Origin of the sequence: Rhodococcus baikonurensis (assembly GCF_040489275.1) — a bacterium.
Lineage (GTDB): Bacteria > Actinomycetota > Actinomycetes > Mycobacteriales > Mycobacteriaceae > Rhodococcus_F > Rhodococcus_F baikonurensis.
In genome coordinates, this window is sequence record NZ_JBEUOQ010000005.1 from 169,914 (window position 1) to 227,584 (window position 57,671).

At 62.9% G+C, this 57,671-nt stretch carries 50 protein-coding genes and 2 pseudogenes (2 of these 52 cut by a window edge); 34 read left to right on the top strand and 18 right to left on the bottom strand.

Annotated features, from left to right (window positions below; all coding sequences use genetic code 11):
• The 3 genes in view from ABWI03_RS14155 to ABWI03_RS14165 are tightly spaced (at most 16 nt apart) and all read left to right on the top strand, a layout consistent with a single transcriptional unit that may run on beyond the window.
• Positions 1-370, top strand: the 3' end of a protein-coding gene (locus ABWI03_RS14155) for an acyl-CoA carboxylase subunit beta (protein ID WP_003940853.1). The gene continues 1,271 nt to the left of window position 1, outside the view; only the last 370 of its 1,641 coding nucleotides appear in the window; its start codon lies beyond the left edge, outside the window; it ends in the stop codon at positions 368-370.
• Entirely contained in the window at positions 367-708 is a 342-nt protein-coding gene (locus tag ABWI03_RS14160) for an acyl-CoA carboxylase subunit epsilon (RefSeq protein ID WP_007731147.1), read from the top strand. The genes ABWI03_RS14155 and ABWI03_RS14160 overlap by 4 nt, the downstream gene beginning before the upstream one ends.
• A gap of 16 nt (positions 709-724) precedes the next feature.
• Entirely contained in the window at positions 725-1,366 is a 642-nt protein-coding gene (locus tag ABWI03_RS14165) for a Maf family protein (protein WP_124566423.1), read from the top strand.
• Between the two features lie 104 nt (positions 1,367-1,470).
• Here the strand turns inward: ABWI03_RS14165 and ABWI03_RS14170 are convergent, their stop codons facing one another.
• Entirely contained in the window at positions 1,471-2,769 is a 1,299-nt protein-coding gene (locus tag ABWI03_RS14170) for an HNH endonuclease signature motif containing protein (RefSeq protein ID WP_298778236.1), read from the bottom strand.
• A 62-nt stretch (positions 2,770-2,831) separates the two neighbouring features.
• The gene (locus ABWI03_RS14175) at positions 2,832-4,529 is read right to left on the bottom strand and encodes an MFS transporter (RefSeq protein ID WP_298778239.1); all 1,698 of its coding nucleotides are present in this window, start codon (positions 4,527-4,529) and stop codon (positions 2,832-2,834) included.
• A gap of 151 nt (positions 4,530-4,680) precedes the next feature.
• On the opposite strand from ABWI03_RS14175, the gene ABWI03_RS14180 reads away from it, so the two are divergent.
• The 9 genes from ABWI03_RS14180 to ABWI03_RS14220 all read left to right on the top strand — a co-directional run bounded on the left by ABWI03_RS14180 (position 4,681) and on the right by ABWI03_RS14220 (position 13,626).
• Complete coding sequence (locus ABWI03_RS14180) at positions 4,681-6,174, top strand: condensation domain-containing protein (protein ID WP_298778241.1); 1,494 nt, start codon at positions 4,681-4,683, stop codon at positions 6,172-6,174.
• Positions 6,174-7,637: a condensation domain-containing protein gene (locus ABWI03_RS14185; RefSeq protein WP_095969060.1), complete on the top strand. Its 1,464-nt coding sequence runs from the start codon at positions 6,174-6,176 to the stop codon at positions 7,635-7,637. Before ABWI03_RS14180 ends, ABWI03_RS14185 begins: the two co-directional genes overlap by 1 nt.
• Positions 7,638-7,755: 118 nt before the next feature.
• Complete coding sequence (locus ABWI03_RS14190; RefSeq protein WP_124566428.1) at positions 7,756-8,661, top strand: sulfurtransferase; 906 nt, start codon at positions 7,756-7,758, stop codon at positions 8,659-8,661.
• Positions 8,658-9,074, top strand: a complete 417-nt coding sequence (locus tag ABWI03_RS14195) for a SufE family protein (RefSeq protein WP_095969058.1) — start codon at positions 8,658-8,660, stop codon at positions 9,072-9,074. Before ABWI03_RS14190 ends, ABWI03_RS14195 begins: the two co-directional genes overlap by 4 nt.
• Before the next feature lie 5 nt (positions 9,075-9,079).
• Entirely contained in the window at positions 9,080-10,480 is a 1,401-nt protein-coding gene (locus ABWI03_RS14200) for a condensation domain-containing protein (RefSeq protein ID WP_124566429.1), read from the top strand.
• Positions 10,481-10,618: 138 nt separating this feature from the next.
• Positions 10,619-12,415 carry an acetyl/propionyl/methylcrotonyl-CoA carboxylase subunit alpha gene (locus ABWI03_RS14205; RefSeq protein ID WP_095969056.1) on the top strand — a complete coding sequence of 599 codons (1,797 nt, stop codon included), beginning with the start codon at positions 10,619-10,621 and terminating at the stop codon, positions 12,413-12,415.
• A gap of 76 nt (positions 12,416-12,491) precedes the next feature.
• Entirely contained in the window at positions 12,492-12,917 is a 426-nt protein-coding gene (locus ABWI03_RS14210) for a DUF1707 SHOCT-like domain-containing protein (RefSeq protein ID WP_003940708.1), read from the top strand.
• Positions 12,917-13,267, top strand: a complete 351-nt coding sequence (locus ABWI03_RS14215; RefSeq protein ID WP_166809782.1) for a hypothetical protein — start codon at positions 12,917-12,919, stop codon at positions 13,265-13,267. Before ABWI03_RS14210 ends, ABWI03_RS14215 begins: the two co-directional genes overlap by 1 nt.
• The gene (locus ABWI03_RS14220; RefSeq protein WP_298778252.1) at positions 13,264-13,626 is read left to right on the top strand and encodes a VanZ family protein; all 363 of its coding nucleotides are present in this window, start codon (positions 13,264-13,266) and stop codon (positions 13,624-13,626) included. The genes ABWI03_RS14215 and ABWI03_RS14220 overlap by 4 nt, the downstream gene beginning before the upstream one ends.
• On the opposite strand, the gene ABWI03_RS14225 is transcribed toward ABWI03_RS14220, so the two are convergent.
• Positions 13,627-14,427: a tyrosine-protein phosphatase gene (locus ABWI03_RS14225; protein ID WP_298778255.1), complete on the bottom strand. Its 801-nt coding sequence runs from the start codon at positions 14,425-14,427 to the stop codon at positions 13,627-13,629.
• A gap of 144 nt (positions 14,428-14,571) precedes the next feature.
• Between ABWI03_RS14225 and uraD the strand changes: the two genes are divergently transcribed.
• From uraD to ABWI03_RS14255, 6 genes are all read left to right on the top strand, one after another.
• Entirely contained in the window at positions 14,572-15,090 is a 519-nt protein-coding gene (uraD, locus tag ABWI03_RS14230) for a 2-oxo-4-hydroxy-4-carboxy-5-ureidoimidazoline decarboxylase (protein ID WP_124566431.1), read from the top strand.
• Positions 15,087-15,416, top strand: coding sequence for a hydroxyisourate hydrolase (gene uraH / locus ABWI03_RS14235; protein ID WP_095969052.1), 330 nt, complete (start codon positions 15,087-15,089; stop codon positions 15,414-15,416). Before uraD ends, uraH begins: the two co-directional genes overlap by 4 nt.
• A gap of 64 nt (positions 15,417-15,480) precedes the next feature.
• Positions 15,481-16,398 (top strand): factor-independent urate hydroxylase, encoded by a 918-nt coding sequence (gene pucL / locus ABWI03_RS14240; protein WP_172436498.1) that lies wholly within the window; start codon positions 15,481-15,483, stop codon positions 16,396-16,398.
• Positions 16,399-16,451: 53 nt separating this feature from the next.
• Positions 16,452-17,765 carry an 8-oxoguanine deaminase gene (locus tag ABWI03_RS14245; protein WP_298778763.1) on the top strand — a complete coding sequence of 438 codons (1,314 nt, stop codon included), beginning with the start codon at positions 16,452-16,454 and terminating at the stop codon, positions 17,763-17,765.
• Positions 17,766-17,772: 7 nt separating this feature from the next.
• A complete protein-coding gene (locus ABWI03_RS14250) occupies positions 17,773-18,582 on the top strand; it encodes an FAD binding domain-containing protein (RefSeq protein WP_298778260.1) in 810 nt (269 codons plus the stop codon).
• The gene (locus ABWI03_RS14255; RefSeq protein ID WP_298778263.1) at positions 18,579-21,290 is read left to right on the top strand and encodes a molybdopterin-dependent oxidoreductase; all 2,712 of its coding nucleotides are present in this window, start codon (positions 18,579-18,581) and stop codon (positions 21,288-21,290) included. The genes ABWI03_RS14250 and ABWI03_RS14255 overlap by 4 nt, the downstream gene beginning before the upstream one ends.
• On the opposite strand, the gene lat is transcribed toward ABWI03_RS14255, so the two are convergent.
• Together lat and ABWI03_RS14265 are read right to left on the bottom strand one after the other, a co-directional pair.
• Positions 21,287-22,615, bottom strand: a complete 1,329-nt coding sequence (gene lat / locus ABWI03_RS14260) for an L-lysine 6-transaminase (RefSeq protein ID WP_298778266.1) — start codon at positions 22,613-22,615, stop codon at positions 21,287-21,289. The two genes, ABWI03_RS14255 and lat, sit on opposite strands and share 4 nt — an antisense overlap.
• A 65-nt stretch (positions 22,616-22,680) precedes the next feature.
• Positions 22,681-23,145: an Lrp/AsnC family transcriptional regulator gene (locus ABWI03_RS14265; protein ID WP_003940830.1), complete on the bottom strand. Its 465-nt coding sequence runs from the start codon at positions 23,143-23,145 to the stop codon at positions 22,681-22,683.
• Positions 23,146-23,175: 30 nt separating this feature from the next.
• Here ABWI03_RS14265 and hglS point away from each other — a divergent pair.
• A pseudogene (gene hglS, locus ABWI03_RS14270) lies at positions 23,176-24,393 on the top strand (2-oxoadipate dioxygenase/decarboxylase); the annotation flags it as partial.
• A gap of 111 nt (positions 24,394-24,504) precedes the next feature.
• On the top strand, positions 24,505-26,010 hold the full coding sequence (gene amaB / locus ABWI03_RS14275) for an L-piperidine-6-carboxylate dehydrogenase (protein WP_435054137.1): 1,506 nt from the start codon (positions 24,505-24,507) through the stop codon (positions 26,008-26,010).
• Here the strand turns inward: amaB and ABWI03_RS14280 are convergent.
• From ABWI03_RS14280 to ABWI03_RS14290, 3 genes are read right to left on the bottom strand one after another with little or no spacing between them, the layout of a single operon-like run.
• The gene (locus tag ABWI03_RS14280) at positions 25,961-26,746 is read right to left on the bottom strand and encodes an alpha/beta fold hydrolase (protein WP_296552948.1); all 786 of its coding nucleotides are present in this window, start codon (positions 26,744-26,746) and stop codon (positions 25,961-25,963) included. The genes amaB and ABWI03_RS14280 overlap by 50 nt on opposite strands.
• A complete protein-coding gene (locus tag ABWI03_RS14285) occupies positions 26,743-27,825 on the bottom strand; it encodes an isopenicillin N synthase family dioxygenase (protein WP_095969044.1) in 1,083 nt (360 codons plus the stop codon). The genes ABWI03_RS14280 and ABWI03_RS14285 overlap by 4 nt, the downstream gene beginning before the upstream one ends.
• Complete coding sequence (locus ABWI03_RS14290; RefSeq protein ID WP_235171877.1) at positions 27,806-29,197, bottom strand: uracil-xanthine permease family protein; 1,392 nt, start codon at positions 29,195-29,197, stop codon at positions 27,806-27,808. Before ABWI03_RS14290 ends, ABWI03_RS14285 begins: the two co-directional genes overlap by 20 nt.
• A gap of 134 nt (positions 29,198-29,331) precedes the next feature.
• On the opposite strand from ABWI03_RS14290, the gene ABWI03_RS14295 reads away from it, so the two are divergent.
• From ABWI03_RS14295 to ABWI03_RS14305, 3 genes are read left to right on the top strand one after another with little or no spacing between them, the layout of a single operon-like run.
• On the top strand, positions 29,332-29,895 hold the full coding sequence (locus ABWI03_RS14295; protein WP_296552943.1) for a helix-turn-helix domain-containing protein: 564 nt from the start codon (positions 29,332-29,334) through the stop codon (positions 29,893-29,895).
• 54 nt (positions 29,896-29,949) lie between these two features.
• Positions 29,950-30,954: an acyl-CoA dehydrogenase family protein gene (locus ABWI03_RS14300; RefSeq protein ID WP_283376982.1), complete on the top strand. Its 1,005-nt coding sequence runs from the start codon at positions 29,950-29,952 to the stop codon at positions 30,952-30,954.
• Between the two features lie 52 nt (positions 30,955-31,006).
• Entirely contained in the window at positions 31,007-32,098 is a 1,092-nt protein-coding gene (locus ABWI03_RS14305) for an N-formylglutamate amidohydrolase (RefSeq protein ID WP_298778278.1), read from the top strand.
• 21 nt (positions 32,099-32,119) lie between these two features.
• Here the strand turns inward: ABWI03_RS14305 and ABWI03_RS14310 are convergent, their stop codons facing one another.
• Complete coding sequence (locus ABWI03_RS14310) at positions 32,120-33,451, bottom strand: anaerobic C4-dicarboxylate transporter family protein (protein WP_095969040.1); 1,332 nt, start codon at positions 33,449-33,451, stop codon at positions 32,120-32,122.
• Positions 33,452-33,557: 106 nt separating this feature from the next.
• On the opposite strand from ABWI03_RS14310, the gene ABWI03_RS14315 reads away from it, so the two are divergent.
• Entirely contained in the window at positions 33,558-38,105 is a 4,548-nt protein-coding gene (locus ABWI03_RS14315; protein ID WP_298778768.1) for an ATP-dependent helicase, read from the top strand.
• 48 nt (positions 38,106-38,153) lie between these two features.
• Positions 38,154-38,945 carry an Fpg/Nei family DNA glycosylase gene (locus ABWI03_RS14320; RefSeq protein ID WP_166811064.1) on the top strand — a complete coding sequence of 264 codons (792 nt, stop codon included), beginning with the start codon at positions 38,154-38,156 and terminating at the stop codon, positions 38,943-38,945.
• Here the strand turns inward: ABWI03_RS14320 and ABWI03_RS14325 are convergent.
• Positions 38,932-39,501 (bottom strand): TetR/AcrR family transcriptional regulator, encoded by a 570-nt coding sequence (locus tag ABWI03_RS14325; protein ID WP_054781863.1) that lies wholly within the window; start codon positions 39,499-39,501, stop codon positions 38,932-38,934. The genes ABWI03_RS14320 and ABWI03_RS14325 overlap by 14 nt on opposite strands.
• 197 nt (positions 39,502-39,698) lie before the next feature.
• Between ABWI03_RS14325 and ABWI03_RS14330 the strand changes: the two are divergent.
• The 3 genes and pseudogenes from ABWI03_RS14330 (at position 39,699) to ABWI03_RS14340 (ending at position 42,065) form a co-directional block, all read left to right on the top strand.
• A pseudogene (locus tag ABWI03_RS14330) lies at positions 39,699-40,525 on the top strand (oxygenase MpaB family protein).
• A 17-nt stretch (positions 40,526-40,542) separates the two neighbouring features.
• On the top strand, positions 40,543-41,079 hold the full coding sequence (locus ABWI03_RS14335) for a hypothetical protein (protein ID WP_298778288.1): 537 nt from the start codon (positions 40,543-40,545) through the stop codon (positions 41,077-41,079).
• A 101-nt stretch (positions 41,080-41,180) separates the two neighbouring features.
• Positions 41,181-42,065: an aldo/keto reductase gene (locus ABWI03_RS14340; protein ID WP_235171871.1), complete on the top strand. Its 885-nt coding sequence runs from the start codon at positions 41,181-41,183 to the stop codon at positions 42,063-42,065.
• Positions 42,066-42,108: 43 nt separating this feature from the next.
• Here the strand turns inward: ABWI03_RS14340 and ABWI03_RS14345 are convergent, their stop codons facing one another.
• Together ABWI03_RS14345 and ABWI03_RS14350 are read right to left on the bottom strand one after the other, a co-directional pair.
• Positions 42,109-42,852: a 3-hydroxybutyrate dehydrogenase gene (locus tag ABWI03_RS14345; protein ID WP_095969037.1), complete on the bottom strand. Its 744-nt coding sequence runs from the start codon at positions 42,850-42,852 to the stop codon at positions 42,109-42,111.
• Positions 42,849-44,225: an MFS transporter gene (locus ABWI03_RS14350; RefSeq protein WP_298778298.1), complete on the bottom strand. Its 1,377-nt coding sequence runs from the start codon at positions 44,223-44,225 to the stop codon at positions 42,849-42,851. Before ABWI03_RS14350 ends, ABWI03_RS14345 begins: the two co-directional genes overlap by 4 nt.
• A gap of 153 nt (positions 44,226-44,378) precedes the next feature.
• On the opposite strand from ABWI03_RS14350, the gene ABWI03_RS14355 reads away from it, so the two are divergent.
• Positions 44,379-45,326, top strand: coding sequence for a LysR family transcriptional regulator (locus ABWI03_RS14355; protein ID WP_095969035.1), 948 nt, complete (start codon positions 44,379-44,381; stop codon positions 45,324-45,326).
• Here the strand turns inward: ABWI03_RS14355 and ABWI03_RS14360 are convergent.
• From ABWI03_RS14360 to ABWI03_RS14370, 3 genes are all read right to left on the bottom strand, one after another.
• Positions 45,295-46,011, bottom strand: a complete 717-nt coding sequence (locus tag ABWI03_RS14360; RefSeq protein WP_298778303.1) for a GAF and ANTAR domain-containing protein — start codon at positions 46,009-46,011, stop codon at positions 45,295-45,297. The genes ABWI03_RS14355 and ABWI03_RS14360 overlap by 32 nt on opposite strands.
• 50 nt (positions 46,012-46,061) lie before the next feature.
• Entirely contained in the window at positions 46,062-46,604 is a 543-nt protein-coding gene (locus ABWI03_RS14365) for a hypothetical protein (protein WP_200315592.1), read from the bottom strand.
• Positions 46,605-46,704: 100 nt separating this feature from the next.
• On the bottom strand, positions 46,705-48,447 hold the full coding sequence (locus tag ABWI03_RS14370) for a glycerol-3-phosphate dehydrogenase/oxidase (RefSeq protein WP_003940825.1): 1,743 nt from the start codon (positions 48,445-48,447) through the stop codon (positions 46,705-46,707).
• Positions 48,448-48,555: 108 nt separating this feature from the next.
• Between ABWI03_RS14370 and glpK the strand changes: the two genes are divergently transcribed.
• Entirely contained in the window at positions 48,556-50,046 is a 1,491-nt protein-coding gene (glpK, locus tag ABWI03_RS14375) for a glycerol kinase GlpK (protein WP_298778309.1), read from the top strand.
• A 191-nt stretch (positions 50,047-50,237) separates the two neighbouring features.
• On the top strand, positions 50,238-51,653 hold the full coding sequence (locus ABWI03_RS14380; RefSeq protein ID WP_095969031.1) for an MFS transporter: 1,416 nt from the start codon (positions 50,238-50,240) through the stop codon (positions 51,651-51,653).
• Here the strand turns inward: ABWI03_RS14380 and ABWI03_RS14385 are convergent.
• Positions 51,650-52,546 carry a LysR substrate-binding domain-containing protein gene (locus tag ABWI03_RS14385; protein ID WP_298778316.1) on the bottom strand — a complete coding sequence of 299 codons (897 nt, stop codon included), beginning with the start codon at positions 52,544-52,546 and terminating at the stop codon, positions 51,650-51,652. The two genes, ABWI03_RS14380 and ABWI03_RS14385, sit on opposite strands and share 4 nt — an antisense overlap.
• An 84-nt stretch (positions 52,547-52,630) precedes the next feature.
• On the opposite strand from ABWI03_RS14385, the gene ABWI03_RS14390 reads away from it, so the two are divergent.
• Both ABWI03_RS14390 and ABWI03_RS14395 read left to right on the top strand, forming a co-directional pair.
• Positions 52,631-53,545, top strand: a complete 915-nt coding sequence (locus tag ABWI03_RS14390; protein WP_124566453.1) for a CoA transferase subunit A — start codon at positions 52,631-52,633, stop codon at positions 53,543-53,545.
• The gene (locus tag ABWI03_RS14395; protein WP_298778319.1) at positions 53,542-54,327 is read left to right on the top strand and encodes a CoA-transferase subunit beta; all 786 of its coding nucleotides are present in this window, start codon (positions 53,542-53,544) and stop codon (positions 54,325-54,327) included. Before ABWI03_RS14390 ends, ABWI03_RS14395 begins: the two co-directional genes overlap by 4 nt.
• Here the strand turns inward: ABWI03_RS14395 and ABWI03_RS14400 are convergent.
• A complete protein-coding gene (locus ABWI03_RS14400; RefSeq protein WP_298778322.1) occupies positions 54,308-55,489 on the bottom strand; it encodes an aminotransferase-like domain-containing protein in 1,182 nt (393 codons plus the stop codon). The genes ABWI03_RS14395 and ABWI03_RS14400 overlap by 20 nt on opposite strands.
• Before the next feature lie 182 nt (positions 55,490-55,671).
• Positions 55,672-57,075, bottom strand: a complete 1,404-nt coding sequence (locus ABWI03_RS14405) for an NAD(P)H-quinone dehydrogenase (RefSeq protein ID WP_003940987.1) — start codon at positions 57,073-57,075, stop codon at positions 55,672-55,674.
• A 154-nt stretch (positions 57,076-57,229) separates the two neighbouring features.
• Here ABWI03_RS14405 and ABWI03_RS14410 point away from each other — a divergent pair, with 154 nt between their 5' ends.
• Positions 57,230-57,671 carry the 5' portion of a gamma-glutamylcyclotransferase family protein gene (locus ABWI03_RS14410; RefSeq protein ID WP_003940753.1) on the top strand. Its footprint extends 29 nt past the window's final position, so 442 of the gene's 471 nt are visible here — the first part of the coding sequence; it begins with the start codon at positions 57,230-57,232; its stop codon lies beyond the right edge, outside the window.

Below are 57,671 nucleotides of genomic sequence, written 5' to 3' on the forward strand. Positions count from 1 at the left end.
CATCACCCGCAAGGCTTACGGCGGAGCGTACGACGTCATGGGCTCCAAGCACATGGGCGCCGACGTGAACCTGGCATGGCCGACCGCTCAGATCGCCGTCATGGGTGCATCCGGAGCAGTCGGATTCGTCTACCGCAAGCAGCTTCTCGAAGCCGCCAAGAACGGCGAAGACGTCGATGCGCTGCGCCTCAAGCTGCAGAACGAGTACGAGGACACCCTCGTCAACCCGTACGTCGCCGCCGAGCGCGGATACGTCGACGCTGTGATTCCTCCGTCGCACACCCGCGGACAGATCGTCTCCGCATTGCGACTGCTCGAGCGCAAGGCCGTTTCCCTTCCGCCCAAGAAGCATGGGAACATTCCCCTATGACCGCAACCACCGAGGACATTCTCAGCGAAGATGTCGCACTGGCGGAGACTGCACCGACCAACGGTGCGGTAGTCGAGGGAACCGCGACGGACGCGTCGCTCACGGAGCTGACCGAGACGTCGACATCCGACGCGTCGGTCATCAAGATCGTCAAGGGTTCACCCACCGACGTCGAGATCGCAGCACTCGTCAGCGTGCTCGCTGCCGCTGCCGGCAGTGGTCAAGCTCCCGAGTCGAACGTTCCCGCGGAGACCTGGGGCGATCCGACTCAGTTCCACCGCACGCGTGCGCCGTTCTCGCCGTACGCGTACCTGAACCCCGCGATCCGTCGCAGCTGACGATCACTCTGCTGACGTGACTCAACTGGTTCTGGCTTCAGCGTCCCCGGCTCGCCTCGCAGTTCTGCGGGCGGCCGGGGTTTCGCCGCTTGTACGTGTCTCCGGTGTCGACGAGGACAAGATTGCCGACAACCTCGGCCCCGACGCCGCTCCCGAAAAAGTCGTGACGGTGCTGGCGGAGGCCAAGGCCGCCGAGATCGTTCCCGGTCTTGCCGCCGACAATCTCACCGACGTAGTCGTAGTCGGGTGCGATTCGATGCTCCTGATCGACGGGCAACTTCAAGGTAAGCCGGGCAGCGTCGATATCGCCCGAAAGCGATGGGCCGCAATGGCCGGACGCAGCGCCACCCTCTTGACCGGGCACTGTGTCCTGCGCGTCGCCGACGGCCGCATCGTTCGCATGGCCTCGGATCACAGCGCAACAGTCGTTCATTTCGCGCAACCGTCCACCGACGATCTCGAGGCATACCTGGCAACGGGCGAACCTCTCCAAGTCGCCGGAGCATTCACGCTCGACAGTCTCGGCGGCTGGTTCGTGGAGAGGATCGAGGGTGATCCCTCGAGTGTCATCGGTATCGGATTACCTTTGGTGCGAACGCTTCTCGAGCGTGTGGGAGTTTCCGTCTCGGATCTCTGGCGTACTCAGAGTATCTTCTGACACGATTTCCCAAGCACGAGTTCGCCAAGCACGACGACCAGCCTCGCATCGGGTCCAATTCGATGCGAAGCTGGTCGTTTCATGTTGTCCCCGAGAAGCTCTTCTCAGGTTTTGAAGGTGGTGTTCGCCGGCCGCGGGTGCCGCTGCGGGTCGATCGAGGGCGGCGGGATGAACCACGGTTTGTTGTCGACCCCGATCCGGATCTCCCATTTGCCGACGAACCCGGATTTGCGGTGCATCAGCCGGTGATGTGAACGGCACAGCAAGACAAGGTTGTTCATCACGGTCGGCCCGCCGTTGGCCCAGTGCCGGATGTGGTGCGCATCGGTCCAGGCGGGCACGCATGTGCAGCCGGGGAACGCGCAGCCTTTGTCTCTCGCGATCAGCGCGACGCGTTGTTCGGCGGTGACCAACCTTTTTCCGGGTTTCGCATCGAGCGGCGCTCCGTGATCGTCGAGCAAGACGGTCGAGAGGAAGCAGTCGCACCCGAGAAGTCTGGTCTGCGATACCGACAGTGGTCCGAGCCAGGGCATGTGGCCTACATCGAGATCCGACACAGACCCACCACCATCAGTGGGTGTCGTGGCGCAGTCCCGGTGCTCGGCGAGATCCCGGGCGTTGATGTGTACGTTCACGTGCGGACGCTGCCCACCATCCACACCGGTCTTCGCGCAATCCAGATACCGGCGGATCAGTTCGGTGAACCCGTCCGCGGTCCGCGTCGCCGCCGACCGGGCATCCGGGGTTCCGTCCGGTGCCGGGGTGGGCATCGTCAGATTCGACAACGCCGACAGCAACATTTCGCCGGTGAGGGCATCGAAATCCCCACGCACCACCACCCGACCATTCAACGTCGACGCGATCCGGAGTTCGTTGCGGTCGACGTCTTCGGCGGGCGGAATCTCATCGGATTCGAAAACGCGCTCCAACGTCGCGATCACATATCGGACCTTCGTGGTCGTGGCCTCCACACCGGAAGCGGCAGCCAACAACAAATCGATGCACTTCGGTAGCGCTTCGTCCGGCATCCCCTTCGGCGGCGACTCACAAAACACCACGATCAAAACAGCGTGCTCGAACGAGCAATCCCCGCAATCGAACCGAGCCGCCACCGCGGGAAACGGCCGCAGCGCCGCACCCAACGCGGCGATCTTCTTCCCGTCCCGAACCTGCAGCATCGTGTTCGCCGCCAACCAGGAACCCACGCCGCGACTGTCGATCACCTGATCATCCGGACGCAACGACAACTCGTCGACCACTGCCACCCGAATGGCCTCGAGGCGGAGAATCTCCGCGCTCGCGGACACGGCAGCCTCACGTAGCTCCGCAGCCGTCAACTGCCACAGGCGTCCGCGCAACCCCACCGCAGAACCCGACACCACATCCGACAACAGAACACTCATTGAATCCCCCGATCCCCTGAAACACAGGGTACTCGAACACCCGTTCGAGTCAAGAGCAATTCTCAGACTGGCGAATTGACCCGAGGTAGGGCAGTCGACGCCAATCCGATACCGAGCGCAATTGCTGCGATGATCGCGAGTACACGGCGCTGAGCTTCGAGAAATGCTTCGCCGGCCGCCGCCCGAGTAGATGCGTACGCGGCATCAACTGCCACCTGAACGGATTGCCCCCCGGGGCCGGCAGTTCCTTCGCGGCGACACTCCGGCGCCACTTCCATCGGCGTTCCGGACGCCAATTGGCTTGTCGCGCAATCGACAAATGCCTTTTCGGCGATATCGACGAGACCAGGACTCACCCCGGCGGCTTCAAGATTCGCAACATACTCGGGCCGCTCCCCGTGCACTGCTTGCGGAGCTTGCCCAGCGACGAGCGAGAAGAACACCACTCCGATCAAGGCCAGTCCGATGGAGCTGCCAACCTGCTGAACGGTCGGAAGCAGACCCGACACCGAACCCGCGTGCGCGGGTTCGACCGTCGCGAGGATCGCGGTTTGCAGCGGTGCCACGAACAGTCCGAGCCCTGCGCCTCCGAGAAGCAGCGGGCCGGCGAGCGCGAGCCAGCGCGGATCGGTTCCTTCGTGCTCGAGGATGACCGACAACGCGATCAGCGAGCCGGCAAAGACGACCATCCCCAGGATCAGGACGCGGTTTCCGAGCATGCGGTACACCGCCGACGAGAGAACCGCCGCCACGCCCATTCCGACGGCCCACGGCAGCGTCATGACGCCCGCTCGCAATGCGGAGAACCCGAAGCCGAACTGAAGCGTGAGACTGATGGTGAAGATCAGGGACGTCAGGGTTCCGAAGAACACGAACGCAAGAACCGCGCCGATCGCAAACGCTCGGTCGCGGAAGAGTTCGAGCCGAAGGACGGGATCACCGCCGCGTTTCCCCAGCCGCGATTCGTAGAGCACGAACGCCAATGCCACCGGCACCGACATCGTGAGCATTACGACAAGACCTGTAGGCCATCCACGCGCCCTTCCCTCAGCCAGGGGAAGGATCAGCAGAAACAGTGCCAACGACGACAGCGCGGCGCCGATGAGGTCCAGTGAGCGCACATGCTCAGCGCGAGCATCGACGAGATGGAAATACCCGAGAATCAAGGCGGCGACGCCGATCGGGATGTTGACGAAGAAGATCAGGCGCCAGCCCCAGTCGAAGAGATTCCACTCGATCAGCAGTCCGCCCACCAGAGGCCCGCTGACCGTTGCCAGCCCTATCGTCGCGCCGTAAATCCCGAATACCCGCGGATGCCTCGCCTTCGGAAACAGACCGGAGATTATGGCAAAGGTCTGCGCGGACATCGAACCGGCCGCCAGACCTTGCAGACCGCGGAAGACGATCAGCATCGTCGCGCTCTGAGCGAGCCCGCACAGCAACGAGGCGGCGACGAACACGGACAGTGCCGTCAGAAACACGACTCTGCGACCGAACAGGTCCCCCAGCCGGGCCGCAGTGATCAACGAACAGGCAAAAGCCAGGATGTACACGCTGACCATGAGCAACTGCGCCGAGACGCCGGCTCGAAGATCGACGGCGATACTCGGGAGCGCGACGTTGACGATGGTCGCATCGAGAAGCTGCATGAATGCCGCTGCCAGACTCGTCGCCAACCCGAGCCAAGGCGTCAGAGAACCAGCTCGCCGTCCGCCCTTGTGGTCGGCGCCGACAGCGTCACCTAAAGGGTCCGGAAGCACCGAATGATCCTAATCGAACAGGACGCTTCTAGAACCTGTTCTTGTTTAGATTGGAGTATTTCGGACAATTCAGTCCCCCAGATGGGATAGTTCGTCGTCTGCCCATTTTCAGAGCAGGCTTCTCGACGACACACGCAGGAGTTCTTACTCGATGGATCTGAACCTGATCACCCATTGGCACCCGCTTCCTGGACGGGTAATCGAATGGGGCGTCACGCATGCTTCCGCTCAGAGAGCCGCCGAAGCCGAGATCGACCGAGAACTACCCCCGACCACGATGCAGGATCGCCACTTGCGACGCGCCCGCGTCACCGCAGAGAAGGGCGATCCGCAGTCTCCATGGATCGGCATCGCCTTCGATTTCGCCGGAACTCTCGACCGCGACGCCATGACCAGGGCCCTGCAGCGCTACGTCCGTCGCCACGACACACTCCACAGTTGGTTCTCGTTCGACGAGGCGACCACTGACGCTGCGGACACCTCGTTCGAGGTCCGTCGACACGTCGTTCCGGTCGAGAGCATCGAACTCGAGTACCGCGTCGGCGACGACGTCTCCGAATCCGAGGCGATCCGTGCGCTCGTCGCAACCAAGTTCGCCACGGAAACCAGCGCGCTGCAGTGGCCGGCATTCGTCTTCGGTGCCGTCGAGCACGACACCGACACGGAAACCGCGCCCTGTTTCACCCTGTTCCATGCCGTCGACCACGCTCATTCGGACATGAACTCGATGGTGCTGATGTACGCGGAATTGCGTCAGCTCTACGCAGCGGAAACGACCGGGTCACATCCCGAACTAGGCCCGGCGGGAAGTTACGCGCAGTTCGGCCGTATCGAGCGCGAGCGGACAACCGAGCTGACGATGCAGTCACCCGAAGTTCACAAGTGGCTCGGTTACCTCATGCGCAGCGGCGGCTCGTTCCCCGGATTTCCCCTCCCGCTGGGCGCCGAGGACGCCCCCAAACCGGCAATCGGTTCACGCTTCGATTTGGCCGACGACGTCGAATGCGAAAAGTTCGGTGCGATCTGTAAAGCCAACGGGGCCAACTTCATCGGCGGGATCTTCACGGCACTCGCGATCGCGGAATTCGAACTGGCCGGGCGCGACAAGTACATCGCTCTCTCGCCGGTCAGCACGCGAACCGAGGCCGACTCGTTTGCGCAGGGTTGGTACATCAACCTGATCCCCGTGGGAATAGACGTCGACGACAAGCGACGTTTCACCGAGTTGGCGAAAGTCGGGCAGCAGGGTTACCACGACGGCAAAGCGCTGTTGGACGTTTCCGTTCAGCAAGTCATCGACCTCGTTCTCTCCAGCATGTCGGACGAGAATTCTTCCGCTCCCGGCGGCCTGTCGAAGACGCTCACCCCGCCGCCGATCGTCTCGTACATCGACGGCCGACGCATGCCCGATCCATACAGTTACGTCGAGACGAAGGCAACGGGAATCGTCGGCGGCAAAGAGACTCAGATCGCATCGATGTGGATCAACCGGATGCACACCGGTACCTGGATCGCCGTGTCACACCCTGACACCCCCACGGCGCACGAATCTGCCACCCGCTTCGCCGAGCATGTATCCACCATCATCAAAACTGTTGCAGCTCAGGGCGACTACTCGTTCTCGGCACCAGAGGGAGCGTCCTGATGCATGTCACCTCGATCGATCGATACGGACTCGAGCCGGGAATCGTCACCGAATGGTCGCTCCAGCCTGCAGACGGTGCCGTCACCGAGTCCGAGGTACCACCGTCGTACAACCAGCATTTTCATCTCGAAACTGCGCGAACACACGGCATGGGCCGGAGCGTATGGATGGCAGCGGCATTCGATCTTCCGGGCGAACTGAATCGGCCGGCACTCGATCTCGCGTTGCGCCTGTTCATCAGTCGCCATGACACGCTGCACACAGGGTTCGAGGTCGGCGAGTTCACCACCACCCGAATGGGTCTCGACCCCGACGGCACACATATCGAGACTTCGGAACCGCTGAAGTTCGATTCCACCGAGAATCTGCGAGCGCACCTCAAGAAGCGATTCACGACGGTCTGCGATCCACTGACCTTCCCTGCCTACACATTTGCCACGGTCGAACGCGAAGAGCACTACACAGTCCTGAGCGCCTTCGATCACACACTGGTCGACGGGTACTCGTTGGTCATCGCACTCGGGGAACTGCGACAGATCTACGAGGGACTGATCGCCCTACCCGACCTGACCGACCACTCGGCGGTCGACGCAGTGATGAGCCGACTGGGTGACCCGGGAAGTTTCGTGCGGTACTGCGAACTGGAGGCCGACGCTCTACTTCCCGTCGACAACGACCCTCGAATCCGGGAGTGGGCAAGGTTCTACGAGATTTGCGGTGGTACTTCACCGAGTTTCCCCTTGGATCTCGGCGTCGAGGGCGGAAAGCCAGCGCCGCAGGGCGCCGATGTGCGCGTGCTGCTCGACGAGGAGCTGACGGCGACGTTCGACGAGATCTGCCTGTCCGCCGGCGGTAGCGTGTTCACCGGAATCCTCACTGCGATGGGTCTTTCCGTCCACTCGTACACCGGACAGGCGACGCTTCCCCTGCAATTCCCGCTGCACATCCGCAAAGATCCCCGTTGGGCCGACGCGATCGGCTGGCTCACCACCAGCGCGCCGATCACGGTCCGGATCACTCCCGACGCGGATTTCGGTGCATCCCTTGCACATACGCACGCGTCGTTCCGAGTTGCGTTGACGCTCGAGGGCGTCACCATGGCTCAGGTTCGAGATGCTTTGGGCGACAAGATTCGACGCACGCGCACCGACGTCTTCATGGTGTCGTACATCGATTACCGCAAACTGCCCGGCACCGACGATCACGATCTCCTCAACGCTCATCACATCAGCAACGTGACGGTCGCCGACGATGCCCAGTTCTGGATTTCGCGAACGAACCGTGGTCTCTCGCTGCGGTCGCGCTTCCCGGACACCGAGACGGCGAACGAAACCATGGTGAATTTCCTCACCGAACTCGACCGGATTCTGAGAGAGGTCTGCGCCCGGGGTGTAACCCCGATCGGAAGTGTCACCGAACAATTGAGAGATTCGAGCGTCGGAGCAGGAACACCGAGGATTTAGTGTCGGCAACGGGTACGAGCAGGCAGAACCTGCTTCCGGGCGTCTCCCCTTGCGCGCAGCGCATAGAATCGATCAAGTCCGTGTTCGAACCGAACGATTCGTCTTCAGGAGTACGCCCGTGCCCGTTGCCCCCGATCCCTCAACCGCGTTTGCCGAGTTCGCGCATCCCGACCGGTTGGTCTCGACGGAATGGCTCTCGGCGAATCTCGGTACGCCGGGCCTCAAGGTCGTCGAATCCGATGAAGACGTGTTGTTGTACGACGTCGGCCACATTCCCGGCGCAGTGAAGATCGACTGGCATCTCGACCTCAACGATCCGGTCACCCGCGATTACATCGACGGTGCGAAGTTCGCAGAGTTGATGAACCGCAAGGGCATCAGCCGCGACGACACCGTCGTCATCTACGGCGACAAGAGCAACTGGTGGGCCGCCTACGCACTGTGGGTCTTCACTCTCTTCGGCCACGAGGACGTCCGTCTTCTCGACGGTGGCCGCGACGCATGGATCGCCGAGAACCGCGACACCGCTTTCGACGTTCCCGACATCACGTCAACCGATTACCCGGTCGTCGAGCGCAACGACGCTCCCATCCGCGCATTCAAGGACGACGTTCTCGCACACTTGGGCGACGGACCGCTCATCGACGTTCGATCTCCGCAGGAGTACACCGGCGAGCGAACCCACATGCCCGACTACCCCGAAGAGGGCGCGTTGCGCGGTGGACACATTCCCAGCGCTCTCAGCATCCCGTGGGCGAAGGCAGCGGCACCGGACAGCCGCTTCCGCACCCGCACCGAACTCGGCGAGATCTACGGCGATCTGTCGGCCGAGGACAACATCGTCGCGTACTGCCGCATAGGCGAGCGTTCCAGCCACACCTGGTTCGTGTTGACCCATCTTCTCGGCTACCCGAACGTTCGTAACTACGACGGTTCCTGGACCGAGTGGGGCAATGCAGTGCGCGTCCCGATCGTCCAGGGCGAAGAGCCCGGCGCAGTTCCTTCCTCCGTATCGGCGTCATGAACGCTCTTCCTTCGGCTCTGGCCGAGATCGTCGACGACTTCGCAGCCGTGGGCGCCTCGGACAAGCTCACCCTTCTTCTCGAGTTCAGCCGAGAACTACCGCCGTTGCCGGCGGAGCTCGAGCAGAGCGCGATGGAGCCGGTCCCCGAATGTCAGTCGCCACTGTTCCTCTCGGTCGACGATTCGGACCGCGACAACGTCCGCCTGTACTTCAGCGCTCCCCCCGAGGCTCCCACCACGCGCGGCTTCGCATCGATCCTCGCGCAGGGGCTCGACGGTCACAGCGCCGACGAGATCCTCGGTGTACCCGACGACTTCTATTCGGCGCTCGGTCTCGCAGAAGCTGTGAGCCCGCTCCGTCTGCGCGGAATGTCGGCCATGCTCGCGCGCATCAAGCGGCACTTGCGGGGCTGAAAAACATGGAGTTCACCGAACTGGCCGACTATGCGATTCCGGCCGGCGCACTCGTCGAATGGTTGCCGTGCGCAACCGGGCCCTGGGTTCCGGATCCGCGGCCCGTCTCCTACATTCACGAGGCACATCTCAGCCGTTCCGCTGCAGGCGCAGGCGACAAGTCTTGGCTGGGAACAGCTTTCGAGATTTCCGGCCCACTCGACGTCGATGCGTTCCGAGTCGCTCTCGGCCGGTGGATCGATCGCCACGAAGTTCTGCGCTCGCATACCGTCCTCGAGCCGTCGAGCGGCGAGATCACCCGGCATACCGTCCCGATCGGCGGGATCGACATCGGCGTCGTCAGCCACGGCTACGACGCGTCCAGCCAGGACAACTTCGACCACCTTCACCGCTTGTTCGACGACTACGCCTCCCCGCACAGTTGGCCGTCGTACGTCTTCGCGACGTTGACGCCACGCGGTGGCGACGGTCCGTTCACCGTGTTCTTCGCGGCGGATCACTCGATCATCGACGGTTTCTCGATCGTCCTGGTCGCCCACGAGATCGGTGCGCTGTACCGCGAGGCTTCGACCGGTAGTGCTGCAAATCTGTTTCCGGTGGGCAGCTACGTCGATTTCGGTGCCGTCGAACGCGAGCAGATGGCCGACATGGAAGCCGAGAAGGCTGCGGTCGAGATCTGGCGTAAGGCTCTCGGTACGGACGGGTTACCCCAGTTCCCGCTACCGATCGGTGAACGTGGAACCGATTCTCAGAACGGCCTGTCGACCTGGCTGCTCGACGCCGACCAGTCAAAGGCCTTCAGTTCGACGTGCGCAGCCGCCGGAGTCGGGTATTTCGCCGGACTTCTCGGTGGTCTTGCGGCTGTGGGTCGCGAGGTCGCGGCGGCCGATCGATTCGAGGTCGTGACGCCGGTCCACACCCGCAGCGCTCAGGAGTGGGCGGGGGCGCTCGGTTGGTTCGTCGGCCTGTGCCCGGTCGAGTTCGCGGTGGGATCGGACTGTTCGTTCGGCGACCTCGCGTCCCGCGCCGCCGAGTCGATCGCTGCGGTCAAGCCTGCCGCCGCGGTTCCGTTCGACCGGATCGGCGAGCACCTCGGAACTCCGATCCGACCGCGATTCGTGGTGTCCTACATGGACGTTCGCTTTGTACCCGAGGCCGCTCAGTGGCCTGAGTGGAACGCGCGAGCACTCCGAAGCAAGGCGTACACGCACGACGTCTACATCTGGATCAACCGCACACCCCACGGCCTCAATCTCGCAGTCAGGTATCCAGGCAACGAAACGGCGAACGCCGCAGTCCACGCCTACGTGGCCGCACTGCGCCGGACCATCGACGACATCGTCACCGAACCGGACAAGCACACCTCCGACAGCTACTCATCGGTAGTTTTCGAAACCGTTTCCTAAGCCGGAGTGAGCTTTAGCGATCCGGTTACAACCAGCGTCGAAGCGATGCATACACTCCGAAGTGATGCCAATCCCCCGATGGTGAAATCCCAGAGGAATACACCGCGGAGACAGACTATGCGAACCACAGGAGGCTCAGTGCCCAGTCATGCCAGCGCGCACATTACGAAGGTGCTTGTCGCGAACCGCGGTGAAATCGCGGTACGGGTCATCCGGGCGGCCAAGGATGCCGGCTACGGCAGCGTTGCCGTTTACGCCGAGCCCGATGCAGAAGCGCAGTTCGTGAAGCTCGCAGACGAGGCATTTGCCCTCGGCGGACAGACGTCCGCCGAGTCCTACCTCGTGTTCGACAAGATCCTCGACGCAGCCAAGAAGTCCGGCGCCGACGCCATCCACCCCGGATACGGCTTCCTCTCCGAGAACGCCGACTTCGCCCAGGCCGTCATCGACGCAGGTCTGATCTGGATCGGTCCGTCACCGCAGTCCATCCGCGACCTCGGAGACAAGGTCACCGCACGCCACATCGCGGAACGCGCGAAGGCACCGATGGCGGCCGGCACCAAGGACCCCGTCAAGGGCGCCGACGAGGTCGTCGCATTCGCCAAGGAATACGGCGTACCGGTCGCGATCAAGGCTGCCTTCGGTGGCGGTGGTCGCGGCATGAAGGTCGCCCAGACCATCGAGGAAATCCCCGAACTGTTCGAGTCGGCCACCCGTGAGGCCATCGCAGCCTTCGGTCGCGGCGAATGCTTCGTCGAGCAGTACCTGGACAAGGCCCGCCACGTCGAGGCTCAGGTCATCGCCGACCAGCACGGCAATGTCGTCGTCGCCGGTACCCGCGACTGCTCACTGCAGCGTCGCTTCCAGAAGCTCGTCGAAGAGGCTCCCGCTCCCTTCCTGACCGACGACCAGCGCGCACGCATCCACGCGTCCGCGAAGGCCATCTGCAAGGAAGCCGGCTACTACGGCGCCGGAACGGTCGAGTACCTGGTTCAGGGCGACACCATCTCCTTCCTCGAGGTCAACACGCGCCTGCAGGTCGAGCACCCCGTCACGGAAGAGACCGCGGGCATCGACCTCGTGCGTCAGCAGTTCCTCATCGCCAACGGCGAAGAACTCTCCATCAAGGAAGATCCCACCCCGCGTGGACACTCCTTCGAGTTCCGCATCAACGGTGAAGACGCCGGCCGCGGCTTCATGCCTGCCCCCGGCCCGGTCTCCGTCTACCGTGAGCCCACGGGCCCCGGCGTTCGCGTCGATTCCGGTGTCGTCGCCGGCGACGTCATCGGCGGACAGTTCGACTCCATGCTCGCCAAGCTCATCGTCACCGGTGCCACCCGCGAAGAAGCCCTCCAGCGGGCATCGCGCGCCCTGGCCGAGTTCGAGATCGACGGCCTCGCGACCGTCCTCCCGTTCCACCGCCACATCGTCGAGAACCCGGCATTCGTCGGTGACGGCGAGAAGTTCGACATCTACACCAAGTGGATCGAAACCGACTGGGTCAACCCCATCGAGCCGTACGCAGGCGCCGGTGCTCCCGTAGACGACGAGGACGAGGCTCTGCCGCGTCAGAACGTCGTCGTCGAGGTCGGTGGACGTCGCGTCGAGGTTTCCCTCCCGGGCCAGTTCTCGCTCGGCAACGGCGGCGGCGCTGCCTCCGGTGCGATCCGCAAGAAGCCGAAGGCCCGCAAGCGCGGCGGCGCCGGCGGCGGAGCAGCATCGGGTGACGCTGTCACCGCTCCGATGCAGGGCACCGTCGTCAAGGTCGCAGTGACCGAAGGCCAGGAAGTCGCGGAGGGCGATCTGATCGCCGTTCTCGAAGCCATGAAGATGGAAAACCCCGTCAACGCGCACAAGGCCGGTGTCGTCACCGGACTGTCCGTCGAGCCGGGTGCAGCAATCACGCAGGGAACGGTTCTCGCAGAACTCAAGTAGGGCCTCCGGCCCCGTGCGCCTTTCCGGTAGTCCCCACTACCGGAAAGGCGCACAGTCGTTTGAGTAGGCTGTAACGATGGCTGACGTCCCCGACATTCGCATCGGCACTGCAGAACGCGAGCAGGCACTCGATCTTCTGAGCGAGCATTTCGCCGCAGGCCGCCTCACCGTCACGGAGTTCGACGAGAGAAGCGGAATCGTCAGTGCCGCAACAACTCGCAGTGAACTCGTTCCGGTGTTCGCCGATCTGCCGGGCAACTATCAAGCCCCCGGCACCGCTCCCCTGTCGATGGTGACGCCTCCCGACGCACCGGCGGAGCGCGGCTTCAACCCCGACTGGTCCGGTCGTGTCATGGCTGTCGTCCCGATTCTCGCGGTGATCCTGTTCTTCGTCACCGGTACGTGGTTGTGGTTCCTCGCGATTCCCCTGGCCGGTGCGCTGCTGTTCGGTACCGACCGGGAACGCAAGGCCAAGCGCCGCCGCGAACGGGACTCCGACTGATGGAGCCGATCGAGATCAACGCAGGCGGCTGGTATCTGCGGGCACTGCGCGCAGACGAGCGTGTGGACGACCGCCCCGCTCTGGCCGACGGCGGTATCACCGACCCCGATTACGTGAGTCAGCGGAGCGCTCAGTGGCACGAGAACAGCGTCTACTCCTGGGCAGTGTGCCAACCCAACACCGGTGAGCTTCTCGCCGAGGTCGTTCTGACGCCTCTCGACTCCACCGCCCTGCTCACCGGCTGGGCCCGCGACGGGCACAACGAGGCACTCACGACAGCTGCCGACGCCGTGACGAGGTTCGCCGAAGGTGCACTCGGGCTCGTAGTGGTCGAGGGGCAGACGAATTGAAGAACAACCGGTACTGGCCGCTGGCGATAGCCGTGGTCGTCGCTCTGATCATGCTCTTCTCTCCTGGCTCCACCGTGCCGTCCAGCCCGGAGAACACCGACAAGATCACCCACACGTTGATGTTCGCGGTATTGGCGATCACCTCGTTGCACGCCCGGATCCCGGTGTGGCTCACGGCGGTGTGGTTGGTGATCTTTGCCGCGACATCCGAGGTTCTTCAAGCAGCGCTGCCCATTTCGCGTTCGGGTTCGATCTGGGACGGCAGCGCCGATCTGCTCGGCATTGCCGTCGGGATCGGTATCGTCAGCCTCGTGACGCGGCATCGAAACGCCCGCAACGACCAGCCGAGCAGGTTCTGATCAGCTGAGCAGGTTGCTCCGCAGTTGTTCCTGAGTCGACGCGTCGATCTTCAAGCCGTCGGTGAAGTAGGCCTCGATGGATCCGTGAACCTGTGCGAGCTCTGCCATCGACGCCTCCAGGTACTCGCGCCTGACACCGAGGACACCTTCGAGCAGGGTCGGGTCGATACCCTTGGCCTCGAAACGCTCGAGGAGCGGCGCGAACATCGGCAACAGAACCTTGTTGGTTTCGAGGTAGTCCGCGAAGACCGCGTCCTCGGAAGCCCCCAGGAACAGCAGCAGCGCGGCTGCGGCCCAGCCCGTGCGGTCCTTGCCCGTGGTGCAGTGAACGAGTGCCGGCGAGCTGGCCGGCTGCGCCAAGTCGACGAACAGTTGCCGGTACGACGCGACCGCACTCGGCAAGGTCACGAAATCGCGGTAACTTCCCTGAAAGTACTCGAGCGCCTGGCCGCTGCCCAACGCTTCGGCAGCAAACGCAGGGTCGGCGATCATCTGCTGCATCTGAGCCGGAATGGCGCGATACTGCTTGTCCGCCAGGACATCCAGGCCGAGTTCGCGGATACCGTCCGGCGTCACGTCCGGTGCCGTTTCCCGTTCGGATTCGGTGCGCAGATCGTAGATCGTGACGATGCCCAGATCGGCGAGGGTCTGTGCGCCGTCCGCGCTGAGCGATGCCAGATCAGTGGAACGAAACACGCTCCCGGTGCGGACGGTGCCTCCGAAGCTCGATTCGGGGCCACCGATGTCTCGGAGGTTCGCCAGCGACGGTACGACGGAAGACAACTTCGGAGTATCGGTCATACCTAGAATGTATCGGGCGTTCGACCGTGCCGGACAAGAGCCGGACCAAAGCCGGACAGGGCCGGCGAAAGAAAGTTTGCGACGCATCATCTCCCGTAATTGCTGCGCTACAGATCCGTAACATGCTCAAGTAATCCTGTGGACATGCCTACAACGAATTCCAGTGGTCTCAGAGCCTTCGATGCGCTCGGAGACCACCAGGCAGTCGCGGCGCTGCTCGAGTGTTGCCATTCCGCCGTGTGGGCACAGGAAATCGCCTCGTCTCGCCCGTTCGCCGATCTGGAGGCACTGCTCGACAAAGCAGATGCGGTGCTGGCCGAGCTTCCCGAGTCCGAGATCGACGACGCACTGTCCGGCCACCCGCGAATCGGAGAGCGAACAGAGAGCGCGGCCTCGGCCAGGGAACAGTCGGGAGTCTCGTCCGCGACAGAAGACGTACTCGCGGAACTTCGACAGAAGAACGCCGAGTACGAGGACACATTCGGCCATGTTTACCTGGTCTGCGCGTCGGGGAAATCTGGGACGGAGCTCCTCGACATCCTTCGAGGCCGTCTCCGAAACGACCCTGCGACCGAGCGTTCCGTGCTTCGAACCGAACTGGCCGCCATCAATCGGATCAGACTCGCCCGTCTGATCGATTCACTCGCCGGAGGCGCAGCATGAGCAAGACCCTCAGCACGCACGTTCTCGACGCTACGACGGGCAACCCCGCGGCGGGGATTCGCGTCGAACTTCGTGATCGAGACGGCGCCACCCTCACCACTGCGGAGACCGACTCCGACGGCCGTATCCCCGAACTTGCTCCCGGCGGTCTGACTGCCGGCCACTACACCCTGACTTTCGACACCGGAACGTATTTCGAGACCACCGGACAAGAGAACTTCTACCCGGAAGTGACAGTGACCTTCCGGGTGGACGACACGGCACGGGGCTATCACGTCCCACTGTTGCTGTCGCCCTTTGCTTATTCCACCTATCGCGGGAGCTGAACACGTGACTACCGAAAACATCACAACCGGCAACATCACGACCGGCAATACAAGCGCCGAACGGTTGAGCGGATCGATCGAACTCTCGGGTCACCAGTACGGCAAAGCAGAAAATCGAGTAGTCCGAATCTACCGAGACACCCCCCGTCACGAGATTCACGACATCAACGTCTCCACTTGCCTGCGTGGAGATTTCGCCGATGCGTACCTCACCGGTGATCAGTCGAAGGTTCTGCCGACCGACACGCAGAAACAAACGGCCTACTCCTACGCCAAGGAAAAAGGCCTGATCTCGATCGAGACGTACGGACTCGAACTCGCCCGTCATTTCGTCGATGACATCGAACCGGTCAGTGGCGCGCGGATCGAGATCGAAGAATACGCCTGGGAGCGTGCGATTGTCGACGGCAGCGAGCACGACTACACCTGGATTCGGAAGGGTCAAGAAGTTCGGACGGCGTCGATCACCATCTCCGACGCCGGGACGGCCGATGCCGGGACGTGGGTGATCGGCGGCTTGAAGGACCTGGTGATCCTCAAATCGACCGGTAGTGAGTTCTCGGGTTTCCTCGAAGATCCGTACACGATCCTCGAGCCGACCGACGACCGCGTCATGGCGACGACGTTGGTCGCCCAGTGGCGATTCGTCACCACCGACGTCGACTGGGAATCGGTCTACGTGGGCATCAAGGCACAAATCGTCAAACAATTCGCGCAGGTACATTCACTTGCCCTGCAGCAGACGCTCTTCCACATCGGCAAGGCAATTCTCGAAGAGTTTCCGATCATTGCCGAGGTTCGACTGTCCGCACCCAACAAACATCATTTCGAATATGCACTCGGCCGCTTCGGAGTCGAGAACGACAACGAGGTGTTCCACGCCGCCGATCGTCCGTACGGCCTTATCCAAGCCGCGGTCAGCCGATCCGACGCGCCTGACGCGGGACCATCGTGGACCACCTATGCCGGCTGGTTGTCGTGACCGAATCAGCGCTCGGGACAACACTCGTCATCGCCAATGCCCATGTGGTCACGATGGACGGCGACCGCTCCGAGTACTCCGACGGCTACGTCGTGATTTCCGGCAACAAGATTGTCGACGTGGGGAGCGGAAAGGCCCCCGCGTACCCGAATGCGCATGTAATCGACGGCAGCGGTTGCCTGATCACACCCGGACTGGTGAACACACATCATCATCTCTACCAATGGATCACCCGTGGCCTGGCAGCAGACTCGACGCTCTTCGAGTGGCTGACCACGCTGTACCCCGTCTGGGCGGGTATCGACGCCGACGCCGTCCACGTGGCGGCCACCGGCGGCCTCACCTGGTTGGCAAAAACCGGATGTACGACCACCACCGACCACCACTACGTCGTCCCCCGCGACGCCGGTGATGTTTTCGAGGCCGAGATCACCGCGGCTGCGCAGGTCGGCCTTAGATTCCACCCGTGTCGTGGGTCGATGGACCTCGGTCAGAGTTCCGGCGGCCTGCCGCCGGATCACGTAGTGGAAAAACTCGACGACATCCTGACCGGCACACAGTCGGTGATCGACCGCTGGCACGACCCGAATACCGGGTCGATGTTGCAGATCGCGGTAGCTCCCTGCTCACCCTTCTCCGTGACGGAGTCATTGCTCCGAGAGTCCGCGACTCTGGCCCGTGAAAACGGCGTGCGTATGCACACGCATCTGGCCGAGACCCTGGACGAGGAGCGCTTCTGCCGAGAGCTTTTCGGTTGCACGCCGGTCGAATACATGGAACGCGTCGGCTGGGTGGGCCCGGACGTCTGGTACGCCCACGCAGTCCATCTCGACGACGCCGGTATCGAGACGATGGCGCGAACCGGAACTGCGGCGGCGCACTGCCCGACCTCCAATGCCCGCCTGGGAGCCGGTATCGCCCGTGCCGCCGATCTGGTGAACGGCGGGGTCACCGTGGGGCTCGGCGTGGACGGCGCCGCGAGCAACGAAGCATGCAGTCTGATCGAGGAGTCTCGTCATGCGCTTCTGTTTGCTCGGGCCAAGGGCGGACCGCAGACGATGACGGTGCGAAAAGCCTTGGAATTGGGAACGATCGGCGGCGCACGAGTTCTGGGCCGTGACAGCGAGATCGGATCGATCGAGGTCGGAAAACTCGCCGACCTGGCGGTGTGGAAACTCGACACCGTCGCGCATGCCGGCATCACCGATCCGGTGGCAGCGCTCGTACTCGGCTCGACTCCCCCGCTGAAGTTACTGCTTGTCAACGGGCGAATCGTAGTTGCCGACGGACGAGTCACCACCGTCGACGAGGACGTCGTGGCCTCGGATGTCGCACGCGCACACCGCGACCTACTCGGAAAGGCTTGAGGCCGCGATGGACCTGCACAGCGTCGACGAAGTTCTGGTGCCGCGGACCCGGGCCGAACTACCCTGTGCGTCACCCGGCATCGGGTTCATCGGCGGCGGCACCTGGCTGTATTCGGAACCGCAGCCGCACCTGACCACGCTCGTCGACTTGTCCGGCCTCGACTGGAGGGCAGTCGAGGTCAGCGATCACGGGATCGAAATCGCGGCCACCTGCACCATCGAGGAACTGTGCCGCGCCGAGCTTCCCACATCTTGGTCCGCCGCAGCGCTGTTCCAACACTGCGCTGACGCACTGCTCGCATCGTGGAAGGTGTTGCGATACGCGACTGTCGGCGGCAACATCGCGCTCTCCTTCCCGGCCGGAGCAATGACGACTCTGTGCACCGCACTCGATGCCGAATTGACGATCTGGCGACCGGACGGTACCGAATACTCGGTCCCCGTAGTCGATTTCGTCATCGACGATTCTCGCAACGTGCTCGGCCCCGGCGAGATCATCCGCTGCGTCCGAATTCCCGTGCATGCACTCACTGCGCGTACCGCGATGCGCAAGCTGGCACAGACGTCACTCGGACGATCTGCCGTGGCCGTGGCCGGACGCTGCGGCGCCGACGGTTTCACCCTGGCGATCACCGCCGCGACCCGCCGTCCGTACGCACTGAAATTCGACGAACTCCCCGACACCGCTGCACTTGCGGATGCATTGCGCAGCAGGATTCCGGAAGACGCCTACTTCACCGATGTCCATGGAACTGCGCCATGGCGGAAGGCGATGACCGAGCTTCTCGCCGAAGAAATCCGAGGTGAACTGGAATGAAGTACTCGGTGGACGGAGTTCCCCGCGACGACCGACCCCGCCCGGGACAGTGCCTGCGAACCTTCCTCCGCGAGCACGGAACGAACTCCGTCAAGAAGGGGTGCGATGCCGGAGACTGCGGCGCCTGCTCGGTGCTGGTCGACGGTCACCCCACCCATTCGTGCATCTTCCCCGCCCATCGCATCGGCGGCCACGACGTCGTCACCGCCGCCGGCCTCGGTACGCCGGAGAAACTTCACCCCGTTCAACAGGCATTCGTGGACGCGGGTGGATTCCAATGTGGTTTCTGCACCGCAGGAATGGTGGTCACCACATCAGCGCTGTCGGTAGAACAAAAATCCGATCTCGCGTGCTCGATGAAAGGTAACCTGTGCCGCTGCACCGGCTATCGGTCCATTCGTGACGCCCTCGCGGGTACATCCAATACCGAGACTGCCAAAATAGGCGGGGCCCAAGGGCGTTCGATCGCAGCCCCCGCGTCCGCACGCATCGTCACGGGGACCGAGCAGTACACCATGGACTTCTCCCCGGGTGAGAGGCCGATCGACCTGCTTCACGTCGCAGTACTCGGCAGTCCGCACGCACACGCACACATAACCCGGATAGACACGGCAGCAGCCGAAGCGGCGCCGGGCGTCGCCGCGGTCCTCACCTTTCAGGACAGTCCGGACGTGCTGTTCTCGACTGCCCGACACGAGGACCGCAACGACGACCCGGACGACACGCGGGTGTTCGACAGCACCCTCCGTTTCCACGGCCAGCGGGTCGCCGCGGTCGTCGCCGAAACTCCGACGCAGGCAGAACGTGCACTCTCACTGATCGAAGTCGACTACGAGGTACTCGATGCGGTGTTCGAACCAGATCTGGCACGTTCCCCCGGCGCTCCGCTCCTGCACGGCGACAAAGACGAGAGCTCACGGATCGCCGAGGCACCCCGAAACGTGGTTGCCGCGCTTCACGACGGCGTCGGCGACCTGGACCGTGCGCTCGCGGATGCGACTGCAGTCGTCGAAGGTACGTGGAAAACTGCGCGAGTCCAGCACGTAGCCTTGGAAACTCACGGCGCTGTGGGGTGGCTCGACGAGGACGACCGCCTCGTCATCAGGAGCAGCACACAGGTGCCGTTTCTGGTTCGGGACGAATTGGCGCACATCTTCGATCTCGATCGCAGCCGAATCAGGGTGTTCGCCAAGCGGGTAGGTGGAGGCTTCGGCGGAAAGCAGGAACTACTCACCGAAGATCTGGTCGCACTGGCCGTCCTGCGAACCGGTAGGCCCGTTGCTTACGAGTTCAGCCGAAGCGATCAGTTCACCATCGCACCGTCGCGGCACCCGATGCGGGTATCGGTCCGTGCCGGCGCCGATGCCGACGGCACTCTCACTGCGCTGGCCATCGACGTCCTTTCCGACGCGGGGGCGTACGGGAACCATTCGATCGGAGTCATGTTCCACGGTTGCGCCGAATCCATGGCGGTCTATCGCGCTGCGACCAAACGCGTCGACGCCGAGGCTGTCTACACGAACAACGTTCCGTCCGGCGCCTTCCGTGGCTACGGTCTCGGTCAGATCATCTTCGCGGTCGAGTCGGCCATGGATCAGCTCGCGGATCGTCTCGGCATGGACCCCTTCGAGTTTCGGCGCCGCAACGTCGTCGTACCCGGAGACGATTTTGTCGACTGGCACGTCGAGGACGGTGATCTCGAATTCGGCAGCTACGGACTGGACCAGTGCATCGACCTCGTCGACAGTGCACTGTCGAGCGGACGCGGCGAGGCTGCACCAGCAGGGTCGCGTTGGCAGATCGGTCGAGGCATGGCAATTGCCATGATCGCGACGATCCCGCCGCGTGGTCACTTCTCCGACACCACCGTCGCACTCGAGGCCGACGGTCGGTACGTCGTGACTATCGGTACTGCGGAATTCGGAAACGGAACCACCACGATTCACCAACAGATCGCGGCCACCGAATTGCGGACGACAGTCGATCGCATCTCTATTGTTCAATCCGACACCGATGCCGGCGGATACGACACCGGAGCATTCGGGTCGACAGGAACGGTGGTCGCCGGAAAGGCGCTCCTGATCGCCTGCGAGCGCCTTCGCGAGCGGATACTGACCCGTGCGGCGCGATTGAGTGGCCGCGCCGCGCAGATCGACGATCTTTCGCCGGACGGGGTCGAAACGTCCCACGGTTGCCTCGATTTCGCGACGCTACTCGAAGGTGGCCCGCTCGCCGCTGACGGTCGCCACGACGGAACACCGCGCTCGGTCTCGTTCAACGTTCACGGTTTTCGCGTTGCCGTCGACACGGATACCGGCCGGGTGAAGATCCTGCAGTCGGTTCAGGCCGCCGATGCCGGCACCGTCATGAACCCGGCACAACTCCGCGGGCAGGTGGAAGGCGGTGTGGGACAAGCGCTCGGTGCTGCGCTGTCGGAGGAGATAGTCATCGAGGAAGGTAGGGTGGTCAATCCGCAGCTGCGCAATTACCACGTTCCCCAGATCGGGGATCTGCCGATCACCGAGGTACTGTTTGCCGACACGTACGACAAGCTCGGCCCTTTCGGCGCGAAATCGATGAGCGAGGCGCCCTTCAATCCGGTGGCACCGGCGTTGGCAAACGCAATCGCGAATGCTTGTGGAGTTCGGATGTACTCCACGCCGATGACACCGGACCGGGTGTGGGGCGAACTCCAGGCGGGGGCCTAGGCTTCGCGTTCGAGTACGCGCTCGACGGCGTCGACCGCGTCGTCCAGTTCACTGGTCGTCACCGTCAGTGCGGGCCGGAACCGAATTCCTTGCTTACCCGTCGGCAGAATCATCACATGCTCGTCTTCCCGCAGTCGCTGGACGACGCGATCACGAAGGTCACTGTCCGCCAACGTGATCGCGCACATCAAGCCACGACCCCGAGGCTCGGTCGCCGTCGCGTAGCGCCCGCACACTTCGGTCAACCGGGTAAGGAGATGCGCGCCCGTGAATCGCGCGCGGTCGATCAGTCGGTCCTGTTCGACGACTTCGAGTATCCGCCGGGCGCGCACCATGTCGGTGAGGTTGCCGCCCCACGTCGAATTGATCCGGGAACTGACGTGAAACACATTGTCGTGCACTTCATCCACGCGGCCACCGGCCATGATGCCGCACACCTGCGTTTTCTTGCCGAAGGCCACCACATCCGGGTGCAATCCCAATTGCTGGTAGGCCCAAGCGGTTCCGGTGATCCCGCATCCCGTTTGCACCTCGTCGAGAATGAAGAGGGCGTCATTCTCACGACACAGCTCTTGCATCGCCTGCAGGAATTCCGGCCTGAGGTGATGGTCACCGCCTTCGCCTTGGATCGGTTCGGCGATGAAACAGGCTATATCGTCGGGGTTGTCGGCAAACGCTCGGCGCGCTTGATCGAGAGTTCGCCTCTCCGCTGCTTCGACATCGCGGCCGTCTGCCAGGTACGGCGAGTCGATGCGGGGCCAGTCGAACTTGGGGAATCTCGCGACCTTGCCCGGTTCGGTGTTGGTGAGCGACATCGTGTATCCGCTACGACCGTGGAAGGCCTCGGTCAAATGCAGGACCTTCGTCCCCAGATCGCGTGACAATCCACGGCTTTCGTTCAACCGACTCTTCCAGTCGAAAGCAACCTTGAGCGCATTTTCCACCGCAAGTGCGCCGCCGTCCACGAAGAACAAGTGTGGAAGCGCCGAATCCCCCAGGACACGAGCGAAAGCCGCAACGAACCGCGCCATGGGTTCGGTGTAAATGTCGGAGTTACTCGGCTTGTTGGAGGCGACAACAGCCAACTCCTGCTGAAATTCCTCGTCGCCGGTGATCGCCGGGTGATTCATCCCGAGGGCAGACGAGCCGAAGAAACCGAACATGTCCAGATACTCGGTTCCGTCTCGCAGGTCGCGAAGATAGGAACCTCGTGACCTTTCGACGTCGAGAATCAGATCGAATCCGTCGACGAGCATGCTGGCTTTCAACACCTCGTAGACCGGAAAGAGCGCACTGTCACCGAAGTCTCGCATCGCAGTACTCATACGCGAAGGTTATGTCAATTTTACGAGAGTGTCGATAGAACACCGTAAAAGTTATTGAACAAGCGTCATTCGTCGTAAAAAGTTTGTAGGATGATGGTGCTTCGTGTGTTGACGTTGGCTGCCGTACGGATCTCCTGCAGCAATCGCTCCAACGCCCGAGGTGACGCCACCCGGACCAGGAGGACGTAACTTTCACTCCCGGCCACCGAGTGGCACGAAACGACCGCCGGCAGGTGACGCAAACGAGCAGGAGCGTCGTCGGGCTGCGAAGGATCGAGAGGAGTGATGGCGACAAATGCGGACAGATTGTGACCGAGTGCCTCAGGATCGATCTTCGCCGAGTAGCCACGGATCACCTTGCGAGACTCCAATCGACGCACTCTCGACTGGACTGCGGAGATCGAGAGTCCAGCCTTCTCAGCAAGACTCGCGAGAGTGGCACGGCCGTCCAAGACCAATTCACGCATCAAAAGTCGATCGGTTTCGTCGACCGGAACACCGGCAACGTCACTGGTTTCTGTTTCTCGCACCTGCGCAGGCTAACGCAATCGGACATTCGTATGGTTGAAACCTGGGAGCTACGTGCACGGTTCGCTGCGGCCCTCGCCAAGATGTACGGCGACGAGGTCCCCGCTTACAACACCTTGGTAGATGTAACGCTGCAGGTGAACCGTGATTTTGCTGCCGAACATCCGGATTCTGCGGAGCGCCTGGGCAGCCTGGCGAGAGTCAGCGCCGAGCGTCACGGCGCCATCCGACTGGGGACTCTCGACGAACTACGTGACGTAACCACCGTCTTCGGCGGATTCGGTATGTTTCCGGTCGGCTACTACGACCTCCGGCTCACCGACTCCCCCATTCCCGTTGTCTCGACGGCTTTTCGCCCCACCGAGCCTGCCGAACTCGCCCGGAACCCGTTCCGTGTTTTCACCTCGGTACTGACCGGCTCCGATTCCAGGTTTTTCGACACCGACCTCGAGCGTCGGATCACCGGGTTCCTGCGTCGCCGAACCCTGTTCTCTCCCTCACTTCTGCAGTGGGCACGGCAAGCAAACCGCGAGTGCGGCCTGCCGGAGCCCGAAGCGACACAATTCGTCGAAGCGGCAACCTCGGCGTTTCGGCTCGGCACCGAACCCATCGACGCCGGTTGGTATCGCGAACTTGCCGCGATCTCACCTGTCGCCGCAGACATCGCCGGCCAGGGCTCGACACATGTCAACCACCTCACCCCACGGGTACTCGACATCGACGAGTTGTACCGTCGAATGACCGAGCGCGGCATCGCCATGATCGACCGCATCCAAGGCCCGCCGAGATGGAATGGGCCGCCACTGCTTCTGCGGCAGACGTCGTTTCGCGCACTGGCCGAAGACAGACGTTTTCGCCGGCCGGACGGATCGGTCACCACAGAACCTGTCCGCGTCAGGTTCGGCGAGGTCGAGGCACGCGGAATCGCGTTGACCCGCAGCGGGAGGGCGATCTACGACCGACTGATCGCCAGGCCCGAGGACGCCGACTGGGGCAGCGAGTTTCCGCACACCGAGGACGGACTCGACGATGCGGGGTTGGCGTACTTCACGTACCGAAGCGAAGGAACTGTCGTCGTCCGCGACCCGATCGTCTACGAGGACTTTCTACCGGCATCCGCGGCCGGGATCTTCGCGTCCAATCTCGATTCCGTGACCGGATTCGTTTCCGATGCGCCCGGCGCCGAATACGGGCAGGATCGATTGGAGGGCGCCATCGACCGCACCATCGAAGATCCGTTCGAGCTGTACCGCGCACAACAAGAGGCATCACGTGCCGTGCTTTCTCCCGCCCACAACCACCCCCGACTACAACCACTCCCGACTACAACCACCCCCGCCTACAACCACAGAGGACTCCCAGTGAACCTGCCTGATTCTTCGAGCCTCGCCGACCGCGCCGAGAACGCCCTCGCTGCCTGCGGTGTCGAGTGGCCCGCCGGCGATCTGAGCGCACATAGTCCGATCACCGGTACACAACTGCGTACGGTCCGGCAACACTCCGGCCGAGAAGTCGACGACGCCGTCGAAGCGGCTCATCGAGCGTTCCTCACCTGGCGCACCGTCCCCGCTCCGGCGCGCGGGGCGGTCGTGCGGCGGCTGGGAAGCCTACTGACCGAGCACAAGGAGGATCTCGCGGAGATCGTGACGCTGGAGGCAGGCAAGGTCACCTCGGAAGCTCTCGGCGAGGTACAGGAGATGATCGACATCTGCGAGTTCGCGGTCGGTCTCTCCCGGCAGCTCTACGGACGCACCATGCCGTCCGAGCGTCCTGGCCACCGGTTGACGGAAACGTGGCACCCGCTCGGCGTCGTCGGGGTCATCTCCGCGTTCAACTTTCCCGTCGCGGTGTGGTCGTGGAATACCGCCATCGCTCTCGTGTGCGGTGACGCCGTCGTGTGGAAGCCTTCGGAAACCACGCCACTGACTGCACTGGCATGTGACGCCCTCCTCCGACGCGCACTCGCCGACTGTGATGCGCCGATAGACGTCCACCAGTTGATGATCGGCGGACGCGATGTCGGTGAGGCCTTGGTGGACAACCCACTTGTGGCCTTGGTCAGCGCTACCGGTTCCGTGAGAATGGGCCGCGCCGTGGCTCCACGAGTTGCCGAGCGCTTCGGACGAAGTCTCCTGGAGCTGGGTGGAAACAACGCCGCCGTCGTCACGCCGTCGGCGGATCTCGAGCTTGCCGTGCGCGGAATTGTCTTCTCCGCCGCCGGAACTGCCGGGCAGCGCTGCACCTCACTGCGCCGGCTCATCGTTCACGAGTCGATCGCCGACAACGTCGTCGACCGCGTTGCGTCCGCATACGCGCAACTCCAGGTCGGCAGTCCCTTCGACTCCGGTGTTCTGGTCGGGCCGCTGATCAACGAAGCCGCGTTCGCGGCGATGCAGAAATCGCTCTCGGCCGCGCGCGCGGACGGCGGAACCGTAGTGTGCGGCGGCGACCGCGTCGGCGAATCCGGTTTCTACGTGACACCTGCACTCGTTCGTATGCCCGCACAGACCGAGGTGGTACGGGCGGAGACTTTTGCACCCATCCTCTACGTCTTGACCTACACCGATTTCGACGACGCCATTGCGCTGCACAACGATGTGCCTCAAGGACTTTCGTCCTCGATCTTCACGCTCGATCAGCGTGAAGCCGAGCGTTTTCTCGCCGCCGACGGCTCCGATTGCGGCATCGCGAACGTGAACATCGGAACGTCCGGTGCGGAGATCGGCGGCGCATTCGGCGGGGAGAAGGAGACGGGCGGCGGACGCGAATCGGGTTCGGATTCGTGGAAGGCATACATGCGCCGAGCCACCAATACCGTCAACTACTCGGACCAGCTTCCGCTGGCTCAAGGGGTCGAGTTCGGCTGAACACCTGCTGGGCGAATTCGGTGATCGCGTCGATCAGCTCCGGAAGCGCCGACAACTGAGGTGCATGATCGGTGCCCAGGCTGACCATCTGGGCACCGGGGACAAGTCTCTGCATGGCACGTTGAGCCTCGATCGGCACAGTTCGATCCAGGGTGCATTCGACATAGAGCCTCGGCACGGTTCCGAATCGCTCTTCGGTCCAGTCCGCTGCCATCAGGCGGGCGGACTCCAATTGTGGGACAAGCATGCGCGCTGCGCCTATCGCATCGGCGACCGGCGCTTCGTGGAAGAACACGGCGGCAGCGGCTTCCGGCGGAACTGCCGTCGCTTCGCCTTCGCCGACAGGGACCAACCAACGCGAGATCCCGACCGGACTTTCCAAACCGGCTTCAGCACACAGCATCCCGAAATCCATCTGCGACGGCAGCATCATTCCCGCGACATATACAAGACCCGTTACCTGCGAAGGTATCCACTCGGCCACCTGCGAGGCCACGATCCCGCCGCCTGAGTGCCCGACCAGGATGGCCGGCCCGTCCAATGACTCCATCACTGACACAACATGTTCGGCGACAGCGGCCAGATCGATCACGTCGTCGGGGTTCCAACTCCCGGAGCCGGGAAGCTCCACCACGACGGGATCGAAGCCGGCCGACTTCAGAGGGCCACGCACCCGATCCCAGACCCAACCACCTGCCCAGGCGCCGTGAATCAGGACGATGTTCCGAGGGCTCACTGCTTCACCTCGAACTCGGCCGCCGAGAGCACCCGTGCCGCCTCACGAACTGCGGCGGTATTGGACTTCCCCTGCCTCGACCCGGCCAGCTTGGCTTTGATGTGATCGCGAACAGTGATGGGTTCGTATTCCAGGCCGGAGTCGTCGCGAAAGCTCGGTAGTGTCGCGATCACCGCATCGACGTTTCCGTCGTGAAAGAAGGCGGCCGATCGTCGACGTTTGACGGTGCCGTTCACCACCGGAGGCGCAACTCGGTGCAACGTGGACATCCACTTGTCGTTGGTCAGGCGCGCGGTGAGATCCCCAAGGTTGACCAACAGCGCATCGTCTTCCGGCCAGACGTCGTGCCAGCGTCGGTCGCTCCCGAGCACTTGCAAACCTTCGACCTGATCCGCCCACAACACGGTGACCAGCCCGAAATCGGTATGTTCCCCCATCCCCTTCAACTCGCCGTCCAACGTCACCGCCCCTTCGGGCAATGCGTAATTGTTCATCCGCAATACGTCGATGGAATGGTCGGTGATCGACTCGAAGAATCCCGGGGTCAGGCCCAGTGCGTCGTCGAAAATGGTGGTGAGTGTCCGTGCCACCCGCTCGCCATGGGCGTAGTAGTTCTCCACTCGCTCCGCGAATCCACGCACTGCCGGCCACAGGTTGATTCCGTAATCCTCCTCCGACAGTTCGAGTTCGGTGAACGATCGGGCTTCGGTTCCTATGTTGAACGCCTCGAAAAAGTCGTTCATCCGGGTCGCGGATTCGACGCCGAGACTCAAGCTCAGCGACTCACTCTTGGGCGGACTGTACCCACGATTCGCGCCCGCGATTCGGTAGCCCGATTTGGTCTCCAGCGGCAGTCCGAAGAAGTCGTCCATGGCGTCGGCGAGGCCGGAAGAAATGTCGACTGGAACGCCGTGACCCCGAATCTGCATGAAACCGACAGTCCGACAAGCATGGTCGACGTCGGCAGCCACTCGCGCCTTGTCCTGGTCGGCACCACCGAGTACGTAAGGCGAGATGTCGATGACGGGCACTTCGAAGAGATCGGATCCTGACAGAGAATCAGACTGTGACGATGGCACTGGCGTCTCCTGCAGAGCTGGTAGCGGGTTCAGTTTTTGCAGTGGGGTGAAGGCTCTCGCGCGATCGTCTCGCGAGTTCACCGAGTCGGCTGTGATTGAACAGCAGGTTGAGCGAAAAGGCCGAGGCCGCAGCCAAAGTGATGCCACTACCGAGGAGGATCTGTGCCGAGGAGGGGAACCGCTCGAACATCCCCTCCGCAAATTCCGGCAAGATACCGATCCCCACGGATACAGCAGCGATCGTCGTGTTGATCGGGTCACTGAGATCGACCTTGCGCAGCGTGTTGATTCCGACCACGGCGACAGTCGAGAACAAGATGATGCCAACACCGCCGACCACCGGATCAGGTAGGGCGGCAACCACTTCACCCATTCGCGGGATGAGGCCGAGGACGATCAGAATGGCACCGCTGGTAGCGGTCACGTACCGGCTGTACACCCGGGTAGTGGCCACAGCGCCGACATTCTGGGAGAAAACAGTGTCGACAAAGGCATTGAAGATTCCGCCCAGAACTCCCGACATACCGTCGGCCACCAGGCCTCGTGCCAGATCTGCTTTCTTCAAAGGCTTTCCGGTGATCTCGCTGACGGCCAGCATGCTCGCCGTCGATTCGGCGAAAACCACTGCCATGACGATACTCATCGCCACCACCGCGGTGACGGGAAACTCCGGAGCTCCGAAATGGAACGGCATCGGGAAACCCACCCAGGCCGAACCACTGACGCCACTCAGATCGATCAGGCCCATCGGTATGGCGATCACGGTACCGATCACCAATGCCATCAGCACTCCGAGTTGTGTCCACATCCCGCGGCCGAGGCAGATGAACGCCACCGCGACTACGACCACAGCCGCAGCCAGCGCCAGGTTCTTCGGGTCGGCGAACGACGGGGAGGTGGGGTCGTTTCCGACGATCAAGCCTCCTGCGACCCCGATCAACGAGATGCCGATAACCGTGAGGACGACGCCGGTGACCAGGGGCGGGAAGTATCGGACGATCTTGGCGAACGGTACGGCCAAAGCTATGCCGACTACACCACCGACCAGCATGGACCCGTATACCGCCTGCAGGCCGTACTCCTTGGCGATCAGAATCATCGGCGTCAGTCCGGCGAAGGTCGCCCCGCACACGATCGGCAGCCGAACACCGGCGACCTTCCCCACGCCCAAGCTCTGAATGATCGTGATGATGCCTGCAACGAGCAAGTCCGCGCTGATCAGCATCGCGACTGTGCTGCGATCCAGCCCTACGGCGGCACCGAAAACCAACGGAACCGTGATGCAGCCGGTGTACATGATGAGGACGTGCTGAAGAGCAAAAGCAGACTGGCGGGCAATGGGGAGCCGCTGGTCGACTGGATGGATGGCCATGCGCCGATCTCCGTCCGAAGCTGGAAGTGTTTCGTGTACGGGACTATTCAGCACGTCGATAATTTCTTACCGTGGTCGAATTTGTTTCGTCTGTGTAATCAAAACTTTCACCAGAGCACTGCTATCTTCGGCACATGGACGACGACCAGAAGGCGATAGCGACCGCAATCGGGGCTGCCGTGCGGACGGCGCGCAAAGAAGCCGGACTGACGTTGCGTGAGGTCGCCGTGAAGTCGGGACTGTCGCAGCCCTTCCTGAGCCAGACCGAGAACGGCCACGCAGTACCCAGTGTCATGAACCTTCATCGCCTCGCGCAATCGATCGGCACCACCGCTCATGCGCTGTTGGCACAAGGTGAACGAACTCCGTCCAGCCTCGTCCGCGCCGGGGAAGGGCGAACGTTCGAACTGGCACACGATTCGGTGATCCGCTTCTGCTCCACCGGTTCACGCACCATGGAACCCAACGAGATCACGGCAGCACCTCACTCCGAGGCAGGCGAACACACCGAGCATGCCGGCGAAGAGTTCATTCACGTACTCGAAGGATCTGTCGAAGTCGAGGTGGGACTGGACGAGCATCACGTCCTTCACGTCGGTGACACCCTCCTCTACACCTCGACCATCCCGCATCGGTGGTTCAATCGCACCAATGCGGTGGCGAGATTCCTCATCGTGAGTTCGCCGCCCTCGTTCTAGATGCGCGGTTCCGGTTCCACACCACAACCCCCGCTCACGGCTTACCCTGACAGCGTGACCAAGTGGCCGGAGCTTGCGCGTGAGATCGCCGATACCGTTCTGTTTCCCGTCGCCGACAGCGTCGACGCCGACGGAGAAATCCCCAGCAGCCATTTCGACGCGCTCGCCGCCGACGGCTTCTACGGCATCGCCGCCCTCGGTGAGAGCGGACCCAGCAGCGACGAACTGGTCGACGTCCTCGAAACCTTGTGCGGCGGTTGCCTGGCAACGACCTTCACCTGGATGCAGCATCACGGCGTCGTCGGAGCCTTGGCTTCGAGTTCCAATATGTCTCTGCGCGAACAATACTGGGACGGGCTCGTTTCCGGCACGATTCGCGGTGGCGTTGCGTATGCCGGCGCCATCCCCCGGCCGCCGCTCCTGTGGGCGAAGCGGGTGAACGACGGCTACGTCCTCGACGGCATCGCACCCTTCGTCACCGGCTGGGGAATCGTCGATGTACTCCTGGTCTCGGCGCGAGACGAGTTCGACAATTCCATCGTTCACTCCGTCGTACCGGTGGGCGAGGCTCCGGGTCTGACGATCGAGGAACTTCCACTGATCGCAGCACGCGGGAGCAACACCGTCCGAATCGTGTTCGACGCTTTCGACATTCCCGACACCGATGTCTGTGCCGTCGTCAGCGACGAACAGTTCCAGAGCACCCAACTCCCCGGATTGTGGCTCAACGGCGCGATGGCCATGGGCATCACCCGCCGCGCAGTGACCGAACTCGCGGATCTGGGAGTCGACGCCGACGCGTTCGAGGAACAAGCCGCCCGGGCGCGCGCCGATCTCGATGCAGCACTGCGCAACGGAGGCGACATGTCGGCTGCACGCGCCCGCGCATCGGAACTTGCTGTGCGTGCGTCGGCCGCGCTCGTCACTGCGACCGGAAGCCGCGCCCTGGTCGGCAGCAACACCGCCGAGCGGCTCATGCGTGAAGCCACCTTCACTCTGGTCGCGGCTGGTCGGCCGGAGATCAAAACAGCTCTCGTGGAACGACTCAGCGGATACTGAGTCTGCACGGTTGTACTCGATTGCACGGTTGCACTCGATTACGCTGGGGCTCATGACCAGTGGAGCACCAGTACTCATCCCGGCCGGAACCGTGTTCACGCCGGAGGACCTGACGTTCTATGCCGATCGCGACTCCCGCAGTCTCGACGACGCCATCGCCGAAGCCGACCTTCTCGTCAGTTGCCCACACTCGGGTTCCGCGATTCCAGCAGAACTCTCACGCTTTCTCGCACCCGAATTCACACAGCGACTGCAATTCGACTTCACCGACATGTCCACCAGTTCCATCGTGCGCCGTTGGGCCGAAATCGATTCGCGCATCGTGTACGTGGAGAATCCGCACCCTCGCATGATTCGCGATCCCAACCGTGCGAAACCCGAAAACCTGGAAGCGTCACTGCGCGAAGCCTTCGCCCGCGTCCACAAGGCCGGTGCCGGCAACATAGCGGACCTCACCGGCGTCGACGCAGTTCGCCCTGTCACCTTCTCGTTCTACCCCCTGTTGCTCGAGCCGAGCGACGACGCAGGCTGGAAGGACCTCGCCGAGACCTTCACCGAGACAGCTGAACATGGTTTGGGCGTCTACGAAAGAACTCGCGACGCACTGATCGAAGCCATGGTGGAGAAGAGCTTCGAACTCGGCCGATCGTTCACGACGTTGTCGTTCCACGACACGATGAACCACACCACCCGGCGGGACGGCGCCGTCAATGTCGAACGGCCGGAAGCAGATCGGCTCCCCGACGTCGTTGCGCTCTCCAATCGCGGCGATCACGACGGCAATCGACGCGGCGACAATCCCGTGACTATGGATCCGGAGCTCATACGCACACTTGCGGTCGCACATCGCAAGGGATTTCAGGTCGACGATCCCGATGCGGTCGCCCTCAATCAGCCGTACCTCGGCAGTTTCGAAATCATCGCGGCCGGAGCCAGATTCGCCGACTCGCGCGCCCGCGCTGACGAGGCAGGGATCACGTTGAGCGCGGTTCAGGCCGAATTCAAACGAGAATTCCTACTGGGAGACGAACTGGCCGCATACATCATGGAACCCGGCGTCGACTGGCCTACACCCGACGCCGAACGGGTGGACCAGCTCGCCCACGCGTGCAAGGCGAGCTGGGACCACTACCGCAACAGCTGACGTAAGACTCAGCCTCAACTCTCAGCCGAGCACCACTCCGAACAGAGCACCGGCCGCAATCGTCGTCACGGCCAAGATGATGGTCGGCAGGAAGAACGAGTGGTCGACGAGCTTGGATCCCAGCTTCGTGCTGCCCGAGAGGTCGAAGTTCGCAGCCGCGATCTGCGAACCGTTCGTCGGCAACAGATAGACACCGGCAAACGCTCCGGCCCACATTCCGCTCACCAGGCCGGGTGCAATCCCGGCTGCGAGACCGATCGGCACAATGGTCCGCGTCGCGGTCGACTGACTGGTCGTCAGTACACAGACCAGGAAGACACCGAGCGCGAAGATCCACGGCGCGGCGTTGACCCAGTCGCCGACGGTGCTCGTGATCAGCTCGGAATGGGCGCTGATGAATGTGTCCGTCAGCCATGCCAGACCGAACAGCGCGATGGCCGAGACCATACCGGCGCGGAACACGGTCGAGGACGGCACGTCGGCGACATTCGGGCGGCACACCAGCAGGATCAACGTGCCCACGACGAACATCAGCATTTCGATGATCGGTGTCATCCCCATCGGGGTACCGTCGGCGGCTTCGGGGCGAATTCCCTTGAACAGGCCGAATATCACGATAGCCAGGACGCCGGCCAGGAAGATCAGTGCCGCGTTTCGTCCGGTCTTCGTCGAGACGAGTTCGGTCTTGGACGCTGCACCCGGTCCGGCCAATTCGCCCGACTTCAACTTCGCCTGTATCTCCGGGTCGTCGTCGAGATCCTTGCCGAGGCGGTTGACCGCGATGGAGGAAAGGACGATGCCGACAACGGCAGCGGGGAAGGTGATCTTGATGATGTCGATGAGTTCGAAATCGTAAGGCGGCACGTCGGTCAGCGTGACCATTGCGGCCATCGCCGCGGACACCGGGCTACACGCCAGCGCCACGCCGGTCGAGACAACTGACAGCGACAGCGGCCGTGACGGCCGCACACCGTTCTTGTACGAGACGTCGTAGATGACGGGAAGCAGCGGGTAGAGGATGTTGGATGTACCGGCACCGACCGAGAACAGGAATGACACCAACGGCGCGATCAGCGTGATCTGTTTCGGGCGGGATTCGATCAACTTCGCTGCGATGGTGACCATCCAGTCGATACCACCGGCCGCCTGCATCATCGACGACGCAAGGACGACGGACAGGACGATGAGGAGAGCGTCGACAGGCGGACTGCCGACGTCCTCTCCGAAGACGAACACGAGGACGGCAACACCTGCGCCGCCCCACAGACCGAGCGCGACACCGCTCGATCTGGTACCCATGACAATCGCCCCGAGCACTACCGCCAGCTCGAGGACAATCTTGACTGCTTCCATCAGGCACTCGCCTTCTCGATAACAAGAGAATAGCTATAACAGGGCAAATAGTATGCTCTGCACTTCGGCTGCGGGCATGAACACGCTGTCGGTGGGAAGGGGCAATATGGTGGTCGTGACCAACGTCCTCGGTAGGTTCTCGCCCGCCACACGCGAGTGGTTCGGCGGCGCTTTCAGCGCTCCGACTGCTGCGCAGCTCGGCGCCTGGGAATCCATCGCGAGTGGCTCTCACACACTTGTCGTCGCACCCACCGGCTCCGGCAAGACATTGTCGGCGTTCCTCTGGGCTCTCGATCAGCTCGCAGCCAAGGACGAAGGCGAACGCACCACCAAAGTCCTCTACATCTCGCCACTCAAGGCGCTCGGGGTGGACGTCGAACGGAACCTTCGCGCTCCGCTGGTCGGTATCACCCAGACGGCGAAACGTCTGGGCCTCACTCCGCCCGAGATCACCGTCGGTGTCCGTTCCGGCGACACGTCCCAGGCCGATCGGCGCTCGTTGATCAAGCGGCCGCCGGACATCCTGATCACGACGCCGGAGTCGTTGTTCCTGATGCTCACCTCCGCCGCCCGGGAAACACTCGTCGGCGTCGATACCGTGATCGTCGACGAGGTTCACGCGGTGGCGGGCACCAAGCGCGGCTCACACCTTGCGCTCTCGCTGGAACGCCTGGACGGCTTGCTCGAGCGTCCGGCGCAACGCATCGGATTGTCGGCCACTGTCCGTCCGCACGAGGAGATCGGGCGGTTCCTGGCCGGTTCGGCACCCATACGGATCGTGGCACCGCCTGCCGCCAAGACCTTCGACCTCACCGTCCGTGTTCCCGTCGAGGACATGACCGAACTGGGGATCGCGACGCCGGCCGACGGTTCCGAATCCCCCACCCCGCAAGCCGGTTCGATCTGGCCCCACGTCGAAGAACAGATCGTCGATCTCGTTCTCGACCACCGATCGTCCATCGTGTTCGCCAACTCTCGACGCCTCGCCGAACGTTTGACAGCCAGGCTCAACGAGATTCATGCAGAACGCATCGGTCTGGCCGTCGAGAAGACACCTCGCCCGCCCGCGCAGATCGGAGCTCCCACCGAGGTCAACTACGGTGCAGAACCTCTCCTTGCGCGCGCCCACCACGGATCGGTCAGCAAAGACCAGCGCGCCCTCATCGAAGACGACCTCAAATCGGGTCGATTGCGATGCGTCGTCGCCACCAGCAGTCTCGAACTCGGAATCGACATGGGCGCCGTCGACTTGGTCATCCAGGTGGAGGCACCGCCTTCGGTTGCCAGCGGACTGCAACGTGTCGGCCGCGCCGGCCACCAGGTCGGCGAAATCTCGCGAGGGGTGGTCTTCCCGAAACACCGCACCGACCTGATTCACTGCGCGGTGACCGTCGAGCGTATGGTCGAAGGCAAGATCGAGGCGATGGCCGTTCCCGCCAACCCCCTCGACATCCTTGCCCAGCAAACGGTTGCGGCCACTGCACTCGAGCCGATCGACGTGGACGACTGGTTCGAGACCGTGCGCCGAAGCGGTTCCTTTGCAACGCTTCCCCGTTCGGCCTACGAGTCGACTCTGGATCTGCTCGCCGGGCGGTACCCCTCGGACGAGTTCGCCGAATTACGTCCGCGTCTGGTCTGGGATCGCGAGTCCAACACGCTGACGGGCCGGCCGGGTTCGCAGCGTTTGGCAGTCACTTCCGGCGGTGCCATCCCCGACCGCGGGCTCTTCACGGTCTACATGGTTGGAGAGAAAGCATCACGCGTCGGCGAACTCGACGAAGAAATGGTCTACGAATCCCGGGTCGGCGACGTCTTTGCGCTCGGCGCCACCAGTTGGCGGATCGAGGAAATCACCTTCGATCGGGTCTTGGTCAGCCCCGCCTACGGCATGCCCGGTCGTCTGCCCTTCTGGCACGGCGACGGGCTCGGTCGCCCTGCCGAACTCGGACAGGCGTTGGGCCAATTCGTTCGAGAGACCGCGCTGGGTAACGAAGCCGACGTCGTCGAGCGTTGCCGCGTGGGCGGACTCGATCACAACGCCACAACCAATCTGATCCAACTCGTCGGTGAGCAGAAGACTGCCACCGGACAAGTACCGTCGGATCGCACGCTGGTGGTGGAACGCTTCCGCGACGAACTCGGCGACTGGCGTCTGGTGCTGCATTCCCCGTACGGCCAACGTGTTCACGCGCCGTGGGCCCTCGCCATCGGGGCGCGCTTGCAGGAACGATACGGCGTCGATTCCAGTCCGACGGCCTCCGACGACGGCATCATCATCCGGCTCCCCGACACCGAGAACGAGCCTCCCGGCGCCGAACTGTTCACCTTCGACGTCGAGGACATCGAAGATCTGGTCACCCAGGAGGTGGGCGGCTCTGCGTTGTTCGCCTCCCGATTCCGCGAATGTGCCGCCCGCGCACTGCTTCTCCCCCGCCGTAATCCCGGAAAGCGTGCACCGCTGTGGCAGCAGCGTCAGCGGTCCGCGCAACTGCTGGACGTCGCCCGCAAATTCCCGACATTCCCGATCCTGCTCGAGACCGTGCGCGAGTGCTTGCAGGACGTCTACGACCTGCCTGCACTGAAGGAATTGTTCGGCAAGATCGAACGGCGCCAGATCCGAATAGTCGAGGTGGAGACGCCCTCACCTTCACCGTTCGCGAGTGCGCTCCTGTTCAACTACGTGGGCGCGTTCATGTACGAAGGCGACAGCCCCCTGGCCGAGCGACGCGCCGCCGCTTTGTCCTTGGACTCCACGCTGTTGGCCGAACTCCTCGGCCGCGTCGAACTGCGCGAGCTTCTCGACGCCGGAGTGATCGAGCAGGCCGAACGTGAGCTGCAACGGCTCGTCCCTGAGCGAAAGGCCAAGGACCTCGAGGGTGTTGCCGACCTCCTGCGCATGCTCGGCCCGCTGACCACCGAAGAAGTCACCGAACGCTGTCTCGAGGATCCGGTCTCCTGGCTCGACAAATTGGTTGCGGACAAACGCGCCCTCCACGTCTCCTATGCAGGCGAGAGCTGGTGGACGGTCGTCGAAGATGCAGCGCGGCTTCGCGATGGACTCGGCGTTCCACTGCCGATCGGCGTTCCGGCGGCGTTCATCGAGCCGGTCGATCAGCCACTCGACGATCTCCTGAGCCGATACGCACGTACCCACGGACCCTTCACTCTCGCCGACGCGGCTGCACGCTTCGGTCTCGGAGTATCCGTCGCGCGTGACGTTCTCGGTCGGCTCGCGCTCGAAAAGCGTGTTCTCGAAGGAGAATTCCGCCCGTCTGCAACCGGGAGCGAATGGTGCGACGCCGAAGTCCTACGTCGCTTGCGGCGTCGCTCGCTCGCCGCGGCCCGGCAGGAGGTCGAGCCGGTCAGCACCGCAACACTCGGACGATTCCTTCCCAGTTGGCAGCATGTAGGCGGCACGCTGCGCGGAATCGACGGTGTTGCAACGGTGGTCGATCAACTTGCCGGCGTTCCGATTCCGGCGTCCGCTCTCGAATCGTTGATCCTGCCGAGCCGAGTTGCCGACTACTCCCCCGCGATGTTGGACGAACTCACGTCGACGGGTGAAGTCCTGTGGTCCGGATCGGGAGCTATCTCGGGCAAAGACGGGTGGGTGGTGCTGCACCCCGCCGACCTGGCACCGATCACGCTCAATTCGCCCGCCGACACCGACGTCTCGGAGTTGCAGAAGCGCATCCTCGACCTGCTGTCCGGCGGCGGTGCCTACTTCTTCCGCCAGTTGGTCGACGCGTTGCGAACCACGGAGTCGGCTGCGGACACGGTCGACAGTGCGGTGACGACGGCACTGTGGGAGTTGGTGTGGCTCGGACACATCGGAAACGACACCGTTGCACCGCTGCGCGCACTTCTCTCCGACACCACCCGGACAACAACAAGTCACCGATCCCCTCGACGTGTTCCGCGGGCACGTCCGTACCGCGCAATGGCGCGCGCTTCCACCCCGGCCCGCACGGGACCGGCGACCGCTTCCGGTCGGTGGTTCCAACTGCCGGCGATCGAACCGGACCCGACCATCCGGGCGCACGCCACGGCCGATCTGTTGCTCGAACGGTACGGCGTCGTCACCCGCGGATCGGTGATGAGCGAGAACGTGCCGGGCGGTTTCGCGTTGATCTACAAGGTTCTGAGCACGTTCGAGGACAACGGGCGCGCTCGACGCGGATACTTCGTCGATACCCTGGGCGGCGCTCAATTCTCGACTCCTCCCGTGGTCGACCGCTTGCGCACGTTCGGTGACTCCATCGAGGGACGCCACACCTCCTCGGCTGCAGTCACTCTCGCAGCGTGCGATCCGGCAAACCCGTACGGCGCGGCGCTGCCGTGGCCGGCGTCGGGGGGCGAGGAATCACCAGGACACCGACCCGGACGAAAAGCCGGCGCACTGGTAGTTCTGGTGGAGGGTGAGTTGGTTCTGTTCGTCGAACGCGGCGGCCGCACGATCTTGACCTTCACCGACGACGGGGGCACCTTGCGGATGGCAGCACTGTCACTTGCACACAAGGTGACCTCTCGCGCCATCGATAAGTTGGTGGTGGAGAAGGTCGACGGAGAGACCATCCACGGCAACGATTTTGCTCCCGTCCTGGTCGAAGCCGGCTTCGCGGCCACCCCTCGCGGATTCCGCTTGAGATCATGATGGTTGAGAACCTGAGTGTTGCGATCGTGAAGAGTGGGGGCGGCGACCATGCCTGAGGGCGATACCGTGTGGCGGGCCGCCAACGATCTGCGTGCTGCCCTGGCGGGGAAGGTACTCACTACCTGCGATGTCCGCGTTCCTCGCTATGCCACCGTTGATCTGTCAGGTCATCGTGTGGATTCCGTCGCCAGTCGCGGAAAGCATCTGCTGATCCGCGTGGGCGAAGCGTCCGTTCACACGCATCTGAAGATGGAAGGTCAGTGGCAGATTTATCGCCCCGGCGAGCGCTGGCGCAGACCCGCCCATCAAGCGCGCATCATCTTGGCCACCGAAGACTCTGTAGCAGTGGGCTTTTCACTGGGAATCACCGAGATCCTCGAACTCGGGCAGGAACAGGAGGCCGTCGGACACCTCGGACCGGACCTCCTCGGAACGGACTGGGACAGTTCCGTGGCCGTCGAGAATCTGCGCGCTGCAGACTCCGAACCGATCGGAATCGCGCTCCTGGATCAGCGGGTGATGGCCGGACTGGGCAACGTGTACCGAAACGAGATCTGCTTCCTACGAGGCATTCACCCGAGAACGCCGACACGTCTCGCCGGAAATCTCGACGCGATAGTCGACCTGTCGTTCCGCACCATCAACGTCAACAAGTCACGTCGCATCCGGGTCACGACCGGCGACACCCGTCCAGGTAGGCAGACCTGGGTGTACGGCAGACGCGGAAAACCCTGCCGCCGTTGCGGAACTCGCATCACCGAAGACACCCTCGGACCGGATCAGCTCACCGAGCGAAATATCTTCTTCTGCCCGGCCTGCCAGCCCTTCACGCCTGGTTAGCGTTGATCAGCAGCCTGACGCAGTGGCGAACAAATCGTTCGCGGTCCACGACGATCGTGCCGTCCAGATAACCGATGAACAGCGTGAACAACGCCCCGACCAGTCCGACGGCCACCAGTTGCTTGTCCACGGGGTCAGCGATCTCGGACAACTGGTCGTACACGAGGTCCACGAACGCCGGCATCGATTCGATACCGCGTCCGCTCAGGACGGGTTCCGAGAGCGGAGCGATCAGGAGCACTCTCCCCATCGCCGGATCGTCGACCATGAGCTTGACGAAAGCGTCGACCGCAGCGGTGGCGACGGCCTCGGATGTGGTCTCCGACTCCACTGCCGACGCCAGCGCCGACTGCGCGCGCTCGGCGACAAACGTGTGGACCGCGACAACGTACTGATCACGATCGGTGAAGCTCTCGTAGAAGTACCGCTCGGTCAAACCGGCGGCCTTGCAGACCGCACGCACGTTGACGGCCGGACCGTCGACCGCACCGAGCAGTGTCACTCCGACGTCGAACAACGTCGCCTTTCGAGTGGCCCTGCGTTCTTCGATGCTCACAACTTCCCCACTTCGCCGACACCTGATCGATTCAACTGGCTTTCAATCTTGACTACCGCTGTTGTCGATCCTAATCTGACAACATGCGTAGTCAACTTGACGACAGCAGCACCCCGGTTCCCCTCGGTCCGGATTCCCTGACCTGGAAGTATTTCGGCGACTGGCGCGGGATGCTGCAAGGCGTCTGGGCCGGTTCGATGCAGAACATGCACCCCGGGCTCGGCGCCGGAGTCGAGGAGCATTCACAGTTCTTCGACGAGCGGTGGGAACGGCTGTACCGCTCGCTGTATCCCATTGCAGGCGTGGTGTTCGACGGCGATCGCGCGCAGCAGACAGCCGAAGAAGTCCGCGGCTATCACACACGAATCAAGGGCGTCGACAAGTTGGGCGTCGATATCACGCACTCGATCCCGACACTTTCTACTGGGCGCACGCAACGTTCTTCATGGGCACCATCGTCACGGCCGAGAACTTCTCGGGTGGCTTGACCGAGGCCCAGAAACGTCAGCTCTTCACCGAACACATTCAGTGGTATCGCCTGTACGGGATGAGCATGCGCCCTGTTCCCGAGACCTGGGAAGCATTTCAGGAGTACTGGGACCACATGTGCCGCAACGTACTCGAAGACAACAAGGCGACCCGCGACGTCCTCGACCTGTCGGGACTCGGCAAGCCCCCGTACATGACGTGGCTTCCCGATCCGTTGTGGCGGCTCGCCCGAATCCCCCTCGCCCGCGGATTCGTCTGGCTGACGGTCGGAATGTACGACCAACCCGTTCGCGACCTTCTCGGTTACTCGTGGAGTGGCCGAGACCAGAGAATCCACACCGCCGTCGGCCGGAGCGTCAACGCCGTCTTCCGCCTGGTGCCGTGGCGATACCGGTATCAGCCACGTGCTCGCGCGGGATGGGACCGAGCGAACGGCCGAATCCCCGCCGACGCACCACTGGTCCACACACCGGCGCGCAACCTGCCCCCGCTCGAGCAGCGAGATAACCCGATGCACTACAGCCCCAGGGTCTGATCTGCCATGCTCTGAACATGGAGTGGGACCTGCGAACCCTGCTGAACCGGCCGATCACCTCTCACGGTGCGCCGCTGGGACAAGAACGTGTCGCGGCGAGGACCACCGCGTACATCTACGGCAACATTCTTGTCCTCGCCGCACTTCTACCGGTGACGAAATCTCAGGAATCGCTTGGCGCCGCGATTGTGGTCGGCACGGCATTGTCGACATACATCGCCCACACCTTCGCCGAAGGTGTCGGCGAGAGCATTCGCAACGATCGTCGACTGACGACCGCGGAGAGAATCGACTCGCTTCGCGATTCCGTCCCGATCCTCACCTCTGCGGTTGTTCCTGTCGTCATTCTCGCGACAGCGTGGTTCAACTTCCTGGAACCGCGGACGGCGCAGTTGATCGCGGAAATCGTCTTGATCCTGCGGATCGGTTCCACCAGTTACGTAATCAGCCGACTTCACGGCGAGAAAGTCAGTACGAACACCCATCTGGCAGCGTTCGGACTCGCCGCCGTCGCCACCCTCATAGTCGGCTTGAAGATAGTGCTCACTCATTGACCAGTCTCCCGATCGCGAATTCCCAGGCCTGAAGGGGTACTGCCGTTACCCGGCTGAACAATCACTCCCGCCCGACCAGCGCCGCCACTACCGTGGACGACATGAGCATCCCGACCCTGAAACTGAACAATGGCGTCGACATTCCCGCGCTGGGCTTCGGCGTCTACCAGACGCCGCCGGACGAAACAGTCGCCGCCGTCGAGTCCGCGCTGTCGACGGGGTATCGCCATATCGATACTGCGGCGGCCTACGGCAACGAGAAGGGCGTCGGTGAGGCGATCCGGCGATCCGGCCTCGATCGCGGCGAGATCTTCGTCGAAACGAAAGTCTGGATCACCGACTACGGGTACGACGAGACTCTGCATGCCTTCGACAAGAGCGCCGGCAAACTGGGTGTCGAACAACTCGACCTCCTCATCCTCCACCAGGCGTTGCCGAGCGAGTTCGAGCGCACCATCGACGCGTACAAGGCGCTGGAAAGGCTTCTGGCCGACGGAAAGGTCCGCGCCATCGGAGTCAGTAACTTCATGCCGGATCACCTCACCCGACTCCTGGACGCAACGTCCGTGGTGCCGGCGGTCAACCAGATCGAGGTCCATCCGTACTTCCGGCAGTCGACCTTGCTCGAGGCCGACGCCGATCACGGCATTCTGTCTCAGGCATGGTCGCCGATCGGCGGAATCACGTTCTACCGCGACGGCTCCCACGGCTCGACCCTCGAGGACGCCACCATCGGCGCCATCGCGTCCGCTCACGGCAAGTCGTCTGCACAAGTGATGCTGCGCTGGCACCTCCAGCAGGGCCGCCAGGTGATCCCCAAGTCGGTGACTCCCTCGCGGATCGCGGAGAACTTCGACGTGTTCGACTTCGAACTCACCGCCGAAGAACTCTCCGCAATCGACGCACTCGACACCGGAGTTCGCGGCGGCCCCGAACCCGAAGTCATCACCCGCGAGAAGTTCGGAATCGAGATTCCCGAGGCCTGAGCCCAGCAGTTCGACCGACCAGCAACCCAACCAAACGAGTGGTCTAGCTGGCGCTCCACCCGCCGTCGATGGTGTACGACGCCCCCGTCACCATCGACGCCTCGGTCGATGCCAACCAGCCCACCAGCGATGCCACTTCTGCAGGCTCGACCATCCGTTTGATCGCACTCTCGGTGAGCATCACCTTTTCGACCACTTCGGATTCGCTGATGCCGTGAACCTTTGCCTGGTCGGAAATCTGGGACTGCACGAGGGGCGTCAAGACGTAGCCCGGATTGACGCAGTTGCTGGTGACGCCGTGTGGGGCGCCCTCGAGTGCCACAACCTTCGACAGTCCTTCGAGACCGTGCTTGGCCGTGACGTACGCACTCTTGAACGCCGAAGCGCGGAGCCCGTGGACCGAGGAAATGTTCACGATGCGGCCGAAACCGTTGCGATACATGTACGGCAGGGCGGCCCGAGCGAGGAGAAACGGCGCTTCGACCATGAGGCGCTGAATCTTCCGGAAGTCCTCGACGTCGAAATCCTCGATGGGACTGACCCGTTGAATGCCGGCGTTGTTGACGAGTATGTCCGTCTCGAGTGCCAGATCCACGAGTTGGTCGGTGTCGAGGAGATCGACGGCCCACGCAGTGCCGTCGATCTCCTCGGCCAGCGACTTCGCGGCGACGTCGTCGAGATCAGCGACGGTCACACGCGCGCCGCGGGCGGCAAGGAGTCGAGCACACGCCTCACCGATCCCGCCGGCACCGCCGGTGACCAGTGCCGTTTTACCGGAGAGCGTCATGCGGACACACCGGCCCGCTCGTCGGCGAGCACTCGCGCGTCAGCGGCGTCGACGGACTCGAGCGATATTCCCTTGGTCTCCCGCGCGAAAATGACTGCGACGATGGTGACCAGGGATGCGAGCAGGAGATAGATCGCGATGGGGACCGAAGAATCGAACTTGCTCAGCAGTCCGGTCGCGATGATCGGAGCCAGTGACCCCGCCACGATCGATGTGACCTGATATCCCAGGGAGACACCGGAATAGCGCATCCGAGTCGGGAACATCTCGGCCATGATCGCGGGTTGGCCGGCGTACATGAACGCGTGGAACACAAGCCCGATGATGATTGCCGACAAGATGACTGCATTGTGCCCACTGTTCATCATCGGGAAGGCGAAGAATCCCCACGTTCCGGCGGTGACGGCGCCGATCATGTACACCGGGCGTCGACCTATCGTGTCGGACAGCTTGCCTACCAACGGAATCACTGCGAAGTGCACGGCATGTGCCATCAGCATCCACCAGAGGATGTGCGCCGTGTCCGCATGAACGACGACCTTGAGGTAGGTGATCGAGAAGGTCACCACGAGGTAGTACATGACGTTTTCGGCGAAACGCAGGCCCATCGCGGTCAACACTCCGCGCGGGTAACGCTTGACTACCTCGAAAACGCTGTACGAGGTTGCCTTGACCAGTTCCGCTTCCTTCTGTGCGGCAATGAAAATGGGAGCGTCGGTGACCTTGGTCCGAACGTAGTACCCGACCAGAACGATGACTGCGGAGAGCCAGAAGGCAACGCGCCAGCCCCAACTCTCGAAGGATTCGTCCGAGAGCGTCGATGTCAGGATCAACAGCACGACAGTGGCCACCAGGTTGCCCATCGGCACGCCGGCCTGAGGCCAGGACGACCAGAACCCGCGAGACCGATTCGGGCTGTGTTCGGCGACAAGGAGTACCGCCCCACCCCATTCGCCGCCGACGGCAAATCCTTGGATGAAGCGCAGCGTGACCAGCAGTGCCGGCGCCCAGTAGCCGATCTGACCGTAGGTCGGTAGGCAGCCCATCAGGAAGGTCGCGGCACCGACCAGCAGCAAGCTGAACTGCAGCAACTGCTTTCGGCCGAATTTGTCGCCGAAGTATCCGAAGACGATCCCGCCGAGTGGGCGTGCGGCGAATCCGACGGCGTAGGTGATGAAAGCCGCGATGATCGCATCCAGCTCGTTGCCGCCGCCGGGAAAGAAGACCTTGCTGAAGACCAGCGTGGCCGCCGTGCCGTACAGAAAGAACTCGTACCACTCGACGACGGTACCCGCCATCGAGGCGCCCACCACCTTCTTCAGCCCCGATGGTGGGGCTTGGCTCTCGGGCTTCGGCATGTTGTCGACGCTCATCGTGGACTCCCTCGTCTTCAGTTCGCGATTCGCCTGCTCTTCACGATCAGGAATGTGACCGCTCGCACATTTTTTGTGACTCGATGAGTATCAGTGCAGATTGACGGTGCGACAATGGCAAATATCGCACCATATAGGTGCAAAAATGCAGATATGACTTTCGGACTGAGCCCCGACGACCTACTCGTCCTTCTCGCAGTCGGCCGCACCGGCCGCTTCAACACCGCCGCGGACGACCTGGGTCTCAATCACACCACCATCTCGCGCCGCATCGCCTCACTCGAGAAGAGCCTCGGCGGTCGTGTCCTGGTTCGCTCGTCCGGCGGCTGGGAGTTGACCGACCTGGGCAGACAAGCACTCAACGCGGCCGAGCGCATCGAGGCTGCGGTGAACGAACTGGCGCTCGACTCCACCGGTCAGCAGCAACTCGACGGCGTGGTGCGGGTCTCGGCAACCGACGGATTCAGCGCGTACATCGCGGCCCCTGCCGGCGCAGCAGTTCGCAGACGCCATCCTCGCGTGAGCGTGGAGATAGTTGTCGCGACCAGAAAGGCGTCGCAGATACGCTCGGGGCTCGACATCGAGGTTGTTGTCGGCAAGCCTCAAGTTCACCGCGCCGAAGCCGTTCATCTGGCCGACTACGCGCTGGGTTTGTACGCCTCCCGCGAATATCTACGTCAGAACGCCGTTCCCGAAAGTGCCGAAGATCTGGCCGAACACTCGCTCGTGTATTTCATCGACTCGATGCTGCAGGTCGACGAACTCGATCTGGCTCGCAAGCTCACGGTTTCCATGCGCGAGGCCGTCACGTCCACCAACGTGTTCGTCCACATCGAGGCAACGCGCGCGGGTGCCGGCATCGGCCTGCTCCCCTGTTTCATGGCCGAGCAGCACGACGATCTGATTCGCGTGCTGCCGGCTCACATCGAAGTCAGACTTTCGTACTGGCTGGTGGCCCGTTCGGAATCCTTGCGACGCCCGGAAGTCGCAGCGGTGGTGACGGCACTTCGAGAGACGGTGGATCGTAAGCGATCTCAACTCCTCGGCTCACCCGGGACGAACGAAGCGCTCAGTCCAGAGTCGAACGATGTTGGACGATGACCTTACGCGCCAACTCGGCGATCTTGACGTTCATGTTCTGCGAGGTTCGCACGAGAATGTCGAAGGCCTCGTCGTCGGACACACGATGCAACGCCATCAGTAGACCGACGGCCTGACCGATTTCGCGACTGCTCGCCAGGCCGCGCCGCAGCGAGTCGGCATCCTCTCCTCGGGTCAGCGCGGTGACGGCGACGGACGCAAACGACGCCAACATGATCGCGTGGTCGGCAACGGTCTCGGTGAAAGCACCCGGAGTATCCGAGAAGAGGTTGAGGGCACCGAACTTCTGACGATCGACCATCAGTCGGAACCCCATCGAGCCGCGAATAGGTGTATCCGCCACTACCTTCCGGGCGAATTCCGGCCACTGATTCGGAGTGCGAAGGTCCGACTCGAGCTGCGGCGCCTCCGTGTCGAGAGCGTCGATGCACGGCCCCTCACCCGTGGCCCGCTCGAGATCGTCTGCGTACTCGGCAATCTCGTCGCTGGCAGCTACCGTGACGTTGGTGTTTCCCCGTCGCAGCATCAGACTTGCGTGGTCGCAACCGGGAATCAACTCGACGGCCGCCGAACAGATCGCGGAGTACACCTCGGCGCTGTCCGCCGCGGAGTAGAGAATCTCCGCCAACGCCGCGAACACTGCCTTGGGTTCTGTCAGTGCTTGGTCGCGCTCAGCCATCTCCATACACCTCGGGGTCTACCGTTCATCGAATTCTTCATGGAACGGTACAAACCTTACTTACTCGAGCGGATGGGGTCGCCGCCGCTCGCCGATTGCCGCCCCTCCACCCCCTGAAATGCCTCGGTGGCTGCGCGGTGATGCAGTCCCGTCACGGTCCTGATCTGCTTGGACACCAGGTCGTTGAGCTCGCGGTACTGCTCCTCCGTCTCCCCGGCCGGGATGTCTCTCAGAACCTCCCACATCGCGCTCTTGCCGCACAGCGCGGTCCGCATGATCTCGAGAGTCGCCAGCTTGACCAGGCGATTACGCCAGATGGCGTCGACGTGAACGAGGCGTCGGATCCGATTGACCGTCGCATCGATCTTGGAGTACCGCGGCAGCGATATGCCCTGCGTGTCCTCGATCAGCTGAAGCAGTTGTTCGATCTCGTACTCGAGCTCACCCGGCAACGAGTCCAGCTCGCCTTCAGCCCAGGCACCGTACGAGTCCGAGAGTGACCGCGAGAGTTGCAGCCCTACCATCGCTCCGCACAGGTGAGTGACCAGATAAGCGGTGGCTATGTGCTCCTCAGCAGACCTCGACCGACTACCGAACATTGGGATCCTCCTGGGCGACGCTCGACCGGTCTGTGCTGACACGGGTGGTGATTCGTCATCCGGCCTACCCACGACAGAGCGAGAGCAAACGACGGGCGACTCAGACCCGATCCGGCACCACGACGACGGGCTCGAGGATCTCGGCCCGCGACTCCGGCGCTGCGGCGCGCAAGGCATCGGCCGACTCGTCGTCCGGCTGGGTCTGTGACTCGATCTCCGCTTCGACACGTGCTCGGTAGGTGTCGACTTCACGCTCGACGGTGGCGGCATCCCAACCGAGAATCGGTGCGACCAAACCGGCGACCTGTTGCGCGCAGTTGACCCCACGATGCGGATACTCGATCGCGATGCGCATGCGGCGAGCCAGGATGTCGTCGAGGTGCAGGGCGCCCTCGGCCGCAGCCGCGTACACAGCTTCTACCTGGAGATAATCGGGCGCATCCGTGATGGGCTGCAACAACTCCGGCGTCTGGCGGCCGAGTTCGAGGACCTCGGTGATCAACGAACCGTAACGGTCGAGCAGGTGCTTGACTCGATACGGATGCAAGCCGTACTGCTCACCCAGTTGCACGGTCTGGTTGATCAACGCGAAGTAGCCGTCGGCACCGACGAGCGGCACCTTCTCCGTGATCGACGACGCCACGCGCGCGGGAATGTCTTCTGCAGCCACGTCGACGGCGTCTTCCGCCATGACCCGATACGTCGTGTACTTTCCGCCGGCGATGGCGACCAGACCGGGAGCGACCCGGGCGACGGCGTGCTCGCGCGAGAGTTTCGACGTCTCGTCGCTCTCACCGGCAAGCAGCGGACGCAGACCGGCGTACACACCGTCGATGTCGGCGTGCGTCAGCGGCGTGACCAGCACGGAGTTCACGTGACCGAGGATGTAGTCGATATCGGCCTTGGTTGCCGCGGGGTGCGCGAGATCCAGGTTCCAGTCGGTGTCGGTGGTGCCGATGATCCAGTGGCTGCCCCACGGAATGACGAACAGCACCGACTTTTCGGTGCGCAGAATGATGGCGGCTTCACTGACGATGCGATCGCGCGGGACGACGATGTGCACGCCCTTCGACGCTCGCACCCGGAACCGTCCGCGCTGACGTGAGAGCGCCTGGATCTCGTCCGTCCAGACACCGGTCGCATTGATGACGACGTGGCCCTTGACCTCGGCCGTGCGTCCGTCTTCACAGTCGCGAACACGAACTCCCGAGACCCGGTCCGCTTCACGCAGAAATCCCACGACCTGTGTCGACGTTCGCACGACAGCGCCGTAGTGTGCGGCGGTCCGTGCGACGGTCATGGTGTGCCGAGCGTCGTCGACGACGGTGTCGTAGTACTGGATGCCACCGGTCAGCGAACTGCGCTTGAGGCTCGGCGACATGCGTAGTGCGCCCGCGCGCGTCAAGTGCTTCTGCGAGGGAACCGACTTGGCGCCGCCCATCCGGTCGTAGAGGAAGATACCCGCGGCCATGTACGGCCGTTCCCACACTCGGTGAGCCAGCGGGAACAGGAACTTCAGCGGCTTGACCAGGTGCGGAGCGAGCGTTGTCAGCGAGAGTTCACGCTCTCGCAACGCCTCACGAACGAGGCCGAATTCGAGTTGCTCGAGATAGCGGAGACCGCCGTGGAACATCTTCGACGAGCGACTGGACGTGCCGGATGCGTAGTCACGGGCCTCGACCAACGCAACCTTGAGTCCGCGGGTCGCCGCATCGAGGGCCGCCCCGACACCGACGACACCGCCGCCTACCACGACGACGTCGAATTGCTCGGTCTGAAGTTGTTCCCAAGCAGCTTCGCGCTGCTGCGGGCCGAGAAACTGCGCACCTTGCTGCTTACTCAACCCGGTCTCCTGTAAGTCGACGACGAATCCGTTTACAGGCTAGTAGCTTGATCCACATACTGCGACAGCGCACGGATTACCGCGAACGCGCCCGAACCTAGGAGCACAGTGAATCAATACATCGCCGCCATCGACCAAGGCACGACGTCGAGCCGCTGCATGATCTTCGATCACGACGGCGCCGTGGTGAGCGTTGCGCAGAAAGAACACGAGCAGATTTTCCCGCGCGCCGGTTGGGTCGAGCACGATCCGGTGGCGCTGTGGATCAACACCCGGGAGGTGGTGGCCGGCGCTCTCGCGAAGGTCGATCTCACGCGGGCCGACATCGCTGCTGTCGGAATCACGAATCAGCGTGAGACGACCGTCGTTTGGGAGCGTTCGACGGGCAAGCCGATCTACAACGCGATCGTGTGGCAGGACACGCGCACGGATCAACTGTGTGTCGAACTGGGCGGCGACGAGGGTCCCGACAAGTACCGAGACAAGACCGGACTACCACTCTCGACCTACTTCGCCGGGCCGAAGATCCGCTGGATTCTCGACAACGTCGACGGTGCGAGAGCACAAGCGGAGGCCGGCGAATTGTGCTTCGGCACCGTCGACACGTGGATCGTGTGGAACCTGACCGACGGCATCCACGTGACAGATGTCACCAATGCGTCACGCACGATGCTGATGGATCTCGAGACCCTCCAGTGGGACGAATCGATCTGCGCGGACTTCGGAATCCCGATGTCGATGCTCCCGGAAATCCGTAGTTCGTCCGAGGTCTACGGCACCGGGCGCCCGCGCGGTAATCTCGCAGGTGTGCCGGTCGCCGGAATTCTCGGTGACCAGCAGGCAGCCACCTTCGGTCAGGCCTGCCTCTCCGAGGGTGAAGCCAAGAACACCTACGGCACCGGCAATTTCATGCTTCTCAACACGGGAACCAAGCCGGTGCACAGCAAACACGGACTGCTGACCACCGTCTGCTACAAGCTCGGCGAAGCGCCTGCCGTCTACGCACTCGAAGGTTCCGTCGCGGTGACCGGTTCCTTGGTCCAATGGCTTCGAGACAACCTCGGAATCATTCAGAACGCCAAGGACATCGAGCCGCTCGCCGCGAGTGTGGACGACAACGGCGGCGCCTACTTCGTGCCCGCGTTCTCCGGACTTTTCGCACCTCGGTGGCGACCGGACGCTCGGGGTGTCATCGTCGGCCTGACACGCTTCGTCAACAAGGGCCACATTGCCCGCGCTGCGCTCGAGGCGACGGCGTACCAAACCCGTGAGGTCATCGACGCCATGCGAGCGGATTCGGGCGTCGAACTGTCCGCACTGAAGGTCGACGGCGGCATGGTGGTCAACGAAACCCTGATGCAGTTCCAGTCGGACATCCTCGGAGTTCCCGTCATCCGTCCTGTGGTCAACGAAACGACAGCGCTCGGCGCTGCCTACGCAGCGGGCCTCGCCATCGGTTACTGGGCGGACACCGACGACATCCGCAACAACTGGGCCGTCGGCCAGACCTGGGAACCGGCGATGGACGAGTCCGAACGGGCACGGCTGTACGCGGAGTGGAACAAGGCCGTCGAGAGAACGTACAACTGGTCCGAGTAACGACCCAGATCACTCGGGCTAGCTCAGACGTCTTCCATACCGGAAAAGCTGATCCTGGTCGCCTATTGATACTTCAGAGGTATCAATAGGCGACCAACTTGGTATTGGACGTGACCTACACCACTCTGCGAATCTCATTCAGGCGCGCCACGTTTCGGCGCCACGAATGATGCAGAGAAAGGTCGCCACGCATGAGTTCACCCACTCGCAGTTCCGAGGAGATCAACGCCAAGGCCCGAAGAGCCGGTATCGCTTCGTTCATCGGAACCACTATCGAGTGGTACGACTTCTACATCTACGGCACCGCGGCTGCCCTGGTATTCGGCGACATCTTCTTCTCCGACACTCTCCCGAGCGGAGTCGGAACTCTCCTCGCCTTCATCACCCTCTGGGCAGGCTTCCTCGCCCGGCCCATCGGCGGGATCATCTTCGGTCACCTCGGCGACCGGATCGGACGCAAGAACACTCTCGTCATCACCTTGATGATGATGGGCGTCGCCACAGTCGGCATCGGACTCCTCCCCACCTACGCACAGGTCGGGATCTGGGCGCCGATCGGCCTGGTCACCCTTCGCGTCATCCAAGGAGTCGCGGTCGGCGGCGAGTGGGGCGGAGCAGTGCTCATCGCCAGCGAGAACGCGCCCAAGGGGAAGAGCATCCTCTACTCCGCGTTCGCTCAACAGGGCTCACCCGCCGGGAATCTGTTGGCCACCATCGCATTCTTCTTTCTGTCCGCGATGCCGACGCCGTCGTTCCTCCTGTACGGATGGCGCATCCCGTTCATCATCTCGGCGGTCCTGGTCATTCTCGGGATGATCATCCGCCTCAAACTCGAAGAGTCCGACGAGATGAAGGCCGTTCTCGCCCGCAAGAAGGTCGTCAAGCTTCCACTCGCCGAAGTATTGCGCAAGCATTGGGTACTGGTTCTTCTCGGCGCCGGCGCACTCCCCCTCGCTCAGGTCACCTACTTCAAGAACACCTTCGCATTGTCTTGGGCTACAAAAGAACTGGGATACGATCGAGGTACCTTCCTGGCCGCCATTGCGATCGCGCTTGTCGTGCAGTTCATCGTCCAACCTTTCGGTGCCGTCCTGGTCTCCAAGATCGACATGCGAAAAGCCATGTGTCTGATGGTGATACCGGAGTTCGTACTCATGCCCGCGATGTTCTTCGCGATCCGAACCGGGAACTTCACCATCGCGGTCGTCGCGATGTGCCTGGCCACGATCCCGCATTCGATGTTCTACGGCGCCATCGCCGGCGTTCTCGCCCGGGCCTTCCCCGCCAACATCCGTTACACCGGATTGTCGACGGCGTACCAACTGTGTTCCCTCGTCGTCGGCGGCGGAACTCCGGTACTGGCGCAGTGGATGCTCAACACGTCCGGCAACATCGTCGGGGTCGCGATCGTGTCCGGGCTGTACGCCCTTGTCTCGCTGATCTGCACCCTTCTGCTGCTCCGCCGCACCGGGTACAACGCGGGCGAACTGTCGACGGCCGAGCAGGCGGATCACGACGAGCTCGAACTCGAGAACACTCGTGCCGCTACGTCGAACTCACCGCAATCCGAAGCGGGTGAAATCGCTACCGGTCGGGCAACCGTCTAGGCCAGGGACGGCAGCGCCTGCTCGGACAATTTCAACACTTCGAGAAGAGCAGGTCTGTCGTCTCCCTCTCGCCAGGCGATACGCAGTTGAAGTGGAGGAGGTGGATCCATGACGGGAACAAAGACCACATCCGGGTTCACGATGCTCCGGGCCACCGAGGAAATCGTCAACGAGCATCCGATTTCTGCGGACACCAACGCGACCAACGACATCGAATCGGGTGCCGTCTGGACGATCCGAGCCAGAAACCCGGCGTTCTTCGACGCAGTGAGCAGTGACTCTCGGAGAATCGAACCTGGTTCCGCCGGCAGCGTCACCCAATTCTCGGACTCCAATTCGATCAACCGAACCGATTCCCTCGACGCCAACGGATGGTCTTTCGACATGGCCACCAGAAAGTCCTCCTCGGCGATCAATCTCGACGTGATCCCGAGCGGTGGGACAGTCCACCGGACCATCCCGATGTCGAGTCGTCGATCGAGCAACATCAACAACGCTTCGTTCGCGAAAGCGGAACTGTCGAGCACGAATTCGATACCTGGATTCGTCTTTCTCACCAATTTCGCCCACCGCCCGACGAGCAGGTGCGAAGAGGTTCCCGCAAAGCCCAGGCGAACGCGACCTGTCGTTCCCTTGCCTGCCGCCGACACCGCGATCTCGGCCATCCGGCACGCGTCCAGAATCTCGCGCGCCGGAAGCAGCAGCGCTTCACCGGCAGCAGTGAGCCGCACAGTTCGAGTACTTCGATCGAACAACGGCGAACCGAGCTGTTTCTCGAATTGCCGGATCGTTCGACTCAGCGGCGGTTGCGCAATCCGAAGCCGCTGTGCCGCACGGCCGAAATGTAGCTCCTCAGCCACCGCGAGAAATGCGTTGATCTGATGAATTTCCACCCGACATTGTTGCGCCACACCGGCCGAACATGTCAAGTTTCCGAAACCGACCGAGTGCGCGAGAGAACAAGAAGAGGTACACCCGTGGACAAGACCCTCTCGATGACAGAGGCCATCGGCCGATACGTCGAAGACGGGATGACCGTTGCGCTGGAGGGATTTTCGCATCTCATTCCTTTTGCGGCGGCGCACGAGATCATCCGGCAAGGCAGGAAGGACCTCACGCTCTGCCGGATGACGCCGGACATCGTTTCCGATCAACTCGTCGCCGCCGGCTGCGTCCGAAAGCTGGTTGCCTCGTTCTTCGCCAGCGGCTCCGCAGGTTCCCTGTACGAGTTACGCAGACGCATCGAGAACCAGGACCCGCTCCCCCTCGCAGTCGAGGAATACAGCCACTACGGCATGGTGTGCCGGTATCAGGCGGGAGCCGCCAGGCTCCCCTTCTTCCCGCTGCGGTCGTACGCCGGTAGCGATCTACCCGCGCTCAACCCACAACTGCGACTCGTCGAGGATCCGTACGGCGGCGGGAGCGTCTACGTTGTGCCGCCCCTGAATCCGGATGTGACGATCATCGGCGCACAGCGAGCGGACTCGTCCGGGAACGCGCAGATCTGGGGCATCGCCGGGGTGCAGCAGGAAGCCGTGTACGCCGCGAAGAAGGCGATCGTCGTTGTCGAAGAACTGGTCGACGACGAGGTCATCAGGTCAGACCCGAGCCGAACTCTGATTCCCTCGCACGCAGTCGACGCAGTTGTGGTCTGCCCGCGCGGCGCGCACCCGTCGTACGCACAGGGATACTACGACCGCGACTGCGGCTTCTACCGACGCTGGACCGAGATTTCCAAAGATCCTTCGCTGCTGAGAAATTGGCTCGACGAATGGGTGTACGCACTTGGCGATCACGATGAATATCTCGCCAAGCTCGGAGCAGACTACTGGTCGGATCTCGAGGTCGGATCAAAACTCTCCACACCTGTCGACTACGGGAGCAGACTATGACCACTACGATTGTCAGCAGTAACACCACCTCGACCGAAACGATCGTCGCCGTCGCGGCACGCGAGTTGGCGGGTAAGCGCCGGGTTTTCGCCGGAGTCGGACTCCCCACGCTCGCAGTCGATCTCGCGCGGCACACGTCGAATTCGGACGTCGAACTGATCTACGAATCCGGAGTGTGCGGCGCGCATCCTTCGGCCATGGCCGAAGGTATCGCCGACTCCGTCGTGGTCTCCGGTGCCGAATCCGTGCTCAGTATGGCCGCGCTCTTCGGTTATGTCCTACAAGGCGGCAACGTCGACGTCGGATTTCTCGGGGCCGCTCAAATCGATCGAACGGGCAGTCTGAACACAAGTTTCATCGGTGATTGGAAGAACCCGACGGTCAGACTGCCCGGAGCAGGCGGGGCCGTCGAGATCATCGCGAACGCCGCCGAGATCTTCGTCGTGATGCGCCGCCACGACCTCAGTTCCTTCCCCGCCGAGCTCGACTTCTGCACCTCACCAAGCCCCGCTCGCGCCCACGCCAGCGGAAAGGGCATCATGCCGGCAGGTGCAGGAGTGACAAAGGTATTCACCAACCTCGGTGTCCTGACACACCAGGGCCCCGGCGGCGAGTTGGAGCTGACCAGTGTCCACGAAGGCGTCTCGGTCGATCAGGTGCGAGAGTCGACGGGATGGGATCTGGCCGTCGCCGACCACGTCACTGTCACCACCCCGCCGTCCGGCGCGGAAATCGATCTGCTCCGCAACACTATCGACAAGGTCAGGCTGTACCTGAGGTGACACTGTCCCGGAGCCTGCCGACAGCATCGATCAGCACGGCCTCGGGATACGTCGCGAAACACAATCGAGCGCTTCGACGGAGGTCCGCCTCGACCGCGAAGGCCGTGCCCGGGACAAATGCCACGCCGTGCTCCAGCGCGACCCCCAGGAGTTCGGTGGTGTCGACGTCGCCGAGGAAATCCATCCAGCAGAACATGCCGCCGCGGACCTCGGAAAAGCGTGCCAGGCCACCCAATTCTGCCTCGGCAGCGGCAACCAAGGCCTTGGCTCTGGCGCCGTATCCCTCGCGGAGCATGTCGAGGTGCGTTTCGAACCACTCGAGGTCCGAGAAGAGATCTGCGGTGATCTGCTGAGTGAGGGAAGAACCGCACAGGTCAGCGCCTTGCTTGATCAGTTCGACCGCTTCGCAGACCTTCCGGTCACCGTGCAGCCAGCCGACTCGCAGCGCCGGCGCCAACACCTTGGAGGCACTGGACAGCCGAATCACCCTGTCCGACAGCGCCGCCAGCGGCGCGGGCGGTTGCTCGCCGAAGTACAGTTCGCCGTACGGGTCGTCCTCGAGAACCCAAAATCCATATCGGTCGGCCAGGGCAGCCAGGTGCGTTCGGCGCTGCGCCGAGAGCACCGCGCCCCGCGGATTGTGGAAATTACTGACGGTGTGAACAACTTTGGGTCGAAGACCGGCGTCGAGTTTCGCTTCGAGTGCGGTGGTGTCCATCCCGTCCTCGTCCAGCTGGACCGGAACGAGACGAGCCTGCGCCGTTCGAAAAACCTGCAGCGCACCGGTATACGCCGGCTCCTCCACGACCACGACGTCACCGGCGTCGAGGAGGACCTGCGCGAGCAAGCTCAAACCTTGCTGAGAACCGTGGGTGATCACAACTTCGGACACGTCGAGTGCCCGCCCGATCTTGGAGGATTCGCGCTCGGCGATCACCTCACGGAGACGCCGCAAGCCGGACGTCTCGCCGTATTGAACGGACGACGGGTCACCGAGTGCGTCGTGGGCTGCCTTCGAGATTCGTTCCCGCGGAATGAAATCGGCGTCGGGCAGTCCGCCGGCCAAGCTGATGACGTCGGGCCGGGCAGTCAGGGTGAGTAGATCGCGAATTGCAGAACTACGGAGTCCGTCCATACGAGCGGACAGCGCGGCGTGTGTCATGTGAAGCTCCCAGGCACGCAGAATGAAGGGTCAGAGGAAAAACACCCTGAGCCGTCCTGGGTCAACGGGGCGGGAGAGCGCCGAGATACCGACCCTTGATTCGGTCGGCATCTCGACTATCTCACCAATGCTTCAGTATGTGAAACGAAGATCTCACATTGTAAGAATACTCTGGTCTGTTCTCAGTCCAGGTCGTCGTGCCGCATGAGCTGACGAGCAGCCTCGGTGATCGATCCGGTCAGCGACGGGTACACCGAGAACGTCTGAGCCAGGTCGTTGACCGTCAGGTTGTTCTGTACGGCGATCGCGATCGGCAAGATCAGTTCCGAAGCGGTGGGTGCGACCACGACACCGCCGATGACCACGCCGGTAGCCGGGCGGCAGAAGATCTTCACGAAACCGCGGCGCAAACCGGACATCTTGGCGCGCGGGTTGGTGTTGAGTGGCAACATGACGGTGCGAGCGGGCACCTCTCCGTTGTCGATCGCTGCCTGCGAAACACCCACCGTTGCAATTTCCGGGCGCGTGAAGACGGCCGACGCGACGGTCTTCAACTTGATCGGGCTGACGCCTTCACCGAGTGCGTGGTACATCGCGATGCGTCCCTGCATCGCAGCCACCGACGCGAGCGGGAGCAGTCCGGTGCAGTCACCGGCGGCGTAGATACCGGAAACCGTGGTGCGCGAAACCCTGTCGACACGCAGGTACCCACCCTTGTCCAACTCGATGCCGACCCGCTCCAGGCCGAGACCGTTGGTGTTGGGGACGGAACCGACGGTCATCAAGGCGTGGCTTCCTTCGACCGTGCGGCCGTCGGAGAGCTTGACGACGATGCCCTTCTCGGTGCGCTCGACGGCGTCTGCACGGGCGTGCTTGACGAGAGTGACACCGCGCTCGGCGAGGGCGTCCTCGAGCACGAGCGCCGCATCGGCATCCTCGCCGGGCAGAACACGGTCACGGCTGGACACGAGCGTGACCTTGACGCCCATCTCGGTGTACGCGGAGACGAACTCGGCACCGGTGACACCGGAACCGACCACAACCAGGTGCTCGGGCAGCTCGTCCAAGTCGTAGAGCTGACGCCACGTCATGATTCGCTCACCGTCGGGCTCGGCTCCCGGGATGATGCGGGGGCTGGCGCCGGTGGCGATCAACACGACGTCTGCGTCGATGGTCTTCTGCTCGCCGCTTCCGAGTGTCGCGCGAACCTGGTGTGCTGCCATGCCGAGGAGCGGATCGGTCAGTTCGGCGGTGCCGGAGAGAACCTCGACGCCCACCGTCTGCAATCGTGCGCGAATGTCCGAGGACTGGGACAACGCGAGACTCTTGACTCGGGAGTGGATCTTCGGCAGTGACACCGAAGCCTGCTCCGGGTCCAGAGTGATGCCGAGGTCGGATGCACGACGCATGTCGGTGCGGATTCCGGTGGACGCGATGAATGTCTTCGACGGAACACAGTCGAACAGCACACACGCACCGCCGACGCCGTCCGAATCGACCAGGGTGACCGTGGCCCCGTGCTGCGCGGCTACCAGTGCCGCCTCGTAGCCGGCGGGTCCGCCACCGATGATCACGATCCGGGTCATGTGTCCTCCAAGTCCTCGCGTGGCCGGCAGGGGTCTCCCGTCGACCAGTGTCACGCTATTCGAGCACCACGTGTCGCGCAGTGCTTGTACCAGATTACTTGCGTCCGGTGGTCCGCTTCGCCACACCCTCGGACCACGGTTTAGGCTTGCGCCCGTGTCGATTTATGCCGCCTACGGTTCCAACATGCATCCCGAGCAGATGTTGTTGCGCTGCCCACACTCGCCCATGTCCGGGACAGGGTGGCTGCGAGGCTGGCGCCTGACCTTCAGCGGCGAGGACCTCGGCTGGGAGGGGGCTCTCGCCACCGTGGTCGAAGACCCCGACTCCAGTGTTTTCGTGGTCCTCTACGACGTCCCGGAAGAGGACGAAGTGAGTCTGGACCGCTGGGAAGGTGCCGAACTGGGACTGCACCGCAAGATCCGAGTGCGTGTCGACACGGCGGGCGACGCGGTACTGGCGTGGCTCTACGTCATGGACGCGTACGAAGGTGGACTACCGTCGGCCCGCTACATCGGCGTGATGGCCGACGCGGCCGAAATCGCCGGAGCGCCGGCCGAGTATGTACGAGAGTTGCGGACGCGAAACAGCCGCAACG

Excerpts from the sequence above, each read along its gene's own strand:
- ABWI03_RS14160 (WP_007731147.1), top strand. The coding sequence starts at position 367 with ATGACCGCAACCACCGAGGACATTCTCAGCGAAGATGTCGCACTGGCG.
- ABWI03_RS14170 (WP_298778236.1), bottom strand. The coding sequence starts at position 2,769 with ATGAGTGTTCTGTTGTCGGATGTGGTGTCGGGTTCTGCGGTGGGGTTG.
- ABWI03_RS14180 (WP_298778241.1), top strand. The coding sequence starts at position 4,681 with ATGGATCTGAACCTGATCACCCATTGGCACCCGCTTCCTGGACGGGTA.
- ABWI03_RS14185 (WP_095969060.1), top strand. The coding sequence starts at position 6,174 with ATGCATGTCACCTCGATCGATCGATACGGACTCGAGCCGGGAATCGTC.
- ABWI03_RS14195 (WP_095969058.1), top strand. The coding sequence starts at position 8,658 with ATGAACGCTCTTCCTTCGGCTCTGGCCGAGATCGTCGACGACTTCGCA.
- ABWI03_RS14200 (WP_124566429.1), top strand. The coding sequence starts at position 9,080 with ATGGAGTTCACCGAACTGGCCGACTATGCGATTCCGGCCGGCGCACTC.
- ABWI03_RS14210 (WP_003940708.1), top strand. The coding sequence starts at position 12,492 with ATGGCTGACGTCCCCGACATTCGCATCGGCACTGCAGAACGCGAGCAG.
- ABWI03_RS14215 (WP_166809782.1), top strand. The coding sequence starts at position 12,917 with ATGGAGCCGATCGAGATCAACGCAGGCGGCTGGTATCTGCGGGCACTG.
- ABWI03_RS14225 (WP_298778255.1), bottom strand. The coding sequence starts at position 14,427 with ATGACCGATACTCCGAAGTTGTCTTCCGTCGTACCGTCGCTGGCGAAC.
- uraD (WP_124566431.1), top strand. The coding sequence starts at position 14,572 with ATGCCTACAACGAATTCCAGTGGTCTCAGAGCCTTCGATGCGCTCGGA.
- uraH (WP_095969052.1), top strand. The coding sequence starts at position 15,087 with ATGAGCAAGACCCTCAGCACGCACGTTCTCGACGCTACGACGGGCAAC.
- ABWI03_RS14245 (WP_298778763.1), top strand. The coding sequence starts at position 16,452 with ATGGACGGCGACCGCTCCGAGTACTCCGACGGCTACGTCGTGATTTCC.
- ABWI03_RS14250 (WP_298778260.1), top strand. The coding sequence starts at position 17,773 with ATGGACCTGCACAGCGTCGACGAAGTTCTGGTGCCGCGGACCCGGGCC.
- ABWI03_RS14255 (WP_298778263.1), top strand. The coding sequence starts at position 18,579 with ATGAAGTACTCGGTGGACGGAGTTCCCCGCGACGACCGACCCCGCCCG.
- lat (WP_298778266.1), bottom strand. The coding sequence starts at position 22,615 with ATGAGTACTGCGATGCGAGACTTCGGTGACAGTGCGCTCTTTCCGGTC.
- ABWI03_RS14290 (WP_235171877.1), bottom strand. The coding sequence starts at position 29,197 with ATGGCCATCCATCCAGTCGACCAGCGGCTCCCCATTGCCCGCCAGTCT.
- ABWI03_RS14295 (WP_296552943.1), top strand. The coding sequence starts at position 29,332 with ATGGACGACGACCAGAAGGCGATAGCGACCGCAATCGGGGCTGCCGTG.
- ABWI03_RS14305 (WP_298778278.1), top strand. The coding sequence starts at position 31,007 with ATGACCAGTGGAGCACCAGTACTCATCCCGGCCGGAACCGTGTTCACG.
- ABWI03_RS14310 (WP_095969040.1), bottom strand. The coding sequence starts at position 33,451 with ATGGAAGCAGTCAAGATTGTCCTCGAGCTGGCGGTAGTGCTCGGGGCG.
- ABWI03_RS14315 (WP_298778768.1), top strand. The coding sequence starts at position 33,558 with ATGGTGGTCGTGACCAACGTCCTCGGTAGGTTCTCGCCCGCCACACGC.
- ABWI03_RS14320 (WP_166811064.1), top strand. The coding sequence starts at position 38,154 with ATGCCTGAGGGCGATACCGTGTGGCGGGCCGCCAACGATCTGCGTGCT.
- ABWI03_RS14335 (WP_298778288.1), top strand. The coding sequence starts at position 40,543 with ATGGAGTGGGACCTGCGAACCCTGCTGAACCGGCCGATCACCTCTCAC.
- ABWI03_RS14340 (WP_235171871.1), top strand. The coding sequence starts at position 41,181 with ATGAGCATCCCGACCCTGAAACTGAACAATGGCGTCGACATTCCCGCG.
- ABWI03_RS14345 (WP_095969037.1), bottom strand. The coding sequence starts at position 42,852 with ATGACGCTCTCCGGTAAAACGGCACTGGTCACCGGCGGTGCCGGCGGG.
- ABWI03_RS14350 (WP_298778298.1), bottom strand. The coding sequence starts at position 44,225 with ATGAGCGTCGACAACATGCCGAAGCCCGAGAGCCAAGCCCCACCATCG.
- ABWI03_RS14355 (WP_095969035.1), top strand. The coding sequence starts at position 44,379 with ATGACTTTCGGACTGAGCCCCGACGACCTACTCGTCCTTCTCGCAGTC.
- ABWI03_RS14360 (WP_298778303.1), bottom strand. The coding sequence starts at position 46,011 with ATGGAGATGGCTGAGCGCGACCAAGCACTGACAGAACCCAAGGCAGTG.
- ABWI03_RS14365 (WP_200315592.1), bottom strand. The coding sequence starts at position 46,604 with ATGTTCGGTAGTCGGTCGAGGTCTGCTGAGGAGCACATAGCCACCGCT.
- ABWI03_RS14380 (WP_095969031.1), top strand. The coding sequence starts at position 50,238 with ATGAGTTCACCCACTCGCAGTTCCGAGGAGATCAACGCCAAGGCCCGA.
- ABWI03_RS14395 (WP_298778319.1), top strand. The coding sequence starts at position 53,542 with ATGACCACTACGATTGTCAGCAGTAACACCACCTCGACCGAAACGATC.
- ABWI03_RS14400 (WP_298778322.1), bottom strand. The coding sequence starts at position 55,489 with ATGACACACGCCGCGCTGTCCGCTCGTATGGACGGACTCCGTAGTTCT.
- ABWI03_RS14405 (WP_003940987.1), bottom strand. The coding sequence starts at position 57,075 with ATGACCCGGATCGTGATCATCGGTGGCGGACCCGCCGGCTACGAGGCG.